This is a genomic window from Haemophilus haemolyticus, assembly GCF_001008205.1.
Lineage (GTDB): Bacteria > Pseudomonadota > Gammaproteobacteria > Enterobacterales > Pasteurellaceae > Haemophilus > Haemophilus haemolyticus_Q.
Genome location: NZ_LCTK01000037.1, coordinates 1 through 57,671, shown reverse-complemented (window position 1 = coordinate 57,671; position 57,671 = coordinate 1). Strand labels below are relative to the sequence as shown.

The window sequence follows — 57,671 nt, the reverse complement described above, 5'->3', positions numbered from 1 at the left end:
TTCCCCCTTTAAATTATTCTTGCGTTTCTTCCGGCGAACTTTCTGCTCTATCTGAAATCTCAAAAACTTGCCAAATTTCATCCGCACTTTTGGCGGAGCGTAATTGTTTTAACATATTTTTATCGGTAAGTTTTTCGATTAATGATGCCAAGATAGGGATGTATGTTTCGCACTGATTCTCCGGAATGAGTATAGCAAAAATTAAATCTACAGGTTTACCATCAAGCGAATCATAATTAATTGGGGTATCCAATTGCATAAACATGGCAATTGCTTTGTCACATACCTCAAGAGGCATTTTCGCCTTAGGCATTGCTATGCCATTGCCTAGCCCTGAGTTACCCAGCTTTTCTCGCTCAAAAAGGGATTCAAAGCACGCTTGTTCACCTTTATCACAGTGAAGTTTTTCTTCTACAAAATGTGCGATAGATTCAAATAATCGTTTTTTGCTAGAAAAACTAACGCCTTGACGAATATTCTCAGGGCTTAATAGTTCAGTTATTTTCATTTTTATAATTTGAATTGTTCGCCTAAATAAACTCGTTTAACGTGTTCATCGTTCATAACTTGTTCTGGTGTACCCGTTGCGATAATTTTACCTTCGCCAACAATATAAGCCCGTTCACATACATCAAGTGTTTCACGTACATTATGATCGGTAATCAAAACACCTAATCCTCGGTTACGTAAGTCGGTGATAATTTTCTTAATATCGCTCACAGAAATTGGATCTACACCAGCAAATGGCTCATCTAATAGAATAAACTTAGGATTTGCAGCTAATGCTCGTGCAATTTCCACTCGACGACGTTCACCGCCAGATAATGACTGACCTAAACTATCCCGAATATGGCCAATATTAAATTCCTCAATCAACTCATCAGCTTTTTCTCGACGTTGTTGAGAGGTTAAATCTTTGCGTATTTCTAATACAGCCATTAGATTTTCGTATACAGTCAAACGACGAAAAATAGAGGCTTCTTGTGGCAAATAACCGATTCCACGTTGCGCACGATTATGCATTGGGAGCAAACTAATGTCTTCTCCGTCAATAATAATTTTACCTTGATCTTGGCGAACTAATCCGACAACCATGTAGAAGGTTGTTGTTTTCCCAGCGCCGTTTGGTCCGAGCAAACCGACAATTTCATTAGAGTTTACAGTTAAACTTACATCCGAAACAACTTTACGGCTTTTATAGCTCTTAGCTAAATTTTCAGCAGTCAGAATTGACATAAATTACTTCCCTTTAGCTTGTTGTAATTGCGATGGAATAAGGACTGTTGTTACACGTGATTTTCCATTACCATTAGCTTTAAGTTGTTGTTTTTTCACATCGTAGGTAATTAGTTGTCCATTAATCTTACTATCAAGTTGCTTTAATTCAGCATTATCAGTTAATGTTAAAAATTCAGTACCAAGATCATAGTGAACTTTGTTTGCTTTTCCATCTACTGGCTTACCATTATCTAGCTTTTGATGAAATGTTACTGGAGTACCAAATGCTTCTACGGTTTCTTTTTTACCTGAATTTTCAGGTGGGCGTGTAATGACAACTTTATTTGCCTTGATTAAAATTGAACCCTGAGTAATTGAAACGTTATCAGTAAAAGTGACAACACTTTTTTCCATATCTAATGATTGATTATCGGAAACAATGTTAATTGGTTGATTCGTATCATCTTTCAACGCGAAAGCAGAGAAAGAGGTCATGATTAATGTGGCGAGTAAAATAATTTTATTGTTTGTTAATTTCATAATATGTTTTTACCTGTTCTTTTAATGTCGCAATTTGTTGGCGTAGATTGCCAACCATTTTTAAGCCAGTTGAGTTAAAATTTTGTCCGTTTATTTTCACCATTGTATCTGATGAAATATCTTGAGTTTTTAAGTTAACCTCTGCAACTTGTGTTTCAATTCGCTGTAAACGAGAAGTTGGTTCTAAACTTTCAGCAACGACATCACCCTCTAAATAAAGCATTTCATCTTTCGTCAATTTGGCTTTTTTTGCGCTAAGTTTCCAACTTTGTGATTCTAATAATTTTGCTGAATTATTTGATTTTTCAGCATTATTAGATGTAGAGACATCGAATAAGTACACCAAAGGCATTTCAAACTCAGTATGGCCATCAACTGTATAATGTTTCACTTTGTCTGCGGTCGAGAGATATTGTTTCTTACCTTCAGGAGAAAACACCGTAGTTTCCATTTTATTTCCAATATAATCTGGACTATCTGGTTTTTTTACTAAGTTTGACAAATCAGGTTTATCGCTATTTAAAGAATAAAACCATCCCAGTGAACCGAGAGCGATAAGACCCAAAATTACATTCCAACGAATATTCATATTTTTAAATTTGTTACTCGAAAAGTGCGGATAAAAATTTAATATTTTTTAATCTTCTAACATCAATGTTTTGAGCATTTGATAAATTTCTCGATAGGCTTTCGATGGTTTATTTTGCTCACGTTCTTTTTGTGCAGAACGAATAAGATTACGTAGTTGTTGACGATCTACATCAGGATAATCATTGAATAAATCGGTTAGGGCCTCATCACCTTTTTCTACTAATTCATCCCGCACTTTTTCGATTTTGTGCAGCATGGCCTGCTGTTGGTTATGTTTATTTTCGATTTTATCTAATGCTTCACGAATAGGCTCAACATCAATTCCTCGAAATAATTTGCCGATATACTGTAATTGACGGCGACGAGCTTCTTTTTGTAAACGCTGTGCAAGTTCAATGGCATCAAGTAAGGATTCATCAAGTGGGATTTTGGCAAGATTAGCTTTGGTTAAATTGACAATCTTTTCACCAAGTTGTTTTAAATCTTCAGCATCGCGTTTGATTTCGCTTTTACTTACCCAAATAATTTCTTCTTGGTCTTTATCTTCCCAATCGAAAGCTTCTTTTTTCTTACGTTTTGCCATAATTTCTCTCAACTAAAATTTGGCGCGTATTTTAGCACAAAGTTTCAAAATAATATAAAATGTGACAAATTTTTAACGGGAAAAAATAATGAAAATAGCCGAAAATCAAACCGCACTTTTGAAAGCTCAAGAACAAGAATTACGTCAAGCAGTTAGCTTTGCTGTTGAATTAGCAACAAAATCAGGCGCGACTGCAGAAGTCGCCGTCACTAAAGTGAGCGGATTGTCAGTATCCACACGCTTGCAAGAAATTGAAAATGTTGAATTTACTAATGATGGTGCATTGGGTATTTCCGTTTATATGGGACAACAAAAAGGCAATGCATCAACATCAGATTTAAGTGAAGGTGCAATTCGAAACGCAGTGGAAGCCGCACTTGCTATTGCAAAATACACTTCACCCGATGATTGCACAGGCCTTGCGGATAAGGATTTAATGGCTTTTGATGCGCCTGATTTAGCGCTTTATCATGCTGCTGATGTGGATGTTGATAAAGCAACAGAACTTGCACTTCAGGCTGAAAAGGCGGCTTTAGAAGCTGATGAACGCATTGTAAATAGTAATGGCGCAAGTTTTAATTCACATACAGGCGTGAAAGTGTATGGAAATAGTCATGGCATGTTGCAAAGTTATTTATCAAGCCGTTATTCCTTATCTTGTTCGGTTATTGGTGGCGTAGAAGATGCCTTAGAAAATGATTACGAATACACAATTTCCCGTGAATTTGACAAACTCCAATCGCCAATTTGGGTTGGCGAAAATTGTGCAAAGAAAGTCGTTTCTCGTTTAAATCCTCAAAAACTTAGTACACGAGAAGTGCCAGTTATTTTCTTAAATGATGTTGCAACTGGCCTTATTTCTCATTTTGCCGCAGCAATAAGTGGTGGCAGTTTATATAGAAAATCGAGTTTCTTGCTCGATCATTTGGGTAAACAGGTCTTACCTGATTGGTTCAATATCAGTGAGAGACCACATTTATTGCGCCGTTTGGCTTCAACGCCTTTTGATAGTGAAGGTGTTCGTACACAAGATCGTGAAATTGTCGAAGATGGAATATTACAAACTTATTTAGTGACAAGTTACAGTGGTAAAAAACTCGGTATGCCAAGCACTGGCCATGCTGGTGGAATTCACAACTGGCTTGTTAAGCCAAATTTAACTGGAGGATTGACCGCACTTTTACGTCAAATGGGAACAGGATTGTTAGTAACGGATGTCATGGGACAAGGTGTCAATATTGTTACAGGCGATTATTCGCGTGGCGCATCAGGTTTTTGGGTGGAAAATGGTGAAATTCAATATCCAGTCGCCGAAATTACTATTGCGGGACAATTGCAAGATATGTTGAAGAATATGGTTGCTGTAGCTGAAGATATAGAGCATCGTTCTAACATCCAAACTGGTTCTATTTTGTTAGATAAGATGAAAATTTCAGGAAATTAAAAAATATTTTTAAAATTGAGAATTATTCTTATTGACAATAACTAAATGTCTGTTACTATACGCACATCTGTTAAGCGATTGCAGGTTGCTCCAACAGGTAGAGTAGAAAGTAAATTCGTTAGGGTTCAAAAAGGCTGAAGGTTTAAACTTCAGCCTTTTTTTTGTAAAATAGCAAACGATTTTATCCCCTGTTATTTAATAAGGAAACACAATGAAAAAACACCACGTTGACATTTTAATTTCAGAGAACGATGTTCATGCTCGTATTGCTGAATTAGGTGCTCAAATTACAAAATTTTATCAAGAAAAACAGATCGATAGCCTTGTTGTTGTGGGGCTTTTACGTGGTTCCTTTATGTTTATGGCGGATATCGTTCGTCAGATAAATTTACCTGTGGAAATTGAATTTATGACAACTTCAAGTTATGGCACTGGCATGACCACTAATCACGACGTTCGTATTACCAAAGATTTGGACGGTGATATAAAAGGTAAACACGTTTTAATTGTGGAAGATATTATTGATACGGGCTATACCTTGGAAAAAGTGCGTGATATTTTGAATTTGCGTGAGCCTGCTAGCCTTGCAATTTGTACTTTACTTGATAAACCTTCTCGTCGGGAAGTGGAAGTGCCTGTTGAATGGATTGGTTTTGAAATTCCTGATGAATTTGTGGTTGGGTATGGTATCGATTACGCGCAACGCCATCGTAATTTAGGCTACATCGGTAAAGTTGTTTTAGAAGAATAATTTGATTTTATTGAAAAGTGCGGTTGAAATTTTAAATGAATTTTTAGCCGCACTTTTATAACTTAAATCGATGAATAATTTGATTTGCTGAACCTCGCCAAACTAAACTTGGATCTGCCTGTTCTTGAATAAATTTCCCATCAATTAACACATCAATATAAGGCAACATAGCACGTTGTTGTTTATCTAATTCATCTAGTTTATAACCCGTCCAAACCCAGATGTCTTTATCAGGGCATTCTCGTTTTACGCGTTGCACAAATGGCAATAATGTTTCTACGTTGCGCGGATGAAGTGGATCGCCACCTGAAAGCGTCAACCCTTGGCGTTTAATGCGTGTGTCTTTTAAATCATTGATGATTTGTTGTTCCATCTCTTCATCAAATAATACACCCGCTGAAAATGACCAACTTTTTTGGTTATAGCAACCTTTGCAAGCATGCGTACATCCACTGACGAAAAGTGTACATCTTGTACCTTCGCCATTGATCACATCGGTCGGGTAGTATTGGAGGTAGTTCATTTCATTAAAATCCTGAAAATGTGGCTTAAATTCTCGCCAAATTCACCGCACTTTTGAATTAGTCTTTGCAATACGGCGGTAATTTCTGCATAATAGCGCGCAATCGCATTGCGATATCAATGGAAACCTTCTCGGTCTCTCGCAACGGTGTCTGGTTTACTCGGTCAGGTCCGGAAGGAAGCAGCCAAAGTCGGAATTACTGTGTGCCGAGAAGAAGCTGGGAAGGTTTCCGCCCAACTTCCTTTCTTATACCCGCTCAATCAATCTTTTAAAGAACCCATTTTCTTTTGTGATTAAGCTATTGTAATCGCCTTCTTCGATTAATCTTCCGTTATCAATTACACAAATTTTATTGAATTGTTCAATTGAACTGAGACGGTGAGTGACCATAATTAGGGTTTTATTTTCGGCATGTTGTAGAATCAAACGTAAAATTTGACGTTCAGTTTCGCGATCTAAGCCTTCTGTTGGTTCATCCAATAATAAAATTGGCGCATTATTGAGTAAAATACGCGCTAAACCTAAACGGCGTTGTTCCCCACCGGAGAGTGGACGACCGCCATCACCAAGCCAAAGATTTAAACCTTTTCCTTCTTGCTCAAGTAATTTGCTTAAGCCAACTTGATGTAGCACTTCAATCATTTTCTCATCAGAAATTTCATCCGTACTTGCAAATTGTAAATTTTGACGAAGTGTATCGCTGAATACGTGAACACGTTGAGTTAAAAAACAAATTTTGCGGCGTAATGTCTCTTCTGAATATGCTGAAATGGGTTTTTCTGCTAATAAAAGTTCACCTTGATTCGCATCATAATTGCGCACTAAAAGTTGAAGGAGTGAAGATTTCCCACTTCCAGTTTTGCCTAAAATAGCAATTTTTTGGCGTTGTTCTAAATCTAATGTAAGATTTTTTAATACAAGCGTTTCTTGCCCTGGATAGGAAAAACTTAAATCCTTCGCAGAAATCAACCGCACTTTTGTTTCAAATTCCTCGTTGCCATTAAACTCAACAAGCGGTTTTTGCTCAATGATTTCGGTTACTCGATCTGCAGCAGCAATAACTTGACCTATATGCAAAAATGCTGCACCCAATGGCATGATGATCTCAAAGGCTGCAAGTGCAGCAAAAGTGAAAAGTGCAATATAAGCCGTGCGATATTCATCTGTGCCAAAATCGGCGTTACTTGCAAACCATAGCATTCCAGAAATTAATAAACCATTAAGAAAGAGAACAAGTGCGGTAGAAAATCCGCTTAATTTTGCTTCTTTGGCTTGATCTTCCTGCCATGTTTTTTCTGTAGCTGACATTTTCTCTTTTAATTTATCTTCCGCATTAAATAATAAAAGCTCGGCTTGTGCTTGGATAAATTCTAAAAACTGGGTTCGATAGGTCGCGCGTGCTTGGATTAAGCGTTCACCAAATTGCTGTCCTAGTCGATAGAAAACAGTTGGGATAATTATTAATAAAATTAACAAAAATAAGCCTAAACCAAGAGCGAGTGGAATATTGATAAAGCTAAGTCCAATCGTCATGGCAATGATTACAAATGCAGCAGTGAAAAATGGCGCAAGTAAACGTAAATAGAGACTATCAAGTGTATCCACATCGGACACTAAACGATTTAACAAATCGCTGTTGCGATAACGATTTAATACTGCTGGGCTTAAAGGAATGATTTTTTCAAATACTTGTACGCGTAATTTGGACAAAATACGGAATGTTGCATCATGCGTCACTATTTTTTCAAAATAGCGCATGACGGTTCGTCCGATAGCTAAACCTCGCACGCTGGCTGATGGGTAGAAAAAGTTAAATAGCGTGCCTAGTCCTGCAATGGCTGTAGCAGCTAAAAACCAGCCTGAAACGGTAAGCAAGCCCATGCTAGAGCCTAAGCCTAAAATCATCAGCACCAAGCCTAAAATAAGAGGAAATTTGGCGAATTTAAATAAACGTATAAACGGAAGTAATGTGCGCATTATTGGATATCCTGTTGTCGTTGAGCGAGTAGTTCAGCAAAGAAACCTTCATGTTGTAATTCGGCAAATTTACCTTGCTGTACTATTTCTCCTCGTTGCATCACAAAAATTTGATCACATTGTTTCAAATCTTCAATTCGGTGGGTAATCATCAGTGTAGTTTGATGCTGGCTTGCTTCATTCAATGCTTGTAAAACAAGATTTTCTGATTGCGCATCTAAGCTTGCGGTTGGCTCATCGAGCAGAAGCAAATCGCCTTTGCGTAACAGAGCACGAGCAATGGCAAGACGTTGCGCTTGACCCACAGAAACGCCTAATCCACCATCTTTTATTTCGTGATGAAGTCCAAGTTTATCGGTAAATTCTTTCGCTTGAGAACGCATTAATGCTTGATTAATTTCTTCATCGTTGGCTTGAATATCGCCAAGTAGTAAGTTTTCTTTAATTGTGCCTTGTAATAACAATGGATTTTGTCCTACCCAGGCAATATGTATGCGCCAGTCAGCTAGATTGCTTTCTCGAAGTTCTTGACCATTAATTTTGAGAGAGCCCTCATAAGGTAAAAAGCCCAAAATTACATTCATTAACGAGGTTTTCCCTGCGCCACTTTGTCCTACAAGTGCAACATTGTGATTTGCTGGGATTTGGAAATTTAACGGCTTGGTTAACGCTGAACCCTGTGTCGAAAGCACCACTAAATTTTCGGCAGAAATTTCAACCGCACTTTCTAAAGATATTGTTTTTTCATTTTGATGAACGGTTAAATAATCGGATTCTAAGAAATCAACAATGGCATCTGCTGCCCCAATACCCGCTGCTCGGTCGTGGTAATAAGCGCCAAGATCGCGTAAGGGTTGATAAAATTCAGGTGCAAGAATTAAACAAAAGAAACCTGTGAAAAGTGTAAGCGGTGCATTATAGGTGCCAAATTCAATTTGACCTAAGTAGCTAAAACCAAAATAGACCGCCATCAGTGCAATGGAAATAGAGGTAAAAAATTCCAATACAGCAGAAGAGAGAAAAGCGAGTTTTAGCACATCCATTGTGGTTTCACGGAAATCTTCAGTGGCATTTTCAATATGCGCTGTTTGTTCAGAAGTGCGGTTAAAAAGACGCAAGGTTTCTAAGCCGCGTAAGCGATCTAAAAATTGGGCACTGAGGCGAGAAAGGGTGTCCATATTTTTTTGGCTGTTGTCAGCCGCAGCAATACCGACAATGATCATAAACAGAGGAACAAGCGGTGCGGTAATCATTAAGATTAAGCCTGCAGCCCAGTTCAACGGAAATACAGCAATTAAAATAACGACTGGAACAATAGCGGAAAGGCTTTGTTGAGGCAGAAAACGGGCATAGAAATTATGTAAGTTTTCTACTTGTTCCAACATAATGCTTGCCCAACTTCCAGCTGGTTTTTGATTGATTGTCGCAGGGCCCACAAGATGTATTTTATCCAGAATTTTTTGACGAATATGATTGCGTAATAATTGTCCGCTTTGGAAACCAATTTTTTCTCGTGCCCATAAAATAATAGCACGCATCCCGAAGCCGATAATTAGCCCGAGAAAATAAGGAATAAGTTCATCACGAGGCACATTTTGCATAATCAGTTTATCAAGCAAAGTCGCAAGAAAATAAGTTTGCGCGACTAAAATGAGTGCAGAAAGCGTAGCTAGGACAATGTTTGCGCGCATTAATTTTTTGATAGGTTCCTGTTGTGCGCGAAGCCATTTTTGTAAATATTTTTGGCGAAGTTTGTTCATAGTTTTATCGTGATATAGAAAAAGTTCCCCTCTTTTAAAAAGAGGGGAATTAGTTAGAGAATTTATGCTTCTTGAGCATCTAAATAGCGTTCTGCATCCAATGCTGCCATACAACCTGTTCCGGCAGAGGTAATGGCTTGGCGATAATTGTGATCCATTACATCGCCAGCTGCGAACACGCCTTCCACAGAAGTGGCAGTTGCATTTCCTTCAAGACCAGATTTTACAACGATATAGCCATTATTCAATTCTAGTTGCCCTTGGAAAATTTCCGTATTTGGCGAGTGACCAATCGCTACGAATAAGCCATCTAATTTGAGTTCTTCTTTCTCCCCAGTTTTAGTGTTGGCTAAACGTAATCCGGTTACGCCCATGTTGTCACCCAACACTTCATCTAAAGTGCGGTCAGTATGCAGAACGATTTTTCCTTCTTCCACTTTTTTGTACAAACGGTCGATAAGGATTTTTTCCGCACGGAAGCTATCGCGACGGTGGATTAAATGCACTGTACTTGCGATATTGGCTAAGTAAAGCGCTTCTTCTACCGCAGTATTTCCACCACCAATCACACCAACTGGCTTATTACGATAAAAGAAACCATCACAGGTTGCACAAGCAGAAACGCCACGACCTTTGTAGTTTTCTTCTGAAGGTAAGCCAATATAGCGTGCAGAGGCGCCTGTTGCGATAATTAACGCATCACAAGTGAAATTTTGTACATCGCCAAAAAGTTTGAATGGGCGAGACGATAAATCTACGCGATTGATATGATCGAAGACGATTTCTGTTTCAAATTTTTCTGCATGTTGCAACATGCGTTGCATTAAACCTGAACCGGTAGTCATCTCAAAATCACCTGGCCAGTTTTCGATTTCATCTGTGGTGGTAAGTTGGCCACCTTGTTGCAAACCAGTCACTAATACAGGTTTTAAGTTTGCACGTGCCGCATAAATGGCTGCTGTATAACCAGCAGGGCCTGAGCCTAAAATTAAAAGTTTTGCGTGTTTGATATCTGACATAAAGAATCCTTGTTTTTCGTAAAAGGAGAATTAATTAAATTCAAGCTTATTCTAATGATTGCTATGCATGAAATTGTTCCATACAGCTTATCAATTATAAACCTTTCGATTAATAGAGCAGTGAATAAAGCAATCGGCGAAACTTATTTGTTAATGGATCAGCATTGCCCATTGCACTTAAAATGGATAAAAATTGTTGTTTCACTTCACCATTCTGTGCCCCTAAATCTGTTTTTAAAATACCGAAAAGTAGTGTCAGCGCTTCTTCATTTCGTCCAGCTTGATGAAGTTGTATAGCAAGTTTTATTGCAATTTCAGCTGTTGGGTTTTTAGCATAATCGGCTTGTAATTGCTGGATTTCAGGTGTATCGGCTGCTTGAATTTGTAGCTCAATTTGTGCCTGTAATCCGTGCCAACGGCTATCGCGATCTTGTAATGGAATTTGATTTAAAATTTCCTGTGCTGGCTCTGTTTTCTTCATTGCAATATAGGTTTCAGCGTAGAGTAGGGCAACATCACTATTTTTCTTATCGGAAAGCTCCCATGCGTCTTTCAACAATGGCAATGCAGCCTCATAGTTTTCTACTTGCAAGAAATCTAATGCTTGTTGGAATTTTAAATCTTCCTCTTTAGGTAAAATAATGCTTAATCGTTGGATTAACGACGCTTTATCAAGAGCACCTGGGAATGCATCTAATGCCTGTGCTTCTTTAAACAAATAGGTGGTTGGCAATGCTTGGATGCGGAATTGTGCGGCAATCATTTGCTCTTTTTCACAATTTACTTTCCCAAGAATAAATTGTCCTTGATATTGTTCTGCAACTTGCTCAAGTAGTGCCAAAAAATCCGCCGATTCTTTATGTGTTGGCGCGTAAAAATTGATGACAAGTGGTTTTTCTAAGGATTGTTGCAGTATTTCAGTAAGATTTTGTTCGTTGATGTCAACGATTAAAGGAAAATCAGCCATGTTTTATCCTTGTGAAAAAATAATGGCTGATTTTAGCAAAGTGCGGAAGATTTTAGAAACGTTTTACCATTTCTATTATTAAGCAAGTTTTTCTAGGATCAATTTTCCCATCATTTCAATATGTGCATGCTCTACATTAAGTGCGGGAATATATTGATAAGAGTGTCCGCCATTGTTTAGGAAATTTTCTCGATTTTCTTTGTCAATTTCTTCAATGGTTTCTAAACAATCTACGGAGAAACCTGGGCAAATAACGGCAATTTTTTGAATGTTCTGTGTTGCAGCTGATTCTAAAAATTTATCGGTGTAAGGCTGTAGCCATTCTTCACGCCCAAAGCGCGATTGAAACGTCATTCCCCATTGGTTTTCTGTTAAGCCCAGCTTATTAACAACTGCAATAGTCGTTTGTTTACAATGTTCACGATAATAATCGCCCATTTTTTCATAACGCAGAGGAATACCGTGATAAGAAAATAGTAAAAACTCATCGGGTTTTAACCGCACTTTTATGGAATCGGCTAAGGCGTTAATGTAATTTTCATCAACATGATAAGAATGGATGAAATCAAAAGGCACTAATCCTCGTTCTTCTTTAAGAGCATTAGAGAATGCATCAAATACTGCGCCCGTGGTTGAGCTAGAGTATTGTGGGTAAAGAGGCAAAACAATAATTCGCTCAACTTGATTTTTAAGCAAGTTTTTCACCGCACTTTGCATTGAGGGATTGCCGTACGTCATGGCAATTTCTACTTGAGTATCGATATTTTGCTTATCTAAATAGGCTTGTAATGCGTCTTTTTGTTGTTGTGAAATGGCAAGTAAAGGCGAGCCTTGTTCTGTCCAAATCGATTGATAATTTTTAGCGATACGTTTTGAACGCAATGGCAAAATAATGGCTTTTAGCAGTGGATACCATTTGCAACGCGGTAAATCTACCACGCGAGGATCCGTTAAAAATTGCCATAAATAACGGCTGATCGACTTCGGTGTCGGGCTATCTGGCGTGCCTAGATTGGCAAGTAATACGCCGATTTTTGCGGATTTTGTCATAAATTGATTACGGAAAGGGTTAATCTAGAAACACAACAAAGTTTATTCTCTTCTGTGCGGATGTCAATTTGCCAAACTTGGATATTTCTGCCCAAATTAATTGGTGTGGCTCTCGCGGTTACTTTACCTGAACGAACAGAGCGAAGATGATTGGCGTTAATATCCAATCCAACCGCAGCTTTGCCTTCTTCCAAACAAAGCGAACCCGCAAGGGAACCAATTGTTTCAGCTAAAGCAACCGAAATCCCGCCATGCAACACACCAAACGGCTGCATAGTACGATGATCCACTGGCATTGTCGCTTCAATCCAATCTTCGCCAAAAGCAGAGATTTCGATGCCAAGATGGCTAACTGCACTGTTGGAGCAAAGTTGATTTAAGTTTTCGAGCGTGAAGTTTTTTTGCCAAATCATGATGTTCCTTTCATTACGCTAAAATTTCTAATAATACCTGCACAGGGTGTTTTAGCACCACATGTTCATAACGTTTTACCTGACTACGACAAGAATAACCGGTTGCTAAACAAAAGTGCGGATCTTTTCCATGCAGTTTTTTATGCCACGATACATCGTAGATTTCTCGGCTCATTTTTTGATTTTGCACTTCATGTCCAAATACACCTGCCATACCGCAACATCCTACCTTTTCCACATTAAGTTGTTGTCCAAATTTTCCAAAAATTTCTTGCCATTCTTTTGGACTGTTAGGCATAAAGGTAGATTCCGTACAATGCGGGAATAAATACCAATCGGAAGTGCGGTCAGTTTTGGCGATGTTTTTCAGTTTATCTTGTAATGCCGTATTTTGTAATCTTTGTTTTAACCATTCGTGTGCGGTGAGAACGTGAAAATTGCCCCGTTTTTCTTGTAGTGCTTCTTTGTATTCGTCTCGATAAGACAGCACGATGGCTGGATCAACGCCTACAAGTGGAATGCCTAATTTTGCCATTCGATTTAAAAACTCGGCTTGATTTTGTGCTGTTTTGCTAAAGCGTTTTAAGAAACCTTTAATATGCATTGCTTTGCCGTTTGGTTTAAATGGCAACAGAATTGGTGTGAAGCCTAATTTATGCGTAAGCAGAACAAAATCGCGTACCACTTTTGCATCATAGTAAGAGGTATAAGGATCTTGCACAATAAATAAAATATCGTTTTTTTCTACCGCACTTAGGCCTTCCAATTCTTCCAAGGATTTGCCTTGATAATGAATTTCCACCAGCTGTTGTTGCAAATTGGGTTCAGAAAGCAAAGGCAAATCGGTCATGCCTAGCGTTCTTTCCACTAATGTTTTCGTGACTTTTAGCTTGGTAAAATAATTAAAGAATTTTGCTTGTTTTGCCATATAAGGCGCAGCGATTTCTAAATTTGCCACAATGTGATCTTTTGCGGGCCGTAAGTAGCGGCTGTGATAAAAATGAAAGAATTTCGCACGGAAACTTGGTACATCGATTTTAATCGGGCATTGGCTTGCACAGGCTTTACAAGCAAGGCAAGTATCCATTGCGGCTTTTACTTCGTGAGAAAAATCATAATCGCCTCGCCATTTTTGAACCGTATTGCTCAGTCTTTTCACAAGTGAGGCTAGTTTTATTTCTGTTTTACGGAAGTCTAATTGTTCGGGTGAAACATTTTCATTTGCCATCAATCTAAGCCATTCTCGAACCATGGCTGCGCGACCTTTAGGTGAAAATACGCGGTTTTTACTGACTTTCATCGATGGGCACATAATGCTGAGTTCATCAAAATTAAAACATAAACCGTTTCCATTGCAGTTCATTGCACCTTTAAATTCATCACGCATTTGGATAGGAATTTGGCGATCGTTATCAGCCCGCATCGGCGAAAGAATAGAATAAAGTTCATCTCTGGAATCTAAAGGTGTACAGATTTTGCCGGGATTTAAGCGATTGTTTGGATCGAATAAGGTTTTGATATAACGAAGTTCGTGCCAGAGTTCTGGCGTAAAGAATTTTTCGCCGTAATGGGATCGTACGCCTTTTCCATGTTCTCCCCAGAGTAATCCACCATATTTAATCGTAAGTTCTGCCACTTCATCTGAAATTTGTTTAAATAATTTCACTTGTTCTTTATCGCATAAATCAAGCGCTGGGCGGACGTGCAACACGCCTGCATCGACGTGACCAAACATGCCATATTGTAAATTGTGTTTGTCTAATAAAGCGCGAAATTCACTAATGTAATCCGCAAGATTTTCTGGGGGGACGCAAGTATCTTCTACAAAAGGAATTGGTTTGGCTGCACCTTTTGTATTACCAAGTAAGCCCACAGCTTTTTTGCGCATTGCATAAATACGTTCAATAGAATGTAAATCAGAACAAACTTGATAGCCAATAATGTGATCTTGGTTGTGTTCGATTTTTTCATCAAGTGAGCGACAAAGTGCGGTGACTTGGCGGTCTATTTTTTCTTTATTATTACCAGCAAATTCCACAATATTTAAGCCTAGGATTGGATCTTCTTCATTTTCTGTAAGAAGTTCATTCACCGAGTGCCAAATAATATCTTGTTTAGCGAGGTTTAAGACTTTGGAATCAACGGTTTCCACAGAAAGCGCATTGGCTTTCACCATAAACGGTGCATTGCGTAATGCCGCATCAAAAGAATGATATTTAATATTGATGAGTGTGCGATACTGAGGAATTTGTAGAAGATTGAGTTTAGCTTCACAAATAAATGCGAGAGAACCTTCAGAGCCAGTGAGAATTCTGGTGAGATTAAATTCACTTTCATCTTCATTGAATACATTTTTGAGATCGTATCCCGTTAAAAAACGGTTAAGTTGTGGCAAATCTTTAATGATTGCCCCTCTTTTTTCTTTGCAGTGTTGTGCGATTGTTTGATGGAGTCTTTTGCTACTATCACTTAATTCAAGCGCATCGATGTTTTCTAAAACATCAACAGAATTGACCGCACTTGTATCTAAAATTTCACCGTTCATTAATACTGCACGTAATGCCAAAACGTGATTAGAGGTTTTACCATATTGCAATGAACCTTGCCCAGAGGCATCCGTGTTAATCATTCCGCCTAACGTTGCTCGATTACTGGTGGATAACTCTGGGGCAAAGAACAACCCATGTGGTTTTAAAAATTGATTAAGTTGATCTTTTACGACACCTGCTTGTACTCGAACCCAACGTTCTTTTACATTGAGTTCTAAAATGGCAGTCATATGGCGAGAGAGATCCACTATTATATTGTTATTGATAGATTGTCCATTGGTCCCCGTACCACCACCGCGAGGCGTAAAGCTGATAGATTGATATTCAGGTAAATTTGCTAATTTTGTTATACGTACTATATCAGCAACAGTTTTAGGAAAAAGAATCGCTTGAGGAAGCTGTTGGTAAACGCTGTTATCCGTAGCAAGACTTAATCTATCTGTATAATTTGTAGCGATATCTCCTTCAAAATGTTGTTTTTTAAGCGATTGGAGATAGTTAAGGACATTTTGTTCAATTTGTGGAGTGCGATTTAGACTTGGCAACATAGCATTTAACTCATTTAAAGACATAAATAGCTGGGTGTTTTCGATAATATCTTAAGGTGCGAATAATGTCGAATTAGATTTTAAGTGTTTTTAAGAAGTGTTTTATGGAGTAAATTAGTTAAGAAAAGTGTATTTTTTGTATAAAAAACAAACAAAAAGTTCAAAAGAATTTGATCTTTTCAATTTTTATAGGATAATAAGCGGACTTTTGAACGTTCCTTTGGCGTAAACAAAGGAATTGAATTTGTCAAAAGGTAAAAAGTAGGGCAAATTCAAAACCCTAGTTAAGCGACTGTTTAGAATGTAACTTTAATTAAAAGTTCAGTATAAACAAGGACACTTTTTTATTACTATTCGATGACTAAATAGAGGACATCAAAATGAAAAAAACTGCAATCGCATTAGTAGTTGCTGGTTTAGCAGCAGCTTCAGTAGCTCAAGCAGCTCCACAAGAAAACACTTTCTATGCAGGTGTTAAAGCTGGTCAAGCATCTTTCCATGATGGCATTCGTTCTAATGCTCAAGATTCTGAAGTGGGTTATCATCGTAACTCTTTCACTTACGGTGTTTTTGGTGGTTACCAAATCTTAAACCGTGATAACCTTGGTTTAGCAGTTGAGTTAGGTTACGACGATTTCGGTCGTGCTAAAGCTCGTCAAGCTGGTAAAACTGTTGCTAAACACACTAACCACGGTACTCACTTAAGCTTAAAAGGTAGTTATGAAGTGTTAAATGGTTTAGATGTTTATGGTAAAGCAGGCGTTGCATTAGTTCGCTCTGACTATAAATTCTATGATGCTAATGGTGCTCGTGTTCGTGATTTAGGCCGTCACAGCTTACGTACCTCTGGTTTATTCGCAGTAGGTGCAGAATATGCTGTATTACCAGAATTAGCAGTTCGTTTAGAATACCAATGGTTAACTCGTGTAGGTAAATACCGTACTCAAGAAACTAACAACAGCTCTGTAGATTACAATCCATGGATTGGTTCTATCAACGCTGGTGTTTCTTACCGTTTCGGTCAAGGCGCAGCTCCAGTTGTAGCAGCACCTGAAGTTGTAAGCAAAACTTTCAACTTAAACTCTGATGTGACTTTCGCATTTGGTAAAGCAAACTTAAAACCACAAGCTCAAGCAGCTTTAGATGGTATTTACGGTGAAATCGCACAAATCAACAGTGCTAAAGTAGCTGTTGCTGGTTACACTGACCGTATCGGTTCTGACGCTGGTAACTTAAAACTTTCTCAACGTCGTGCTGACACTGTAGCTAACTACTTCGTAGCTAAAGGTGTTTCTGCAGATGCAATTTCTGCAACTGGTTATGGTAAAGCAAACCCAGTGACTGGCGCAACTTGTGACCAAGTTAAAGGTCGTAAAGCGCTTATCGCTTGTCTTGCTCCAGACCGTCGTGTAGAAATCGCAGTTAACGGTACTAAATAATTTTAGTATTCGTTTAACGAAAGATTAAATACAGCAAAAGGCTTAAACTTCGGTTTAGGCCTTTTGTTTTATATGAATCTAAAACCAAGCATTTCAATCAAGTTTTAACTTATGATAGAATGCGGTTCTCATTTATTTATAGGGAACATTATGGAAACCTTAGACAAAATCAAAAAGCAAATTAGTGAAAATCCAATTCTTATTTATATGAAAGGTTCACCAAAATTACCATCTTGTGGATTTTCTGCTCGTGCATCTGAAGCATTGATGAATTGTAAAGTACCTTTTGGTTATGTAGATATTTTGCAACATCCAGATATTCGTGCTGAATTACCAGCATATGCAAACTGGCCAACTTTTCCACAATTATGGGTGGAGGGAGAATTAATTGGTGGTTGTGATATCATTTTAGAGATGTATCAATCTGGTGAATTACAAACTTTATTAGCTGAAGTTGCAGCAAAACACGCTTAAGATATGAGAAAAATGAAACCCGCTTATAGCGGGTTTTTTTATACAAATAAATTTGTTTTTTATTGAATAAATAGTCTAGGCAAGCTTTAATACCTTAGAAAGTGCGGTAAAAAATCGATCATTTTCTTCAGGTAAACCAATACTTACGCGCAAATGATTCGGCATGCCATACCCAGCGATTGGGCGAACAATTACGCCTTCATGTAATAATGCATCATAAATTGGTGCGGCAGGTTGTTTGAAATCAATCGTTATAAAATTTCCTTTGGAAGGAATATATTCTAATTGATGATGTTGGCAGAATTCTTCATAACGTTTCATTTCTGATCGATTATTTTCAGCTACTTTTTCAACAAATTCATCATCATTCATTACGGCAACAGCAGCGGTTAACGCCAAAGAATTACAGTTAAATGGTTGTCGAACTCGATTTAATAAATCTGCGATTTCAGGATTAGATACAGCATAACCAATGCGTAAACCCGCCAAGCCATAGGCCTTAGAAAGAGAGCGTGAAATAATTAAATTTGAATATTTTTTTAATAAACTGAAAGAGTCTACTCGTTCTTCAGATTTGGTAAATTCAGTGTAGGCTTCATCTAATACCACGATTACATTTTTGGGAACTTCTGCTAAAAAATCTTCAATTTCTTGTGACGTTAAAAAATTACCCGTTGGATTATTGGGATTAGCAATGTAAATTAGCTTTGTTTTATCAGAAAGTGCGGTCAAAAATTCTTGTAAATCGTGCCCCCAATTTTTAGCTGGAATTTCTTTTGCAACTGCATTAATCGCTTTAGTTACTAAAGGATAAACAATAAAGGCATATTGTGAATAAATGATTTCATCGCCTTCGGTTGCAAAGGTGTGAGCAAAAAGTTCTAATAAATCATTTGAGCCATTTCCGAGCGTAATTTGATTTGGTTGAACGCCAAATTTTTTTGCGATAGTTTGTTTTAGTTCAAAGCCATTCGCATCTGGATAACGAGTCAGCTTATCTAATTGTTCGAAAATTGCTTTTTTTGCACTTTCTGGAAAACCAAATGGGTTTTCGTTTGAGGCCAGTTTAACGATATTGGAAATGCCAAGTTCTCGTTCTAATTCTTCAATGGGTTTGCCTGCTTGATAAGGTGATAAGGATTGTACGCCACGATTGGCAATATTTATGTACTGCATAGTGTTATTTGAAAATATTGATGTGGATTAGGATTAATTTTCAAGTAAATTTGGGCGTAGTAAATACGCCCATTGAAAATGTTCTTTAACTATTGAGGAAGATTTTCAGCTTCAAATTTTTTCATAAATGAAATGAGTGCCTCAACACCTTCCTGTGGCATAGCATTATAAATAGATGCTCGCATTCCACCTAAAACTTTGTGGCCTTTCAAGGCTTGTAAGCCCGCAGCAGTGGATTCTGCGACAAATTTTGCATCTAATTCAGCATTGCCAGTGATGAAAGTGACATTCATTGTTGAGCGGTTTTCTTTTGCTACCACATTGCGGTAAAGTTTGCTCGAATCAATATAATCATAAAGGGTTTGTGCTTTTAGCGTATTACGTTTTGCGATCACCTCTAAGCCACCCATTTCTTTAAGATGTTTAAATACGAGGGAACATAAATACCAAGCAAAAGTTGGTGGTGTATTGATCATTGAGTCTGCATCACGTTGAGTAGCATAATTCCAAATAGATGGGGTTTCTTTACGTGCATTACCGATTAAATCATCACGAATAATGACTAATGTAATGCCCGCAGGACCAAGATTTTTTTGCGCACCTGCATAAATTACACCAAATTTACTGATATCGATTTGGCGTGAAAGAATATTTGAAGACATATCAGCGACCAATACGGCATCGCCCACATTTGGTACATCAAAAATCTCTACACCACTGATAGTTTCATTCGGGCAATAATGAACGTAGTCATATTGATCAGCAATATGGCTAAAATCAAGATCGGTAATTTGAGTCTGTTCGCCATTTTCTACAATAGTGATTTCATCAATTTCTGCAAAATTTCTTGCTTCTTTTGCCGCTGTAGCTGACCAATGTCCACTATTTAAATAAAGGGCTTTGCCTTTTTTACCGATCAAGTTCATCGGAATCGCTGCAAATTGACCGCGAGCACCGCCTTGTAGGAAAAGTACGCGATAGTTATCAGGAATATTGTAAACCTCACGTAGATCTTTTTCTGCTTGTGCAATAAGCTCCATGAAATATTTACCGCGATGGCTTACTTCCATCACGGACACACCTTGATTGAGCCAGTTTGTCAGTTCACCTTGTGCTTTTTGTAGTACTTCTGGAAAAATCATCGCTGGTCCAGCGCTAAAATTAAAGACTTGTGACATTGTGTTTCCTTATTTTTGTAGATAGTTGAATCTGTTTTATCACTACAAAAGCAGAGAATCAAACGCTTTTTTGGTAAATAAAAAATTTTTTTGAGCTGACTCACAAAATTTACTTTCAGCTTTTGACGAATTACCAAAAAGAGGCTACATTACCGCCATCAATTTTCTTACTAAAAGAGAGTCATTATGGAAACTGTAAACAAGCAATCTTTCCAAGAGGTGTTGGAATACGTGCGTATGTATCGTTCGAAAAACAAAATTAAGCGCGATATGGAAGACAATAATCGTAAAATCCGTGATAATCAAAAACGCGTATTATTGTTAGATAACTTAAATCAATACATTCGTGATGATATGACTATCGAAGAGGTACGCGGAATTATTGAAAGTATGCGTGATGACTATGAAGGTCGTGTCGATGATTACACAATTCGCAATGCGGAGCTTTCTACGCAACGTCGAGAGATCAGTGCGAAAATGAAAAGTCAGAAAAAAGCACATGCGGAATTATTGAAAAATTCCGAAAAATAATTGTAATAAAATAGCCGGCTGAACCAGTCGGCTTATTTTTTATAAGCTATTCATTGCATTAATGATTTTAATTTCATCAAAATTGACAATATCTTCTTGGAATATTGTGCTTTCTTGAATTTTCCCCTCTTGTAATAATTTTTCTCGTTGTGTGCCTCTAAGTAATGGGGTGTCTGGTGTGTACCATTTTTCTCCTTGGCGGAAAATTAAATTACCAATGGAACAATCTGTCACTTTTCCATTTTTGATAATAATAATTTCATCACAAGTGCCTCGTTGAGCAAGCAATGTATTAATTAAACTGCGATCAGCATATTTCAAGCAATATTCGATATCGTCACAAATTACAGGTTGAAAAGTGCGGTAAATTTTTCGATGGTATTCAAAATATTGAATTTGTGTTGTTTTGGCATTGTAATCAATGCGGCAGCGAACTAATCGATTTTGTAAGGGCTCAGGCAGTTGAATGAGTGAAAAAAGATTAAAAATTTTCACCGCACTTTTGCCATAATATTCACGCAAACTACGTTCATACCGTGTTTGGTGTAAATCGATATTTTGAATTGTCCCGTTTTCAATACAAAGGGTTTCAAATAGAGAATACATTAATCAGCACCTTCAATCGGTAAATAGACTTTTTCTAACAATTCTTCATATTCATCTTGCACATTGCTATGAATGGTAATCCCGCCTCCACTATGAAAATAAAATTTTTCATCTACTTGGGAAATAAATCGAATGGCCACCGCACTTTGTAGTGTTTTACCATCAAATATGCCAAAAATTCCTGTGTAATAACCGCGTTTTTGTTTTTCTGCTTGTTGAATAATTTGTGTGGTTTTTTCTTTTGGCGCGCCACTAATTGAACCAGCAGGCAAGAGTTTCGATAAAATATCTCCAATTTGATTTTGCCAGTTTTCATTCAATTTTCCGCAAATTTCAGAACTGGTTTGGAGTATTTCACCTTTTTGTGTTTTGATGCGATCGATATAACGAAATTTTTTCACCTGAATGTTTTCTGCCACCATGGATAAATCATTACGCATTAAATCAACAATTGTGTAATGCTCGCGTTGTTCTTTTTCATTTGTGAGTAACTGATTTTCTGCATCGGGCAGAGAGGCATTAATTGTCCCTTTCATGGGATAAGTAAAAATGCTGTTGTCATGAATATTGACAAAACATTCTGGTGAGAAGCAAACAAATTGATCTTGTAACCACAATTTATAAGGTGCATTTGTTTGATGAAAAATTTGTTCAAGTGAAATATTTCCTGAAATTTCAGTCGGATAGGTGAGATTCAATAAATAAGAATTGCCTTTTTGCAATTCACTTTGAACAAGTTCAAAACCTTGTTGATAATGCGAGAAGGGTATTGGATGTTTGGTAAAATTAAGAGGGAGAGGTTGTGGAGAAATTGTGCAATTTCTTTTCCCTAAAATATCAAAATAAATGCCTTGTTGTGCAGAATTTTCGAGAGGACAAATCAATGGTTTTTCTTTTTCAAAATCAATGAGAAAGAAAAATGGCGTGCGTTGTTTGCCATAATGATTAGCCTGTTCAATAAAATGTTGCATTGTGCTTTGTGTCATTTTGCGTAAAATTGCTCGATTATAACGAATGCCGAGCGGTTATGAAATTACTCATCATTAATAATCACGATTCTTTTACTTTTAACTTGGTGGATTTAATTCGAAAATTAAATGTGCCTTATGATGTTTTAAACGTGGAAGATTTAAAGGAAAGTACAGCGGAAAAATATAGTCATATATTGATTTCGCCAGGGCCTGATGTACCACGAGTTTATCCACAACTTTTTTCTATGTTGGAAAAATATTATCAGCAAAAATCTATTTTAGGTGTGTGTTTAGGGCATCAAACCTTATGTGAATTTTTTGGTGGTACATTGTATAACTTACAGAAAGTCCGTCATGGCCAGAAACGAATTTTAAAAGTACGGTCAAATTCTCCATTATTTTTTAGCCTTCCAAGCGAATTTAATATCGGGCTATATCATTCTTGGGGCGTACAGAAAAAAGATTTTCCTAGTTGCCTAGAAATTACCGCACTTTGTGATGAAGGCGTGGTCATGGCTATGGAGCATAAATCTTTACCAATTTATGGTGTTCAGTTTCATCCAGAGTCTTATATGTCAGACTTCGGTGAGCAAATTTTGCGTAATTGGTTGACTATTCCTGCTGCGATTAATCAATAATAGCGCTTGCTTATTAAGCAAAAATACGTATTATAGACGTCTATACGTCAATACATCTAAATTTAAAAGAAAAAGAGAGAAAATATGTCTAGCTATTTATTTACATCCGAATCAGTCTCTGAAGGGCATCCAGATAAAATTGCTGATCAAATTTCTGATGCGGTACTTGATGAAATTCTAAAACAAGATCCAAAAGCACGAGTAGCTTGTGAGACCTACGTAAAAACCGGTATGGCATTGGTTGGTGGTGAAATTACCACATCAGCATGGGTCGATATTGAGAATTTAACGCGTAAAGTGATTTGTGATATTGGTTATGAACATTCTGAAATGGGTTTTGATGGCCATTCTTGTGCGGTGCTAAATGCGATTGGTAAACAATCTGCAGATATTAATCAAGGCGTTGATCGTGAAAATCCATTAGATCAAGGCGCAGGCGACCAAGGTATAATGTTTGGTTATGCTACAAATGAAACGGATGTATTAATGCCTGCAGCTATTACTTATGCACACCGTTTAATGGAAAAACAAGCTGAAGTGCGTAAAAGCGGTAAACTAGCATGGTTACGCCCAGATGCGAAAAGCCAAGTAACGTTAAAATATGAAGATAATAAAATTGTTGGTGTGGATGCGGTTGTGCTTTCTACTCAACATTCTGAAGAAGTTAGCCAAAAAGATTTACATGAAGGTGTGATGGAAGAAATTATCAAACCGGTATTACCAAGTGAATGGCTTTCTAAAGAAACAAAATTCTTTATTAACCCGACTGGCCGTTTTGTTATTGGTGGACCGATGGGGGATTGTGGTTTAACTGGTCGTAAAATTATCGTAGATACTTACGGTGGTGCCGCTCGTCACGGTGGTGGCGCATTCTCAGGAAAAGATCCATCTAAAGTTGACCGTTCCGCTGCTTATGCTGCACGCTATGTCGCAAAAAATATTGTTGCAGCAGGTCTTGCAGATCGTTGTGAAATTCAACTTTCTTATGCGATTGGTGTGGCTGATCCAACATCAATCATGGTTGAAACCTTTGGAACTGGAAAAGTTGCGAATGAATTATTAGTGTCATTAGTTCGTGAATTCTTTGATTTACGTCCTTATGGCTTAATTAAAATGTTAGATTTAATTCAACCAATCTATCGTGAAACAGCAGCTTATGGTCATTTCGGTCGTGAGCAATTCCCTTGGGAAAAAGTGGATCGTGCAGCAGAATTACGTGTTGCAGCAGGATTAAAATAATCTTATTTTTTAATTTAGTAAATTATATAAAAGCCGCTTATCTAGCGGTTTTTTCTTTTCAATCATGACATCAATAGAGCAAATTCCATTTCGTCATCTAAAAATGCAAGTGCAACGTAAATTGAATCAGTCTTTGCAGCTTGCAGAGGCTTATTTTAAGCGAAAATTTACAATGCCTGAGGTAAATTATGAGTTGCGTGGCATAAAGGCAGGCGTGGCTTACCTACAAAAAAATGAAATAAAATTTAACCGCACTTTGTTATTAGAAAACGCGGATGAATTTATTCGACAAGTCGTGCCGCATGAGGTTGCGCATTTGATTGTGTATCAAATGTTTGGTCGTGTAAAACCACATGGGCGGGAATGGCAGATTGTAATGAATGAAATTTTTAAGCTTCCCTCAGATACTTGCCATCAATTTGATACAAAAAATGTGCAAGGTAAAACCTTTGAATATCGATGTACGTGTCAAACTCATTTTCTAAGTATTCGTCGCCATAATAGAATAGTAAGAGAAAAGATTGAATATTTATGTAGAAAATGTAAAGGAAAATTAGTTTTTGTCGATGAAACAGAATGATTTTTGTGATATATTCTTCCAGTTATATTCAATAAATAAAGGAGTTATCCAATGAAAAAATCTTTATTAGCAGTTATTGTGGGTGCATTTGCCTTTGCTTCTGTTGCAAATGCGAATATCTATGCTGAAGGCGATATCGGTTTATCTCAAACTAAAGCAAACGGTAGTAATAACACTCGAATTGAACCTCGTGTAGCGGTTGGTTATAAATTAGGAAATACGCGTGTTGCGGGTGATTATACTCATCACGGAAAAGTTGATGGTGCGAAAATTCACGGTTTAGGTGCATCAGTATTATATGATTTTGATACAAATTCTAAAGTTGAACCTTATGTAGGGGCTCGTGTTGCAGCTAACCAATTCAAATATGATAATAGAGCTAACCAAGTATATAAAAGTTCTTCTGAAACTAAAATTGGCTATGGTGTTGTAGCGGGTGCTAAATATAAATTAGATGGTAACTGGTATGCAAATGGTGGTGTTGAGTATAACCGCCTAGGTAGTTTTGATAACACCAAAGTTAATAACTATGGTGCGAAAGTTGGTGTAGGTTACGGATTCTAATTTTTACAATACGTAAAATTCTTTTTATTAAACACTTTAATTTAACGGTGATTGTCTAAGGCGATCACCGTTATTTATTTTAGGGCGGAGTAGAAAATAGTTGACTAAAAGTTCAGTTAAAATTCTCGGAAATCTTATTTTTAAATAGCTTTTTGAGAAAACTATCACATTAAAATATAAAAAATCCCAACCTAGGTTGGGATTTAAAAATGACTAAAGATTTTACCGCACTTTACGCTTTGCTTACTTCAAAACGTTCAAATGCTAATACTTTTTTCTCTAATTTACGTAGCAATAAAGTTGCAATGCCCGTAATAATTAAATATATCGCGCCTGCGATGCCGTAAATTGTCAGTGCATCATATTCGGTACCATAAAGTTGGCGTGCGTAACCCATAATATCCATAATCGTAATCGTGGAAGCTAATGCCGTGCCTTTAAATACCAAAATAATTTCGTTACTGTAAGAAGGCAACGCACGTTTTAAGGCATAAGGAATTAAAATTTTTAAAGTTTGTATGCGGTTTAATCCTAATGCGGCACAACTTTCCCATTGTCCTTTTGGAATAGCTTTCACTGCACCATGAAATAATTGTGTAGAGTAGGCCGCACTGTTTAGTGCTAAAGCTAATGCGGCACAGAACCAGGCATTGGATAAGACATACCATAATGGGCTGTCAATAATCCATTGGAATTGGCCAGGCCCCGCATAAATTAAAAAGAACTGTACTAATAGTGGCGTGCCTGTGAATAAAGTAAGGTATAAATTGACCGCACTTTTTATCCATTTATTTTCCATTGAAAGTAAAAAAGTGAGAAATAATGCCAAACAGAAGGCAATCAGCAACGATACGACTGTAAGCAACAAACTCGTTGGAATCCCTTGTGCGATTACGCTTAAATATTCTTGAAACATTATTTCACGCCCCTTTCAAAACGAGTAAAACGTAGCTCTAATTTTCGAATACCAACTTGGCTAATTAATGTCACTGCCAAATAAATTAATGCAGCAATACCGTACCAAGTGAAGGGTTGATGTGTATTGGTATTAATCAGATCCGCTTGGCGCATCAAATCGTCCACGCCAATTAATGAAACCAATGCTGTATCTTTTAGTAATACAAGCCATTGATTGCTTAAACCTGGTAAGGCATGACGCCATACTTGTGGCATGACAATATGAATAAACGTATAGCTTTTACTTAAGCCTAACGCCGCACCTGATTCCCATTGACCTTTCGGGATAGCTTGAATTGCGCCGCGTAATGTTTGTGAAGCATAAGCTGCAAAAATGAGAGAAAGCGCAAACACACCACAGCCAAATGCCCCAAATTCAATGTATTCTCCTGTTAGCATTTCTACTAATTCAGTAGAACCAAAATACACGAGTAATACAACGAGAATTTCAGGTAAGCCACGCAATAAGGCAATAAGTACTGCGGTTGGTTTACCAACAAAACGATTTGCTTCAAGTACGGCAAAAATTAGGCTTAAAAATAACCCTAGGATTAATGAACAGACCGCAAGCCCTAAAGTCATTAGGGCTGCGGTAAGCATTAAAGAAAGAAAATCATAACTCATAGATTATTTTGTCATCCATTTATCATAGATTTTTTGGTATTCACCATTTGCTTTAATTGCAGCTAAACCTTTGTTTAATTGCTCAGCTAATTCTTTATTTGATTTATGCATCGCAATGCCTAAACCATTACCAAAATATTTTTTATTTGCTACTTTTTCGCCAACAAATTGCATTTCTGGTTCTTTGCTAATCATATCTGCAAGTACTGCAGTATCACCAAAAATCATATCAATTCTACCGCTCTTTAAGTCTAAAATTGCGCTTTGTAAGCTTGCATAAGCCTTAGTTGTATATTGTTTAGTTTCAGCTACTGTGTATTGTTGGAATGTGGTTCCATTTTGAACACCAACATTTTTTGCACTTTCTAACGTTGCTTTTCCTTTAAGGGTTACATAGCTTGCAGTGCTATCGTAATATGCATCAGAGAATAAAACCTGTTTTACTCTCGCATCGGTAATATCAATAGCGGAAATGGATGCATCAAAGCGTTTTGCTTTTAAATTTGGAATTAGTGCATCAAAAGCTTCGCCTTTGAATTTGCAAGTTGCTTGGATTTCTTTACAAATTGCATTCGCAACATCGACATCAAAACCAATAATCTCGCCTTTTTCATTTGTGGTTTCAAATGGTGGATAGCTAGGTTCCATTGCAAAAGTAAGCTCTTGTGCGCTTGCTGCTACGGATGCGCCTAATAAAATTGCAGTTAATAATGTTTTTTTCATAATAAAATCCTTATTCTCTAGTGAGAAAGATATTGTTTAAATTGTTCGGTTTTCGGGTTTTCAAAACAATCTGCCGAGCCTATTTCGACAATTTTTCCCTGTTCCATATATACCACTTTAGTTGCGACTTTTTGTGCAACATTGACTTCGTGGGTCACAATCACCTGAGTAATGCCGGTTTCTTGTAATTCTTTAATAATATCTACAACTTGTGCTGTAATTTCAGGATCCAATGCAGCCGTTGGTTCATCAAATAGAAGAACTTGTGGCTTCATCATCAGTGCGCGAGCTATTGCAACACGTTGTTGCTGACCGCCTGATAAATGTAATGGAAAGCGATCGGCAAGTTGTTCTAAACGTAAACGTTTTAATAATTCCATCGCATCTGCTTTGGCTTCATTTTCGCTTACGCCACGCACTTTCATTGGCGCTTCAATTAAGTTTTCAATAACAGTTAAGTGCGGCCAAAGGTGATATTGTTGAAATACCATTCCTACATCTTGGCGTAATTGTCGGATTGCTTTGGGATTTGCCATTGCATTGGATAAATTAAAATCATTGTTTGCAATGCTTAATTCGCCAGATTTTGGTACTTCTAATAAATTTAATGTGCGAATCAATGTGCTTTTACCTGCGCCACTTGGGCCAAGCAATACAACGGTATCACCCTCATTAGCTTCAAGATTAATATCAAATAATGCTTGAGATGAACCGTAAAAGAAATTTAGATTTTTAACACGAATAGTCATTTCAATTTTCTCGTCTTCTAAGGTGAAAAAATATTACATTTTTATGCATAATTATGCAAGTGGCATAAATAAAAAATCCCAAAAAAATTTGGGATTTTAGAAATTCGACTGAAATCAACCGCACTTTAGGCTTCTTTAGCCATTTCAAACTCAATTAACATCATTAAAATATGAATGACTTTGATATGGATTTCTTGAATACGATCTGCATAACGGAAATGTGGCACACGAATTTCAACATCCGCTAATCCAGCCATTTTCCCACCATCTTTGCCTGTCATTGCAATGACTTTCATGCCTTTTGCTTTTGCGGCTTCAATGGCATTTAAAATATTTTTTGAATTACCAGAGGTAGATAAACCGAATAACACGTCACCTTTTTGACCTACCGCTTCAACATAGCGTGAAAAGACATATTCATAGCCAAAGTCATTACTTACACAGCTTAAATGACTTACATCTGAAATCGCAATAGCGGGGTAGCCAGGACGATTTTCACGATAACGACCCGTTAATTCTTCTGCAAAATGCATCGCATCACAGTGCGAACCGCCATTACCACAAGAAAGCACTTTGCCTCCTTGTTTGAAGCTATTGGAAATTAATAATGCTGCTTCTTGAATTAATTTAATGTTATTTTTGTCAGAAATAAATTTGTTTAACACATCTTGTGCTTCCACAAGTTCTGCTTTTATTTGCTCTAAATACATTGATTGCTCCTTGTTGGGAATAAAATCGCGATGGCATTGTATAGCAGATAAACATTCTTCGCTAGCCTAAATAAAAATTCATCTTTTTCTGATGAAGTGATGATTTTTTGCGATTTAGATCGTAATAGTGAATTCGCGTGCTTTGGGATTATTCCGGATAAACGTATTCTGAGAAAAATGATCAGCACTTAAATTTACAAAAACATCATGAAATTCTACCGCACTTTGTTACTTTTCTTTGTGAGTTCTTTCGCTTTGGCTAACCAAGATTTAATGCTTCTTCATACCTATGATAATCAACCAATAGAAGGTTGGGTCATGTCAGAAAAGTTGGATGGTGTACGCGGTTATTGGGATGGAAAGCAATTATTAACCCGACAAGGGCAACGTTTATCTCCGCCCGCCTATTTCATTAAGGATTTTCCGCCTTTTGCGATTGACGGTGAATTATTTAGTGAGCGGAATCATTTTGAGGAAATTTCATCCATCACAAAATTTTTTAAAGGCGATGGTTGGGAAAAACTGAAATTGTATGTTTTTGATGTGCCTGATGCAGAGGGCAATTTATTTGATCGTTTAGCTAAATTGAAAGCGTATTTACTTGAACATCCAACAACTTATATTGAAATTATTGAACAAATTCCAGTGAGAGATAAAGCTCATTTATATAAGTTTCTTAATCAAACCGAATCTTTGAAGGGGGAAGGCGTCGTAGTACGAGATCCTCATGCACCTTATGAACGAAAACGTAGCCATCGGATTTTAAAATTAAAAACGACTCAAGATGAAGAATGTACGGTCATTGCACACCATAAAGGCAAAGGACAATTTGAAAATGTGATGGGCGCTTTAACCTGTAAAAATCATCGGGGAGAATTTAAAATCGGTTCGGGTTTTAATTTAAGCGAACGAGAAAATCCCCCTCCGATAGGATCTGTGATTACTTATAAATATCGAGGTATCACGAGTCGTGGAAAACCTCGATTTGCAACCTATTGGCGAGAGAAAAAATGAGCCTATTTATAAATCTGACAAAATGAATTTAATCAATATGGAAACAAGCGATTAATTTTCCATCAGTTTGTTGCTCTAAGTGCGGTTGATTTTCACGACATTTTTCTGTCGCTTTCCAACAACGAGGATTAAATGCACAGCCTTTTGGCGGATTAATCGGGCTTGGCAATTCACCCATTAACTTTATACGTTCACGACGCAAGTTTGGTGACAAACGTGGTGTTGCTGAAAGTAACGCTTTGGTATAAGGATGTTGAGGATTAGAGAAGATTTGCTCTGTTGTTCCTTTTTCGACACAACGACCTAGATACATTACCATCACTTCATCGGCGATATGTTCTACAACAGAAAGATCGTGCGAAATGAACACGTAAGACAAGCCTAGTTCATCTTGTAAATCCATCATTAAATTCAGTACTTGTGCACGCACGGAAACATCTAATGCAGAAACAGGTTCATCGGCAACAACAACATCAGGCTCTAACATTAAACCACGTGCAATGGCGATACGCTGGCGTTGTCCGCCTGAAAACATATGGGGATAACGATCATAAAATTCAGCGCGCAACCCCACTTTTTCCATCATTGATAAAACTTTTTCTCGACGTTCTTTGGCGGAAAGTTTTGTGTTGATGATTAATGGTTCTTCCAAAATTGAACCAATCTTTTTACGTGGATTTAATGACGCATAAGGATTTTGGAAAACTATTTGAATTTTTTTACGACGTAGCGCTTTTGTTTCAGGATTATTTTCTAAAAAATTATGCCCTTTGTAATACAGTTCGCCTTCGGTGGGTTGTTCAATCATTGTTAATAAACGACCTAGCGTTGATTTTCCACAACCTGATTCTCCCACGACAGCTAACGTTTTACCCCGTTCAAGCTGAAAAGAGACACCATCTAACGCTTTTACTTGCTGTGGTTTTGCGAACAAGCCTTTTTTTACAGGGTAATATTTTTTTAAGTCAATCGCATTTAATAATGGCGTATTTTCTTTTACTTCATTCGTCATTATTAAGCTCCTTGATATTCAACGGGATTGCCTTGCTCGTTCAGCGGAGTATGGCATTTTACTTTACGTGAACCGATATGATGCAATTGAGGTTCGACTTGGCGACAATATTCGGTTGCATAAGGACAGCGAGGATTTAATAAGCACCCTGTTGGACGATCGTATTTTCCAGGTACCACACCTTGTAATGACTCTAAGCGAGATTTTCCTTCTGCAAATTCAGGCAATGAACGTAACAAGGCCTGCGTGTAAGGATGTTTTGGCTCTCGGAAAATATCTGTTGCAGTGCCTTCTTCAACGATTTGTCCCGCATACATCACGATAATTCGATCTGCAGCTTCAGCAACAAGCGCAAGATCATGGGTAATCAAAATCAGCGACATGCATTCTTTTTTCTGCAATTCGAGTAAGAGTTCCATAATTTGTGCTTGAATAGTGACATCTAACGCAGTTGTTGGCTCATCGGCAATCAATAATTTAGGTCTGCAAGCAATTGCCATGGCAATCATCACACGTTGACTCATTCCGCCAGAAAGCTGATGAGGATAAACATCAATTCGAGATTCAGGATCTGGAATACCGACCAATCTTAAAAGCTCTAAAGTGCGGTCTTTTCTTGCCTTTTTTGTACCGCCTTCATGAGTTTTTAACGCCTCCATAATTTGGAAACCTACAGTATAAGCTGGATTCAAGCTTGTCATCGGATCTTGGAAAATCATTGCGACATCAGCGCCAATAAGCTGACGTTTAGCTTTACTCTCTAAAGTGAGTAAATCAGTGTTTTCAAATTGCAAGGATTCTGCCGATACACGTCCTGGATGATCAATTAGCCCCATAATTGCGAGAGAACTCACAGATTTACCTGAGCCCGATTCTCCCACAATGCCAAGCACTTCGCCTTGTGCAACTTGATAGCTGATGCGATCCACGGCTTTAAATGGCGTTTTTTTATCGCCAAAGTGAACAGAAAGTTCTTTTACGTCTAATAATGCCATTCTGTTTTCCTATTGTTTGAGTTTTGGATCAAGTGCATCACGCAAGCCATCACCCATTAAGTTAAAGGCGAGCACTAAAGATAAAATCACTAAGCCAGGAATTGTAACCAACCAGTTTGCCGCTTGCATAAAACCACGAGCTTCTGAAAGCATTGTACCAAGTTCAGGTGTTGGTGGCTTTGCACCAATGCCTAAGAAACCAAGTGTCGCAAGCTCTAAGATTGCATTGGAAATTCCCATCGTCATTTGCACAATCAAGGGCGCTAAACAGTTTGGTAAAATCACAATAAACATGAGGCGAAGAACACCTGCGCCAGCGACTTTAGAGGAGGTGACATAATCACGATTTTTTTCATTCATTACCGCAGCTCGAGTTAAACGCACATAGCTAGGAATTGATACAACGGAGATCGCTAAAGTGGCATTGGCGAGTGATGGCTCTAAAATAGAGACGACTACAATCGTCAAGAGTAAGTTTGGAATCGCGAGCATAATATCAATTAGGCGAATAATAATTGTATCTAGCACGCCGCCATAATAACCAGAAATCAAGCCAAGACTGGTACCAAAGGCACAGGATAGCAATACGATGACAAATCCCGCAAAGACGGAAATTCGAGTTCCGTAAATGATGCGAGAAAGGATATCTCGCCCAATATCATCGGTTCCGAGTAGATAGGCAGGATTGCCGCCTTCATACCAAGCGGGAGGCAGTAAAAGTGCGGTACGATTTTGTTCTGTTGGATCAAAAGGCGCAATATAAGGCGCGAAAATGCTGATTAAGACAACAATCACAATAAAGGTTAAACCGATTAGTGCGCCTCGGTTTTGTTTGAAGTAAAACCAAAATTCTTGTAAGGGCGTTTTCGGCGCGAAAGTTAAAGGCGTGTCAGACATAATTTCTCCTACAATTAATGACGGATACGCGGATTGACCACGCCGTAAAGTAAATCGACGGTTAAATTCACCACAATAATAATCGTCGCAATAATCAGTACAGAACCTTGTAATACTGGATAATCACGCGCTTGAATGGCATCAATAATCCATTTCCCTATTCCCGGCCATGAGAAAATGGTTTCTGTCAGTACGGCACCAGAAAGCAATTGACCAACGATTAATCCAACCACAGTGACAACAGGAATTAACGCATTACGCAATGCATGCACAATAACGATTCGAGTATAACTTAGGCCTTTTGCTTTTGCCGTGCGAATGTAATCTTCACCTAACACTTCCAACATCGCAGATCGTGTCATACGCGTAATAATAGCGAGAGGAACTGTGCCTAGGACGATTGCAGGAAGAATTAAGGATTTAACCGCATTTTCGAAGGCGCCAGGCATACCAGAAAGCCAGCTGTCAATGAGCATAAATCCTGTTGGTGTATCGATCCAAAACTCATTATCTAAACGTCCACCTTGCGGTAAACCGAGTTGTGGTGAAACGTATAAAATTAAAATCAATCCCCACCAGAAAATTGGCATAGAATAACCAGTGAGCGATGCAGCTGTAACTGTGTGAGAAATCCAACTATCTTTTTTTACTGCTGCAATCGTCCCTAAAATCACTCCGCCTAATAACGACCAAAATAACGCAAAAAATGCTAATTCAGCTGTGGCAGGGAAAAGTGTAAAGAATTCGGTAAGAACAGGTTGTTGAGTGCGGAATGATGCACCAAAATCACCTTGTAGCACTTTAGCAATATAATGAAAATATTGTTCATGCAAAGGAAGATCTAATCCTAATTGATGCATCATTTGTTGATGTATTTCAGGTGTTAAGCCACGTTCACCCATCATTATTTCAACTGGATCGCCAGGAATAAAATGCACAAGGGCAAAAGTGATAAAAGTAATGGCAATAAAAGTTGGAATTACCATTAAGATACGTTTGAAGAAAAATTTAAACATTCAATCACTCAAATACAAAAAAGTGCAGTTAAAATTCACCGCACTTTTCAAAGAAATTAATCGGTAGAAGTAAAACTCTCTTGGATTCTACCGCACTTTTTCCAGTTTTGCCAAATGTGCAATGAGCCATTTAATGCCTTGCGCTTGGAAGGCAATTTGTAGGCGAGTATTGTTATCTGATCCTTCGACATTAATGACGGTGCCAAAACCGAATTTTTCATGTTTGACTTTTTGACCCATTTTCCATTCATTTTCGACCGCACAGGTATTCGACAATGAACCGACTTTTGCTAGATTCATCGCGCGCGTGACAGTTCCTCGTAAACGAATTTCTTGGATACATTCTCTCGGTAATTCGGCTATAAAACGTGATGGTAAATGGCGTTCTTCTTTGGCATATAATCGACGGCTTTCCGCATAAGAGATGGTCAGTTTTTTCTTCGCGCGAGTAATACCGACGTAAGCTAAACGACGTTCTTCTTCTAAACGCCCAGGTTCTTCAAAAGAACGGTAACTTGGGAATAAACCTTCTTCTACGCCAACCATAAATACACGAGGAAATTCTAGGCCTTTAGCGGAGTGTAATGTCATCATTTCTACACAAGATTGATGTGGAGAAGCTTGTTCTTCACCCGCTTCTAAAGAGGCGTGAGTTAAAAAGGCGGTGAGTTCCGTCATATCTTCTGCATCATCAGGTTTGATGAATTCACGGGTCGCGGTAACTAATTCTTCCAAGTTTTCAATACGCACTTCGCCTTTTTCACCTTTTTCTTGTTTATACATTTCATATAAACCCGAATGTTTAATCACAAAATCAGTTTGTGCGAAAAGCGGCATTTCTGCGGTATCAAGTTGTAGTGAATTAATTAATTCCTGGAAACGCAATAATGCTGTTGAGGCTCGTCCAGCCAACATATTTTCTTGTGTCGCGACTTGTACTGCTTGCCACAAGGTAATTTGGCGTTCGCGTGTTAAGTTACGCAATATATCTAAAGTGCGGTCGCCAATGCCACGGGTTGGCGTATTAATTACACGCTCAAAAGCCGCATCATCTTGACGATTATTAATCAAACGAAGATAGGCTAACGCATCTTTAATTTCTTGGCGTTCGAAGAAACGCATACCGCCATAAATACGATATGGAATTTGACAACGAATTAAGGCTTCTTCAATAACCCGTGATTGGCTATTACTACGATAAAGTACAGCGCAATCATCAAGTTTTCCGCCATGTTCTACCCAATCCTGAATTTGTGAAGCGACAAATTTTGCTTCGTCTAATTCATTAAACGCAGCATAGATGCCCACGGGATCGCCTTTTTCACCCTCTGTCCATAAATTTTTACCAAGACGATCACTATTGTTTGCAATTAATTCATTTGCGCTGTTTAGGATATTGGCGGTAGAACGATAGTTTTGTTCAAGGCGAATTGTTTCGGCTTTAAAATCTTTCAAGAATTTTTGAATATTTTCGATTTGTGCGCCACGCCAACCATAAATAGATTGATCGTCATCGCCCACGATCATGACTTTGCCTGTTTCTCCCGCGAGAATTTTGATCCATTTATATTGAATTTTATTGGTATCTTGAAACTCATCCACCAAAATATGCTGAAAACGTTGTTGATAACGTTGCAAAATTAATGGTTTTTTCTCAAATAATTCATAGGCCCGAATTAATAATTCTGCAAAATCGACCAATCCTGCGCGATCGCAGGTGTCTTGATAGATCTTATAAATTTTAATCCATTCACGCTCTTGACGATCATTAAAATCTTCAATGTCATTTGGTCGCAAGCCTTCATCTTTTTTGTTATTGATGTACCAACAAGCCTGTTTAGGCGGAAAAGCTTTTTCATCAAAATTATGTAATTTTAATAACCGTTTAATTAAACGAAGTTGATCTTCTGAATCCAAAATTTGGAAATCTTGTGGCAATCCCACATCTAAATGATGAGCTCGCAATAAACGATGGGCAATGCTGTGGAAGGTGCCAATCCACATACCAAATAATTGATGTTGTGCGTGTTTGGCAAGGGTAGATTGAATACGATGACGCATTTCTGCTGCTGCTTTATTAGTAAATGTCACCGCCATAATGCTGCCTTCAGAAATATTTTCTACCGCAATTAACCAAGCGATACGGTGCGTCAATACACGCGTTTTGCCAGAGCCTGCACCCGCTAGCACTAAGTGATTACCAAGAGGGGCTGCTACGGCTTCGCGTTGTTTATCGTTAAGTCCGTCAAGTAATTCAGAAATATCCATGATGAAATTTTTATCTGTTCAAATTTACAGGAATTATAAGTCTAATTTTTTTATATCACAATCAAGAAAATCATAAACTTATCCGACTTTACAAAAATAGTATTACAACTTATATTGATTCGAGGTTAGTCGGGGTGCGGACATCGCTGAGAAAATACCCGTGAACCTGAAACAGTTAGCACTGGCGTAGGAAACTAATCTCTCCTCCTTAAAGGGCTGACTTACTTTTTTCTGTATTCATATAAGTAAGGATGCATCATGACACTCTCTTTTTCTTTAAAAAATTCTTTTAAATTGACCGCACTTTCCAGTGTGCTTGGTTGCGGTTTATTAGGATTAAGTTTATCAACCCCTGCTCAAGCAGAAGGCAAATTAGTGCTGTATTGCAGCGTCCAAAACACGACTTGTGAAAAAGTCGCTCATGCTTTTAGCAAAAAATATAATGTGGACACTCAGTTTGTGCGTAATAGCACTGGGACTGTATTAGGCAAAATCAAAGCCGAAAAAGAAAATCCACAAGCAGATGTGTGGTATGGCGGTACATTGGAACCGCACTTTCAGGCTCGAGATGCTGGTTTGTTAGAAACTTATCGTTCTCCTCTGCAAAAAGAAATTATGCCTCAATTCAAAAAGCTCACTGAACAACGCGGCGATACTACGTCGATTATTTATCTTATGGAGCTTGGCATTGGGATGAATGAAAAACTGCTGGCTGAAAAAAATATTGCAAAACCTCAGTGTTATGCTGATTTATTAAAACCAGAATTTAAAGGGTTAATTCAATATCCAGATCCTCGAGTATCGGGCACTGGCTACACCATTCTTACAACTTTAATTGAAATTATGGGCGAAGATAAAGCCTTTGCTTATTTGAAAGAACTTGACAAAAACATTGCTCAATACACGAAAACTGGATTAGCAACGGCTAATATTTCTACTGGTGCAGCCGCAGTTGATATTGGTTTTATGCATACTTATGTGCGTGAAAAGGATAAAGGCGCACCGGTTATTGGGGCTTTACCTTGCGAAGGCACAGGTTATACGTTAGGGGCGGTCAGTATCATTAAAAATGGACGCAATTTAGATAATGCTAAACGCTTTGTCGATTTTGTTCTTTCTGCTGAAGCTCAAGAAATTCCTTGGCGTGAGGCGGATTCTTACCAACTGCCAACAAATATTCATGCCAAAGCGCATCCACATCTTTCAGAGCCAGCAAAACTTAAATTACTTGATATTGATTTCATCAAGTTTGGTTCGGATCAAGAAGCGAAGCGATTAATAGAACGCTGGGTTGAAAATGTGAAGGAAAGAAAAGAGTAATTGATACTAGCCTGATAAAAGTGCGGTGAAAATTCACCGCACTTTTCTTTTCCCCTTGAAATCTTTCTTTTTATTCTTATATCTGTGACGTTCAATTTTTATCTTTATGAAGGAAAAAATTATGTCACAAAATCAAGAAACTCGCGGCTTCCAATCTGAAGTCAAACAACTCCTCCAATTAATGATTCATTCTTTGTATTCCAACAAAGAGATATTTTTACGTGAATTAATTTCTAATGCCTCTGATGCAGCAGATAAATTACGCTTTAAAGCGCTTTCCAACCCAGCTTTATATGAAGGCGATGGCGACTTGCGTGTGCGTGTTAGCTTTGATGTGGATAAAGGAATAATCACAATTAGTGATAACGGTATTGGTATGACTCGTGAGCAAGTCATCGATCATTTGGGTACGATTGCAAAATCAGGAACAAAAGAATTTTTAACCGCACTTGGCCAAGATCAAGCAAAAAACAGCCAGCTTATTGGGCAGTTTGGTGTGGGTTTTTATTCAGCTTTTATTGTGGCAGATAAAGTGACTGTAAAAACCAGAGCAGCTGGCGAAGAGGCGGATAAAGCGGTGCTTTGGGAATCTGAGGGTGAAGGTGAATATTCTGTGGCGGATATTGAGAAAAAATCCCGTGGCACAGATGTGATTTTGCACTTACGCGAAGATGAAAAAGAATTTTTAAATGAATGGCGTTTACGTGAAATTATTGGTAAATATTCTGACCATATTGGCTTGCCAGTGGAAATGCTAACGAAAGAATACGATGATGAAGGTAAAGAGTGCGGTGAAAAATGGGAGAAAATTAATAAATCCGATGCACTTTGGACGCGTTCTAAAAATGATGTTTCCGATGAGGAATACAAAGAGTTTTACAAACACTTAAGCCACGATTTTGCTGATCCTGTGACTTGGGCGCATAACAAAGTTGAAGGAAATCAAGCATATACTAGTTTGCTTTATGTGCCAGCTAAAGCACCTTGGGATTTATTTAATCGCGAACATAAACACGGCTTAAAACTTTATGTTCAACGCGTATTTATTATGGATGATGCTGAGCAATTTATGCCGAATTATCTCCGTTTTATGCGTGGTTTAATCGATAGCAATGACTTGCCATTAAATGTGTCTCGTGAAATTTTACAGGATAATAAAATTACTGCTGCATTACGCAAAGCATTAACTAAGCGTTCATTACAAATGCTAGAAAAATTAGCAAAAGATGATGCAGAAAAATATCTTCAATTCTGGAAAGAGTTTGGTTTAGTCTTGAAAGAAGGCCCTGCAGAAGATTTTGCTAACAAAGAAACCGTCGCTAAGTTATTGCGTTTTGCTTCAACACATCATGATAGCAGCGAGCAAACCGTCTCTTTAGAAGATTACATCTCGCGTATGAAAGAGGGGCAAAAAGCTATCTATTACATTACAGCGGATAGTTATGTTGCAGCGAAAAATAGCCCGCACTTGGAATTATTCAATAAAAAAGGCATTGAGGTTTTATTGCTTTCCGATCGCATTGATGAATGGATGTTAAGCTATTTAACTGAATTCGATGGTAAACCATTACAAAGTATCACGAAAGCAGATTTGGATTTAGGCGATTTAGCAGATCAAGAATCTGAAACACAAAAACAACAAGATGAAGCCTTTGGTAGTTTTATTGAGCGTGTGAAAAACTTGCTTGGCGAACGGGTGAAAACGGTACGTTTAACTCACAATTTAACGGATACACCAGCGGTGGTTTCTACGGATAATGATCAAATGACGACGCAAATGGCGAAATTGTTTGCCGCTGCAGGGCAACCAGTACCAGAAGTAAAATACACCTTTGAACTGAATCCAGAACACCACTTAGTGAAAAAAGTAGCTGATATTGCAGATGAAACTGAATTTGCTGATTGGGTAGAATTGTTGCTCGAACAAGCTATGTTAGCAGAGCGTGGATCTTTGGAAAATCCATCTGTATTTATTAAACGTATCAATAAGTTGTTAAGTTAATTCATTTGAGATGAAGTAGTATAAGGGTTAAAATCCTCAGTCTGATTAGATTGAGGATTTTTTGTTTTTAGGTGAAACATGATTACAGTTTACGGCATTAAAAATTGCGATACAGTAAAAAAAGCGTTGAAATGGCTAGCAGATCACAATATTGAACACAAACTTCACGACTACCGTATTGATGGTTTAGATTCGAATTTTTTAGTCCAAGCGGAAGCTCAATTTGGCTGGGATGTGTTGGTGAATAAACGCAGTACAACTTGGCGTAATTTGGATGAACAAGTTAAAAATTCCCTTGATAAAACGACCGCACTTTCCGTGTTGGCGGAAAATCCAACCTTAATTAAACGCCCAATTATTTTACAAGATGGAAAGGCATTAATTGGATTTAATGAAAAGGAATATCAGGCTGCTTTTGCTTAAAGTGCGGTTATTTTTTAGGAGTTTTTATGAGAGAAAAAGTGGTTTCGTTGGCGCGAGATTTAATTCGTCGCCCGTCTATTAGCCCTAATGACGAAGGCTGTCAGCAAATTATCGCCGAACGTTTAGAAAAGTTAGGTTTTCAAATTGAATGGATGCCTTTTAATGATACGCTGAATTTGTGGGCAAAGCACGGAGCGGGTGAGCCTGTGATTGCTTTTGCCGGGCATACGGATGTTGTGCCTACTGGTGATGAAAATCAATGGTCGTATTCTCCGTTTTCTGCTGAGATTATTGATGGCATGCTTTATGGTCGTGGTGCGGCGGATATGAAAGGATCCCTTGCAGCAATGATTGTGGCGGCAGAAGAATATGTAAAATCAAATCCTAATCATAAAGGCACAATTGCATTATTGATTACGTCTGATGAAGAGGCTGCTGCAAAAGATGGTACTGTACGCGTGGTTGAGACTTTAATGGCGCGTGGTGAAAAAATTACTTATTGTATGGTTGGCGAGCCATCGAGTGCTAAAAACTTAGGCGATGTTGTCAAAAATGGTCGCCGCGGTTCAATTACAGGAAATCTTTATATTCAGGGGATTCAAGGGCATGTGGCATATCCGCATTTAGCCGAAAACCCAATCCATAAAGCAGCCCCATTTTTGCAAGAATTAACAACTTACCAATGGGATGAAGGCAATGAGTTTTTCCCTCCCACAAGCCTACAAATTGCTAATATTCATGCGGGTACAGGAAGTAATAATGTGATTCCAGGCGAGTTATATATTCAGTTCAATTTGCGTTATTGCACAGAAGTAACGGATGAAATCATCAAGCAAAAAGTGGCTGAAATGCTAGAAAAACACAATTTGAAATATTGTATTGAATGGAATTTATCAGGTAAACCGTTTTTAACAAAACCAGGTAAATTATTAGATTCGATAACCTCCTCTATTGAGGAAATCACAGGCATAACGCCAAAGGCTGAAACAGGTGGTGGCACGTCAGATGGTCGTTTTATTGCATTGATGGGCGCTGAAGTAGTGGAATTTGGTCCGCTTAACGCAACAATTCATAAAGTAAATGAATGTGTCAGTGTTGAAGATCTTGGAAAGTGCGGTGAAATTTATCACAAAATGTTAGTGAATTTATTGGATAGCTAAAATGAAATTAACGCCAGAAATGCTTACAGGAAAGTCCCGTGAGCATTTAGTCAATTTACCCACAACTCATTCATCCAATCATTTTTTGCAAACACAAGCGGTGAGCGCATTTCAAGGGTTGCAACAAAGTGCGGCAAAAAATGGCTTTAATTTACAGCCAGCGAGTAGTTTTCGTGATTTTGAAAGGCAACAGCTTATTTGGAACAGCAAATTTAAGGGCGAGCGAAAAGTCCATGATGACGTAGGCAAAGCATTAGATTTGAGCCAATTAGATGACTGGCAAAAATGTCAGGCGATTTTACGTTGGTCTGCATTGCCAGGGGCTAGCCGTCATCATTGGGGAACGGAAGTGGATATTTTCGATCCCGATCTTTTGCCACAAGGTCAATCTTTACAACTGGAGCCTTGGGAATATGAAAAAGGCGGCTATTTCTTTGAATTGAGTGAATTTCTTACCGAAAATTTACCGCACTTTGATTTTGCTTTGCCTTTTATGAATATGCAGTCCAATAAGAAAGTGGGGCGGGAGCCTTGGCATATCAGTTATTTGCCGTTAGCTGAATTGGCAAGCCAGCAATTTTCTACAGACATTTTGCAACAGGCATGGAAAGGGGAAAATATTTTAGGGGCAGACTGTTTAATATCAAATCTTGAACAAATTTTTTCTGAATATATTGTTTAAAAATAAAGCCTTATTGTGAAGATAAGGCTTTATTCTTAGGCGTAAAAAAGCCCTTTTCCATGCAAATAAATTGCTAGCTCATCGCCAATAGATAAATCGGGGGAAATGATGTTCTCAATCCATATTGCGTAGCCATTAATTTCAATTTGAATAGTGGTAATTTTCCCTTTAAATTCGATTTGTTTTACTTGCCCTTTGAAAAGTGCGGTTGGATTTTCCGATGTTTTAAATAGGCTAAATTGTTCTGGGCGAAGTAAAATCTTACCTTGTTTCAGCGAGATTGATTTGTTTTTTACAGGAATATTACCTAATTGGCATTGAACAGTGTTTTCATCAATCAGATTCGCCGATAGCACGATGTTGTCACCAATAAAACTTGCGGTTTCAATATGATTAGGCGACCAATAAAGTGTACGAGGCGTGTCGATTTGTAAAATTTTTCCTTGTTGGATAACAGCGATTTTATCCGCATAACGTAATGCTTCATCACGATCATGGGTGACGAAAATCGCTGATGCACCACTTTGACGTAGTGCTTTCAGCATATCATGACGAATTTGTTGGCGAAGGTGTTCATCTAAGGCACTAAAAGGTTCGTCTAATAAAATCAGTTCTGGATTTGGCGCTAGCGCTCGCGCAAGAGCCACTCGTTGTTGTTGTCCGCCTGACAGTTGGTGAGGAAAACGTTCTGCCAGTTCACTAATTCCAGTGAGTTGCATTGCCTGCTCAATTCGAATTTTTTCTGTATCCGTTTTCCCTTTGCCATTCCCTAACCCGTAAGCAATGTTGCGATAGACATTTAAGTGAGGGAAAAGCACGCCTTCTTGTACCACATAACCTAAATGGCGCTGTTGTGTTGGTACATTTGTATTCTCGCCAAAAATTAACCGCTCTTTTAGCCAAATTTCACCCGTATTGGGTTGTTCAAATCCTGCAATCGCTCGCAATAACGTTGTTTTTCCACAACCAGAAGCGCCAAGCAAAAAGAGGATTTCACCTCGTTGCAAGGTAAAGGAAATATTGTGTAGAACTTGTTGTTCATTAAAAAATTTATTGAGATTTTTAACGGATAATAACGGATTATTTATCATTTTATTTAAATGCACATTTTTTCAATAAAAACACAGGAATCCCTGAAAAGAGAACGAGCATTAAGGCATAAGGCGTTGCCGCAGCGTATTGCGCATCACTGGTATATTCCCAAACGGCAATCGAAAGGGTTTTGATGTCGTTTGGCGTGAGCAAAAGCGTTGCAGTAAGCTCTTTCATTAAATTCAAAAATACTAGAGAGAATGCCGCCGCAATGCCTGGTAGCATTGCGGGTAATGTTAAAGTTCGGAAAATATAGAATGGGCTTCGTCCTAGGCTTTGTCCGACTTTCTCAATATTATCAGAAAGTTGCTCAAGTGAGGCTCTAAGTGTGGTTTGTGCCATTGGTAAATAGAGCATAAAGTAAGCCACGATAATAACTAAAAAGGTTTGATATAAGCTGTTAGCATAGTTGATCGTAAAGTAAATCAGCGATAATGCGATAACTAAGCCGGGTACGGCGTGTAATAGGTAAGGTAACCGATCAATCCAAACGGTTAATTTGCTACGATAGCGTACGGCTGCCCAAACCAATGGCAACGCACAAATTACGGTGAGCAATGCGCCTAAGCCTGAAATAATAAATGAATTGCTGAATGCTGATAAAAATTCTGAAAAATCACCCGCACTTTCGAGTGAAGTTCCCACAATAAGCCAGTAAATTAACATAATCACAGGCACGCCAATGCTTAAGATGAATATGCTAGAGAAAAATCCGAAGGTTAAACATTGTTTGCCAAAAGAAAGTGTTTTTACTGGATAAGGACGAGTAACGCCTTTGCCACTGTTGTAAAGCGTTTGTTTACCACGGAAGAATGTTTCTCCCAGCACAATAATGCTACAAATTGCCATTAATACAGCGGAAAGTAGTGCTGCTGTGCTGTTATTAAAAGACATTTCATATTCTTGGAAAATAGCTGTGGTGAATGTTTGGTAATTTAAAATTGAAACTGCACCGAAATCCACGAGCATATGTAATGCTATTAGCAATAAACTATTACCGATTGCTGGTTTTAATTGCGGGAAAATAGCGTGCCAAAAGGTGTAAGTTTGGCTTTTTCCTAATGAAAGGCTTACTTCTTCAAGGGAGCAGTCAAGTCGTTTAAGTGTAGCAGAAATAGGCAAGTAAGCGAGTGGGAAAGAACTTAATGTCATGATGCCAATTGTTCCCCAAAAGCCTTCTACTCGAAAGGTTAGGCTGATCCAAGTAAAACAACTCACAAAGGCTGGAATACAAAGTGGCAAACTCATCGCCACTTCAAAAAATGATTTACCGAAAAAACGATAGCGTTCAAGTAAAAATGCACAAAGCGTACCGAGAAAAATGGAACCAATGGTTACGCAGACCATTAGAAGCATTGTGTTGCTCAGTAATTCCCCCATTCTCGGGCGAATAAGAAGCTCAAGGCTACGATCTAATCCGACTTCAATCGCACGGAAAAGAATATACAGAAATGGTAATAAGAGCGGTAAACCAATAAGTAAAATAATGATGGTGAGCCAAAGTGGGGGAGTTCGGGTCAAAAGATAGTCCTTTATATGTTACAACTGTATTTTCACTTTTGGTGAAAATACAGTTGCGACGTTAGCGGGCTTATTTTAAACCAGCTTCTTCAATTAACTTATTTGCTTGTTCTTTATCTTTAGCTGTAGTTGCTGACACTACCGGCGCTTGCAATTTAGCATAAGGTTCCATATTGAATGGCGAAGTCACATCTGTACGTAATGGATATTCTGCACGTACAGCAACTAAGGCTTCTTGACCTTTTTTGCTTGCTAAGAAGTCTACGAATTTTTTCGCTTCTTCTTTATTTTTAGATGATTTTAAGATTGCAGCACCTGAGTAAGTGACTAACGCACCAGGGTCTTTATGACGAATAAAGTACAAACGAGTTTTTAAGTTTTCTGTGCCTTTTTCTTTTGCTAAAGCATACCAGTAGTAGTTATTAATTAAAGCAGCAGGCACTTCGCCATTTTCAACAGCTTGTAATGCAACACTGTTTTTCGCGTAAAGTTTACCATTTTCTTTTAAGCCTTTTAACCAATTAAGCGCAACTTTCTCGCCTTTTAGTTTAACAATCGCTACAACTTGTTCTAAGAATGCACCAGAGGTTGGTACATAACCGATTTTATCTTTCCATTTTGGTGTCGCGTAATCAAGCACTGATTTTTCCATATCTTTTTCAGATAATTTAGTGTGATCATAAACCACAACACGAGAACGACCACTTAATGCGATCCAATCTTTTTTAGGCGCAACCGGTACACCTTGGTGAGAGGTTTGTTTGATAGTATTGGCTGAAAGTGGTTCTAATAAACCCGCTTCAGAAAGTGAGGCAAATGGAGATGTTTGTTCTGAATAGAATACATCAGCTGGACTTTTATCGCCTTCTTCTTTAAGTTGACCAGCTAACTGTTCGCTTTTAGCGCTATTTAAAGTAACTTTGATGCCAGTTTCTTGCGTAAATGCATCAGCTACGGCTTTTGCAGCTTCTTTATGTTGGCCGTTGTAAACGGTAATGTCGGCAAAGCTACTTCCTGAGAATGTAAGTGCGGCAGCGAGTGTCGCAATTTTGAAAGATTTGAATGTCATTGAAAACTCCTTGTTTTATGAGAATGAATGTTTTAATTAAGCCTGAATGACCCTTATTCTATTTCCAAATTCATTCAAATGCAAATAATTCTCAATTTTTATTTATGGCAAAATAAAAGGAGAGTGATTAGCTCTCCTTCAATATATTGATTGCTTTGAATTTTGCTTATAGCGTGGTTGGCTGAATGTAATCTAAGTTCGTCGTAAGGGTTATATTCGGTCATAATATATCCAACTTGTCATATAATTAAGAATGCATATTATGGAAAGGATATCGGGGGGAAACAAAGCGATGATTATTTCCCATGAAGTGGTAATTACGCTAGAATAACTGCAATTTTCACCAGCTTAGTATACTCATGCTTTCATTTACTCTTGAACCTCAAGATAACGCCCGTTTGCAATCTTTATGCGGTGCATTTGATGATCATCTAAAACTTATTGAAAAAGAATTTAACCTTGTCATTGCTCGTCATAATTTCACTTTTAATATTGATACTGTGGAAGAGGATATAAAACCTTATCATGCAAAATTGATAAAAAGTGCGGTGAAATTAATTCAAGATTTATATGTTGAAACTGCGCCCGTAAAAGGTAAAGTGAAAGAGTTAGATTTGGAAGATGTGCATATGGCTTTACAAGAAAGCCGAATGTTATCTCAAGCTGAACCGAACCGTGCTGAAAATAATGTTTTTAGTACAACGATTAAAACTAAACGAGGTGTGATTAAACCTCGAGGCGAAAATCAAGTTCAATATTTGCATAATATTTTAACTCACGATATTAGTTTTGGTATTGGCCCAGCAGGAACGGGGAAAACATTCTTAGCTGTTGCTGCTGCAGTTGAAGCCTTAGAACGTCAAGAAATTCGTCGTGTCTTACTGACGAGACCTGCGGTGGAAGCTGGCGAAAAGCTAGGTTTTTTACCAGGGGATTTAGGTCAGAAAATCGAACCTTATTTACGCCCGCTTTATGATGCTTTGTTTGAAATGTTAGGTTTTGAGCGTGTGCAAAAATTAATGGAACGTAATGTTATTGAAATTGCGCCTTTGGCTTATATGCGTGGGCGTACACTTAATGATAGTTTTATTATTTTAGATGAAAGCCAAAATACGACAGTTGAGCAAATGAAAATGTTTTTAACCCGTATTGGTTTTAATTCTAAAGCTGTGATTACGGGCGATATTACGCAAATTGACTTACCTCGTAGCACAAAATCTGGTTTACGCCATGCTATTGAAGTGTTGGAAAAAGTACCAGAATTAAGTTTTAACTATTTTGATAGCAAAGATATTGTGCGTCATCCGGTGGTGGCTAAAGTCGTGCAAGCATACGAAGAATGGGAAGTGCAAGATGAAATTCGTCGCAAAGAATTAGCGGAGCTTCGTAAAGCCGAACGTGAAAAAGAGCGGTCAGAAATTGAAAAGAATTTAGGAGAGTAAAATGGGAAGTATATTCGTTGATCTGCAAATTGCCACAGAAAATATAGAGGGTTTGCCAACAGAAGAACAGATTGTGCAGTGGGCAACAGCTGCTGTTCAACCAGAAGGGGATGAAGTTGAAATGACGGTTCGTATTGTGGATGAATCCGAAAGCCATGACTTAAATTTAACTTATCGTGGCAAGGATCGCCCGACTAACGTACTTTCATTTCCATTTGAATGCCCCGATGAGGTGGAGTTGCCATTGTTAGGGGATCTCGTTATTTGCCATCAAGTCGTGGAGCGAGAAGCTGCAGAACAAGAGAAACCATTAATGGCGCATTGGGCGCATATGGTCGTGCATGGTTGCTTACATTTACTCGGTTACGATCATATTGAAGACGATGAAGCTGAAGAAATGGAAAGTTTAGAAACCCAAATTATGCAAGGATTAGGTTTTGATGATCCTTATCTAGCAGAGAAATAATTTTATTCGGAGTAATGATGTATAAAGCGGTATTTAGTGATTTTGATGGCACGTTATTAACCTCTCAACATACTATTTCCCCTCGAACTGTTGCAGCAATTAAGCGTTTAACGGTGAATGGTATTCCTTTTGTGCCAATTTCGGCGCGTTCTCCTTTGGGGATTTTGCCTTATTGGAAACAGCTTGAAACGAATAATGTGCTTGTTGCATTTAGTGGTGCGCTTATTTTGAATCAACATCTTGAACCAATTTATAGCGTACAAATTGAACCAAAAGATATTTTAGACATTAATACCGTTTTGTCGGATCACCCTTTGCTTGGTGTAAATTATTATACAAATAATGATTGCCATGCTCGCGACGTAGAAAATAAATGGGTGATTTATGAACGCAGCGTCACCAAAATTGAGATTCACCCTTTTGATGAAGTGGCGACACGTTCGCCACATAAAATTCAAATTATTGGGGAAGCACAAGAAATCATTGAGATTGAAATTATTTTAAAGGAAAAATTTCCACATCTGAGTATTTGTCGTTCCCATGCTAACTTTTTAGAGGTGATGCACAAGAGTGCAACCAAAGGAAATGCGGTGCGTTTTTTAGAAGATTATTTTGGTGTACAAACCAATGAGGTGATTGCGTTTGGCGATAATTTTAATGATTTGGATATGCTAGAACATGCGGGACTTGGGGTCGCAATGGGAAATGCACCTGATGAAATTAAACAAGCTGCAAATGTAGTCACCGCGACCAATAATGAAGATGGGCTTGCATTGATTTTAGAAGAAAAATTTCCTGAATAATTAGAAAAGAAAGGCTCTCAATTGAGAGCCTTTTAGTTATGCTTCTTTTGAATTATACATATCTTCAATTTGCTTACGATAACGTTCTAAAATAACTTTTCTACGTAATTTTAATGTTGGTGTAATTTCACCCAATTTAATGCTAAATGCTTGAGAAAGTAGTGTGAATTTTTTTACTTGCTCGAAATGAGCCAATTCTTTTTGCACCGCATTAATACGTTGCTCAAACATTTTTAGAATTTCAGAATTTTTTAATAATTCTAAACGGTCATGATATTTAATATTGATCTGTTTAGCGTATTCTTCCAAACTATCAAAGCAAGGTACAATAAGTGCAGATACATATTTTTTTGCATCGGCGATAATCGCAATTTGTTCGATAAATTTATCTTTACCAATTTTGCTTTCGATATATTGTGGCGCGATATATTTGCCGTTTGAGGTTTTCATTAATTCTTTAATGCGATCGGTAATAAATAAATTACCTTTTTCGTCAAATTCTCCCGCATCGCCAGTTTTTAAGAAACCATCTTCTGTGAAGGCTTGAGCCGTTTCTTCTGGCTTCTTGTAATAGCCTTTCATCACCATTCCGCCACGCACGAGGATTTCATTGTTTTCCCCAATTTTCACTTCCGCTTTTGGCATCAGTGTGCCGATTGAATTTGGGTTAAATTGGCAATCATGCCAGCAAGAAACGGTCGCAGTTGTTTCTGTCATGCCATAGCCTAATTTTATGTTGATACCAATAGCATGGAAAAATAGCCCAATAGCAGGTTCTAATTTAGCTCCTCCGCAAGGCATCATTTTTATACGACCACCCAATAATTGGCGAAGTTTTGAGAGCACTAATTTATCCGCTAAAGCAAATTGTTTTTTCAATAAGAATGGAATAGTTTTGTTATTCGCACGTAAATCAAAATGTTTTTGTCCTACGGAAATTGCCCAATGGAACATAATTTGGCGAAGTTTTGGTGCTTTTTGAACTTTATCCAATACGGCGGCATAAATTTTTTCGTAAAAACGTGGGACGGCACACATTAAAGTTGGGCGAATTTCTGTTAAAGCTGACCGCACTTGGTTGGTGTCTTCTAAATAGCAAAGTATTGCACCTCTATGAAGAATATAAGCCGCCCATGCCCGTTCAAAAATATGAGAGAACGGTAAGAAAGAAAGTGAAATATCCTGATCTGTCACATTAAGTGAAAGATCATGAGCTTCTAATTGGTGAGCGAGATTAGCGTAATCTAACATGACACCTTTAGGTTCTCCCGTTGTGCCTGATGTATAAATAATCGTAAATAAATCCGATAATTGTTTTTGGTTTAAGCGTTGGGTTAGTTCATCTTGTTGGGCGTTTGAACCTGTTTCAATAAAACTTTCCCAAGTGCAAGAAAGAGGATCTTGTTGTAATTGAATGGTGGATTTCATTGCCACGATTTTTTGTAATTGTGGACAATGATGAACAATTTCCAATGCTTGATCGTATTGCTCTTGATCGCCGACAAATAGAATTTTTACATCGGCGTGATTTAGGATAAATTCTGCTTGCTGGGCTGTATTGGTTGCGTAAATAGGTACTGTGATTGCTCGAATTTGTAAGGTCGCAATGTCAGCGATTGTCCAACGTTCCATATTATGGGCAAAAATGGCGATTTTATCTTGTACGTCAATATTGTGAGCAAGCAATGCTCGAGAAAGTTGATTGAGTTGCTCTTGAAAGTTTTTCCAAGAGATATCTCTCCACAAGCTGTGTTCTTTATAGCGAAGTGCGGTCATATTTGCACGAGTTTTGGCTTGTTGTTGAATACGATGGACAAAATGGAGATCGAGATTCATATTAACCCTATTTTTTATTTCATTGAGCGAACGGTTGTGCGCTAATATAATCTTAAATAGGAATGAAAGCCAGAAGAATATTGATTGTTTTAAATCATTCTTAGTGATCCTTTGTTCATTTTTAGATCGTAAACTAAATTCTAGATAATAAAAAACCGCTCCGAAGAGCGGTTAATTTTTTCAAAGTTTTAATTAGCCTTTGTAGTTGTAAATGTGAGCTACTAAGTCTAATACTTTGTTTGAGTAACCAGTTTCGTTATCGTACCAAGATACTAATTTAACGAAAGAATCAGTTAATGCGATACCAGCATCTGCATCAAATACAGAAGTTAAAGTACAGCCGTTGAAGTCAGTAGAAACAACCGCATCTTCAGTGTAACCTAATACGCCTTTTAATTCGCCATTGAAAGTTTTACCTTCAGCTGCGTCTTTGATTGCTTGTTTGATTGCATCGTAAGAAGCTGGTTTTTCAAGGTTAACAGTTAAGTCAACAACAGATACGTTTGGAGTTGGAACACGGAAAGCCATACCAGTTAATTTACCGTTTAATGCAGGTAATACTTTACCTACTGCTTTCGCTGCACCTGTTGAAGATGGAATGATGTTTTGTGATGCACCGCGGCCGCCGCGCCAGTCTTTAGCTGATGGGCCATCCACAGTTTTTTGAGTTGCAGTCGTTGCGTGAACAGTGGTCATTAAACCATCTTTGATACCGAAAGTTTCATGAACAACACGTGCTAAAGGAGCTAAACAGTTTGTTGTACAAGATGCGTTAGAAACGATATCTTGACCTGCGTATGCGTTGAAGTTTACACCACGAACGAACATAGGGGTTGCATCTTTAGATGGACCAGTTAATACAACTTTTTTCGCGCCTGCAGTGATGTGTTTACGAGCAGTTTCATCAGTTAAGAATAAACCTGTCGCTTCAACAGCGATATCAACACCGATTGCACCCCAGTTTAAGTTTGCTGGATCACGTTCTGCAGTTACACGGATAGTTTTACCATTAACCACTAAGTTACCATCTTTCACTTCAACAGTACCGTCGAAACGACCGTGAGTTGAATCATATTTCAACATATAAGCCATGTATTCAACGTCGATTAAGTCGTTAATACCTACAACTTCGATGTCATCACGGTGTTGTGCCGCACGGAATACGATACGGCCGATACGACCAAAACCATTGATACCAATTTTAATTGCCATAAGATTTTCACCTTTTATTTAAGTTAAACAAATCTGTTTGCTTTGAGTAATACTGCTCACTCAGTAAGACAGCACACAGAGTATAGCACGAGCATTTTTATAAAACTATAAACCCTACCACTTTTTTGTGATCTATATCAAATCATCATTAGAATGAAAAAGTACCGTAAAAAATCACCGCACTTTTGATGATTTTTTATAGAGAAATCTGCATAATAGACTGAAATTGTTAGAAAAGGTTAAATGATCTATGTCCCAAGGTAATCTTTATATTTTATCTGCACCAAGTGGTGCAGGAAAATCTTCATTAATTTCAGCGTTATTGGCATTAGATAGCTCAACTCAAAAAATGGTGTCTGTATCACATACGACACGTGCCCCACGTCCAGGTGAAGTTGAAGGTGTACACTATTATTTTGTATCAAAAGAAGAGTTTGAATCACTCATTGAGCAAGATTTATTTCTAGAATATGCCAAAGTTTTTGGTGGCAATTATTATGGAACCTCTTTACCTGCGATTGAAGAAAATTTAGCAAAAGGCATTGATGTATTTTTAGATATTGATTGGCAGGGCGCCCAACAAATCCGTAAAAAAGTGCCTTCAGTAAAAAGCATTTTTATTTTACCGCCTTCATTGCCTGAATTAGAGCGTCGTTTAATTGGTCGTGGGCAAGATAGTGAAGAGGTTATCGCTGAACGAATGTCAAAAGCGATAAGTGAAATTTCGCATTATGACGAATATGATTATGTCATTGTGAATGATGATTTTGAGAAAGCATTAAAAGATTTGCAAAGTATTTTGCAATCGGAACGCTTAACTAAAGATTATCAACAAAAACAAAATGCAATGTTAATTCAACAGCTACTAGCAAAATAGGGCGAAATTGAGTATTATAGCGCCCTTTCAATAGAGTAATTTTTGACAAATCGGAGTAAATTATGGCTCGTGTTACAGTGCAAGATGCGGTAGAAAAAATTGGTAACCGTTTTGATTTAATTTTAACGGCTGCTCGTCGTGCAAGACAATTACAACTTAATCAAAGTGCACCGTTAGTGCCAGAAGATAATGACAAACCAACAGTAATCGCATTGCGTGAAATCGAAAAAGGTTTGATTAATCAAGATATTATGGATGCACAAGAATTCCAAGAAATGGCGAAAGTGCAAGAAACGGAAGAAGCAGCTATTGCATTAATTACAGAATAATCTTTTAAAAGTGCGGTAAAAAATCACGATATTTTAACCGCACTTTCTCTTTCAACGATAAGTAGGTCTCCTTTGGAACTGTTTGCGGATTTAGATCGAATTATTCAAGGGTATTTGCCCGCAGATAAAATTGAACTCATCAAGCGTGCGTTTGTGATTGCAAGAGATGCGCACGAAGGACAATTTCGCTCCAGCGGCGAACCTTACATTACCCATCCTGTGGCGGTAGCCTCCATTATTGCTCAACTTCACTTAGATCACGAAGCGGTAATGGCTGCGCTATTGCACGATGTTATTGAAGATACACCTTATACGGAAGAACAACTGAAAGAAGAGTTCGGTGCCAGTGTGGCTGAAATCGTGGACGGTGTATCAAAACTCGATAAGTTGAAATTTCGTACTCGCCAAGAAGCACAAGTCGAGAATTTTCGCAAAATGATTTTGGCGATGACGCGTGATATTCGTGTTGTGTTAATCAAGCTTGCTGACCGCACGCATAATATGCGCACGCTTGGTTCGTTACGACCAGATAAACGCCGCCGTATTGCGAAAGAAACGCTTGAAATTTATTGTCCGCTTGCTCATCGTTTAGGTATTGAGCATATCAAAAATGAATTAGAAGACTTATCTTTTCAAGCAATGCATCCACATCGTTATGAGGTGTTGAAAAAACTCATTGATGTGGCGCGGAGTAATCGACAAGATTTAATCGAACGTATTTCACAAGAGATTAAAGTGCGGTTAGAAAACGCAGGAATTTTTGCCCGAGTGTGGGGGCGTGAAAAACACCTTTACAAGATCTATCAAAAAATGCGCATAAAGGATCAAGAATTCCACTCTATTATGGATATTTATGCGTTCCGTGTGATTGTGAAAAATGTTGATGATTGTTATCGCGTTTTGGGACAAATGCATAATCTTTATAAGCCACGCCCTGGCCGAGTAAAGGATTATATCGCGGTACCTAAAGCAAATGGCTATCAATCTTTGCAAACTTCAATGATTGGGCCGAAAGGTGTTCCCGTAGAAGTTCATATCCATACAGAGGATATGGAACAAGTCGCCGAAATGGGCATTACTGCTCATTGGGTTTATAAAGAAAATGGTAAAAACGACAGTACAACCGCACAAATTCGCGCGCAACGTTGGCTGCAAAGTTTGGTCGAAATTCAACAAAGTGTAGGTAATTCGTTTGAGTTTATTGAGAATGTAAAATCAGAATTTTTTCCTAAAGAGATTTATGTTTTTACGCCAAAAGGTCGAATTGTTGAATTGCCAATGGGCGCAACGGCCGTGGATTTCGCTTATGCTGTGCATTCAGATGTGGGGAATACTTGTGTTGGCGTGAGTGTTGAGCATAAACCTTATCCGCTTTCACAAGCCCTTGAGTCTGGTCAAACGGTCAATATCATCACCGATCCAAATGCCCATCCTGAAGCCGCATGGTTAAATTTCGTGGTAACTGCTCGTGCGAAAACACGGATTCGCCATTATCTCAAACAGCGTTGTGAAGAGGATGCAGTGAAATTAGGTGAAGTTGAGCTTAATGCAGCATTACAGCCTCATAATTTAGGTGATTTTTCTATTCAACAAATTAGAACTGTATTAGATGCTTTATCGCTTTCTTCTTTAGATGAATTATTACGAGAAATTGGTTTAGGCAATCAATCTGCCTTCATCATTGCGCATCAATTTGTGGGCGTGCCGTTAGAATCTGCTAATACTCAGAATTTTGAATTTGAATCAAAAATACTCACTATTGCACCAATGCAAGTGGGTAAAACACAATTTGCTCAATGTTGCCATCCAATCCCAGGTGATCCCATTGTGGGATGTTGTACACAAGAAAACACCGTTGTAGTGCATCATCAACATTGTGCAAGTTTGAAAAATGCTGGTCGCCAATCGTTGGCTAAATGGGATAATGTTCAAAGTGCGGTGAATTTTGAGGCTGAATTACAAATAGAAATATTGAATGAGCAGAATGCCTTGCTTAGTTTAATGACCGCAATTTCTGCGAGCGAAAGCAGTCTTCAAAATATTTGGACGGAAGAATTAGAGAACAATTTATTGCTTGTGATTTTGCAGGTTTGTGTAAAAGATATCAAACACCTTGCCAATATTGTTCATCGTATTAAAGGCATCACTGGCGTCGTTAATGTCAAACGCAATATTAATGAGCTATGAGCCTTGAACTTCTCGATGCCGTACCTTTGACCAGCCTCTCTGGTGTTGGTGCGGCCATTTCTAATAAACTGGCTAAAATCGGCATTCATAACCTGCAAGATTTACTCTTTCATTTACCTATTCGCTATGAAGATCGGACGCGAATTACGCCAATCGCTAATCTCCGCCCCGAACAATATTTTACCATTGAAGGAATTGTACAAACTTGTGAGGTCGCTTTTGGCCGTCGCCCGATTCTGTCTGTGAGTTTGTCAGATGGTACATCGAAAATTATGTTACGTTTTTTCAATTTTAATGCGGGAATGCGTAATAGTTTTCAAGCAGGTGTGCGAGTAAAGGCCTTTGGAGAGGTAAAACGTGGGCGTCACATGCCAGAAATTCATCATCCAGAATATCAAATTGTGCGAGATAATGCGCGTATTGTATTGGAAGAAACGCTAACGCCGATTTATTCAACGACGGAAGGGCTCAAACAAAATTCATTACGAAAATTAACGGATCAGGCTTTGGCATTGCTCGACAAAGTTCAGATTGCAGAAATTTTGCCTAATGAATTTAATCCACATCAATATAGCTTAAAAGAGGCATTGAGATTATTGCATCGTCCATCGCCAGATATTTCATTAGAAATGTTAGAGCAAGGTAAGCATCCTGCGCAACAGCGATTAATCTTTGAAGAGCTGTTGGCACATAATTTAGCTATGCAAAAAGTGCGGTTAGGAACGCAGCAATTTTCTGCCTTACCGCTACATTATCAAACAGATTTGAAACAGCGATTTTTAGCCACCTTGCCATTTCAACCCACTAATGCGCAAAAGCGAGTAGTGTCGGATATAGAACAAGATCTTATCAAAGATTATCCGATGATGCGCTTAGTGCAAGGGGATGTGGGCTCGGGAAAAACATTGGTTGCCGCACTGGCTGCTTTAAATGCAATTGATAATGGCAAACAAGTCGCCTTAATGGCACCAACAGAAATTCTTGCAGAACAGCACGCAAATAATTTTCGGCGTTGGTTTGAGCCTTTAGGTATTGAAGTTGGTTGGTTAGCCGGTAAAGTAAAAGGAAAATCAAGACAAGCAGAGCTTGAAAAAATTAAAACTGGAGCAGTGCAAATGGTGGTGGGGACGCACGCTTTATTCCAAGAAGAAGTGGAGTTTTCCGACTTAGCATTAGTGATTATTGATGAACAACACCGTTTTGGGGTGCATCAACGATTAATGTTGCGAGAGAAGGGCGAAAAAGCAGGATTTTATCCCCATCAGTTAATTATGACGGCCACTCCGATACCAAGAACGTTGGCAATGACCGTCTATGCCGATTTGGATACATCAATTATTGATGAATTGCCTCCAGGACGTACGCCGATAACAACCGTAGTGGTTTCTGAAGAACGTCGGGCTGAAATTGTGATACGTGTAAAAAACGCTTGTGTTAATGAAAAACGCCAAGCTTATTGGGTGTGTACGTTAATTGATGAATCAGAGGTTTTAGAAGCTCAAGCTGCTGAAGCGATTTGGGAAGATTTAACGAAAGCATTACCTATGTTAAATATTGGGTTAGTGCACGGGCGGATGAAACCACAAGAAAAACAAGATGTCATGATGTGTTTTAAAAATGCAGAATTGGATTTATTGGTGGCAACGACAGTGATCGAAGTAGGTGTTGATGTTCCGAATGCTAGCTTGATGATTATCGAAAATGCAGAGCGTTTAGGTTTATCGCAACTTCATCAGTTACGAGGGCGTGTCGGTCGAGGCAGCACGGCTTCTTTTTGTGTACTAATGTATAAACCTCCGCTCGGTAAAGTTTCGCAAAAACGTTTACAAGTGCTACGAGATAGCCAAGATGGATTTGTTATTTCTGAAAAAGATTTAGAAATTCGCGGGCCTGGTGAAGTACTTGGAACTAAACAAACGGGCATTGCTGAATTGCGAATAGCAAATTTAATGCGAGATAGAAAAATGATACCAACGGTGCAATTTTATGCGAAATCGCTTATCCAAAAATACCCGGATCTAGCAGAAAGTCTGATTCGTCGTTGGTTAAATAATAAAGAGATTTACTCGAACGCTTAAAAGTGCGGTCAATTTTCAAAGAGTTTTAAATGGATAAAAAAGAAAAACGCCCAACTGTTCTCTTTTTTGATTCTGGAGTGGGTGGGTTTAGCGTATATCGTGAAGCTAAAAAATTATTACCCAATTGGCATTATCTCTATTGTTTTGATAATGCCTATTTCCCTTATTCAGAACGCAAAGAAGAAAGTATTATTCACCGCACTTTAGCGGTTTGCCAACTTATTAATCAACGTTATCCATTAGATGCAATCGTGATAGCTTGCAATACAGCGAGTACAGTTGTGCTTCCTCCTTTGCGAGCTGCTTTTGATATTCCTATCATTGGGACTGTACCCGCTATTAAACCTGCATCAGAAATGACAAAGACAAAACATATTGGTTTATTAGCTACAAAGGGTACGGTAAAACGTCATTATGTAGATGATTTAATTGATAAATTTGCGCAAGATTGTGTTGTTGAGAGATTGGGAACCACAAAATTAGTAGAAATTGCGGAGCAAAAAATTCGTGGTCATTCCGTTGATCTAATTAGTTTAAAAGATGAGTTATCTCCGTGGGCAGATATGGCAGATTTAGATACATTAGTTTTAGGTTGTACTCATTTTCCACTCATCAAAGATGAAATTCAGTTGTGCTTGCCACAAATTAAATATTTTATGGAGCCTGGCGCGGCGATCGCTAAGCGGATAAAATATTTATTAGATGGTAAATGTGTACGAGATCAAGGTGAAAAACATAATCAAATGTTTTGTACAGAGCATTTTCCAGAAGAATCTCAATTTAAAAAAGCTTTACATCTATGGGGATTTGAATCTTTAGATGTAATAAAAACAGACTAAAATTGATGTTAAATAGCCCTTTTTGTATTAACTTTATTC

General features: G+C 38.1%; 55 protein-coding genes, 1 other RNA gene and 1 riboswitch. Of the genes, 24 read left to right on the top strand and 32 right to left on the bottom strand.

What is annotated here, in order from left to right:
- Positions 1-13: 13 nt before the first annotated feature.
- From ptsN to yjgA, 5 genes are read right to left on the bottom strand one after another with little or no spacing between them, the layout of a single operon-like run.
- Positions 14-508, bottom strand: a complete 495-nt coding sequence (gene ptsN / locus AAX18_RS08250; RefSeq protein ID WP_046953537.1) for a PTS IIA-like nitrogen regulatory protein PtsN — start codon at positions 506-508, stop codon at positions 14-16.
- Positions 509-510: 2 nt separating this feature from the next.
- Positions 511-1,236 carry an LPS export ABC transporter ATP-binding protein gene (gene lptB, locus AAX18_RS08245; protein WP_005627189.1) on the bottom strand — a complete coding sequence of 242 codons (726 nt, stop codon included), beginning with the start codon at positions 1,234-1,236 and terminating at the stop codon, positions 511-513.
- 3 nt (positions 1,237-1,239) lie between these two features.
- Positions 1,240-1,758, bottom strand: a complete 519-nt coding sequence (lptA, locus tag AAX18_RS08240; protein WP_046953536.1) for a lipopolysaccharide transport periplasmic protein LptA — start codon at positions 1,756-1,758, stop codon at positions 1,240-1,242.
- Positions 1,739-2,347, bottom strand: coding sequence for an LPS export ABC transporter periplasmic protein LptC (gene lptC, locus AAX18_RS08235; protein ID WP_046953535.1), 609 nt, complete (start codon positions 2,345-2,347; stop codon positions 1,739-1,741). The genes lptA and lptC overlap by 20 nt, the downstream gene beginning before the upstream one ends.
- A 48-nt stretch (positions 2,348-2,395) precedes the next feature.
- Positions 2,396-2,932: a ribosome biogenesis factor YjgA gene (yjgA, locus tag AAX18_RS08230; protein ID WP_046953534.1), complete on the bottom strand. Its 537-nt coding sequence runs from the start codon at positions 2,930-2,932 to the stop codon at positions 2,396-2,398.
- Between the two features lie 88 nt (positions 2,933-3,020).
- Here yjgA and pmbA point away from each other — a divergent pair, with 88 nt between their 5' ends.
- Positions 3,021-4,376 carry a metalloprotease PmbA gene (gene pmbA, locus AAX18_RS08225; protein WP_046953533.1) on the top strand — a complete coding sequence of 452 codons (1,356 nt, stop codon included), beginning with the start codon at positions 3,021-3,023 and terminating at the stop codon, positions 4,374-4,376.
- Between the two features lie 211 nt (positions 4,377-4,587).
- Positions 4,588-5,127, top strand: a complete 540-nt coding sequence (gene hpt, locus AAX18_RS08220) for a hypoxanthine phosphoribosyltransferase (RefSeq protein WP_046953532.1) — start codon at positions 4,588-4,590, stop codon at positions 5,125-5,127.
- A gap of 55 nt (positions 5,128-5,182) precedes the next feature.
- On the opposite strand, the gene nrdG is transcribed toward hpt, so the two are convergent.
- Complete coding sequence (nrdG, locus tag AAX18_RS08215) at positions 5,183-5,650, bottom strand: anaerobic ribonucleoside-triphosphate reductase-activating protein (protein WP_046953531.1); 468 nt, start codon at positions 5,648-5,650, stop codon at positions 5,183-5,185.
- A 128-nt stretch (positions 5,651-5,778) separates the two neighbouring features.
- On the opposite strand from nrdG, the gene ffs reads away from it, so the two are divergent.
- An RNA gene (gene ffs / locus AAX18_RS08800) (signal recognition particle sRNA small type) lies at positions 5,779-5,877 on the top strand.
- A 19-nt stretch (positions 5,878-5,896) separates the two neighbouring features.
- Here the strand turns inward: ffs and cydC are convergent.
- The 7 genes from cydC to ydiJ all read right to left on the bottom strand — a co-directional run bounded on the left by cydC (position 5,897) and on the right by ydiJ (position 15,933).
- Positions 5,897-7,627, bottom strand: a complete 1,731-nt coding sequence (gene cydC / locus AAX18_RS08210) for a heme ABC transporter ATP-binding protein/permease CydC (protein ID WP_046953530.1) — start codon at positions 7,625-7,627, stop codon at positions 5,897-5,899.
- On the bottom strand, positions 7,627-9,387 hold the full coding sequence (gene cydD / locus AAX18_RS08205) for a heme ABC transporter permease/ATP-binding protein CydD (protein ID WP_046953529.1): 1,761 nt from the start codon (positions 9,385-9,387) through the stop codon (positions 7,627-7,629). The genes cydC and cydD overlap by 1 nt, the downstream gene beginning before the upstream one ends.
- 62 nt (positions 9,388-9,449) lie before the next feature.
- Positions 9,450-10,406 carry a thioredoxin-disulfide reductase gene (gene trxB / locus AAX18_RS08200; protein WP_005646388.1) on the bottom strand — a complete coding sequence of 319 codons (957 nt, stop codon included), beginning with the start codon at positions 10,404-10,406 and terminating at the stop codon, positions 9,450-9,452.
- 109 nt (positions 10,407-10,515) lie between these two features.
- Entirely contained in the window at positions 10,516-11,373 is an 858-nt protein-coding gene (locus AAX18_RS08195) for a co-chaperone YbbN (protein WP_046953528.1), read from the bottom strand.
- 78 nt (positions 11,374-11,451) lie between these two features.
- Positions 11,452-12,423 (bottom strand): ferrochelatase, encoded by a 972-nt coding sequence (gene hemH, locus AAX18_RS08190; RefSeq protein ID WP_046953527.1) that lies wholly within the window; start codon positions 12,421-12,423, stop codon positions 11,452-11,454.
- A complete protein-coding gene (locus tag AAX18_RS08185; protein ID WP_046953526.1) occupies positions 12,420-12,836 on the bottom strand; it encodes a hotdog fold thioesterase in 417 nt (138 codons plus the stop codon). The genes hemH and AAX18_RS08185 overlap by 4 nt, the downstream gene beginning before the upstream one ends.
- A 13-nt stretch (positions 12,837-12,849) precedes the next feature.
- Positions 12,850-15,933, bottom strand: a complete 3,084-nt coding sequence (gene ydiJ, locus AAX18_RS08180) for a D-2-hydroxyglutarate dehydrogenase YdiJ (protein WP_046953540.1) — start codon at positions 15,931-15,933, stop codon at positions 12,850-12,852.
- A gap of 380 nt (positions 15,934-16,313) precedes the next feature.
- Here ydiJ and ompA point away from each other — a divergent pair, with 380 nt between their 5' ends.
- Positions 16,314-17,372 (top strand): porin OmpA, encoded by a 1,059-nt coding sequence (gene ompA, locus AAX18_RS08175; protein ID WP_046953525.1) that lies wholly within the window; start codon positions 16,314-16,316, stop codon positions 17,370-17,372.
- Positions 17,373-17,522: 150 nt separating this feature from the next.
- The gene (gene grxD, locus AAX18_RS08170; RefSeq protein ID WP_005627223.1) at positions 17,523-17,846 is read left to right on the top strand and encodes a Grx4 family monothiol glutaredoxin; all 324 of its coding nucleotides are present in this window, start codon (positions 17,523-17,525) and stop codon (positions 17,844-17,846) included.
- A 75-nt stretch (positions 17,847-17,921) separates the two neighbouring features.
- Here the strand turns inward: grxD and hisC are convergent, their stop codons facing one another.
- Both hisC and serC read right to left on the bottom strand, forming a co-directional pair.
- A complete protein-coding gene (hisC, locus tag AAX18_RS08165) occupies positions 17,922-19,022 on the bottom strand; it encodes a histidinol-phosphate transaminase (protein WP_046953524.1) in 1,101 nt (366 codons plus the stop codon).
- A gap of 89 nt (positions 19,023-19,111) precedes the next feature.
- Entirely contained in the window at positions 19,112-20,200 is a 1,089-nt protein-coding gene (gene serC / locus AAX18_RS08160) for a 3-phosphoserine/phosphohydroxythreonine transaminase (RefSeq protein ID WP_046953523.1), read from the bottom strand.
- Between the two features lie 186 nt (positions 20,201-20,386).
- On the opposite strand from serC, the gene AAX18_RS08155 reads away from it, so the two are divergent.
- Positions 20,387-20,731 carry a DUF496 family protein gene (locus tag AAX18_RS08155; RefSeq protein WP_005630430.1) on the top strand — a complete coding sequence of 115 codons (345 nt, stop codon included), beginning with the start codon at positions 20,387-20,389 and terminating at the stop codon, positions 20,729-20,731.
- A 39-nt stretch (positions 20,732-20,770) separates the two neighbouring features.
- On the opposite strand, the gene AAX18_RS08150 is transcribed toward AAX18_RS08155, so the two are convergent.
- Together AAX18_RS08150 and AAX18_RS08145 are read right to left on the bottom strand one after the other, a co-directional pair.
- The gene (locus AAX18_RS08150) at positions 20,771-21,337 is read right to left on the bottom strand and encodes an aminotransferase class IV family protein (RefSeq protein WP_046953522.1); all 567 of its coding nucleotides are present in this window, start codon (positions 21,335-21,337) and stop codon (positions 20,771-20,773) included.
- On the bottom strand, positions 21,337-22,323 hold the full coding sequence (locus AAX18_RS08145) for an aminodeoxychorismate synthase component I (RefSeq protein ID WP_046953521.1): 987 nt from the start codon (positions 22,321-22,323) through the stop codon (positions 21,337-21,339). Before AAX18_RS08145 ends, AAX18_RS08150 begins: the two co-directional genes overlap by 1 nt.
- A gap of 41 nt (positions 22,324-22,364) precedes the next feature.
- Between AAX18_RS08145 and AAX18_RS08140 the strand changes: the two genes are divergently transcribed.
- From AAX18_RS08140 to AAX18_RS08125, 4 genes are all read left to right on the top strand, one after another.
- Positions 22,365-22,946 (top strand): anthranilate synthase component II, encoded by a 582-nt coding sequence (locus AAX18_RS08140; RefSeq protein ID WP_032825562.1) that lies wholly within the window; start codon positions 22,365-22,367, stop codon positions 22,944-22,946.
- Between the two features lie 84 nt (positions 22,947-23,030).
- A complete protein-coding gene (gene metK, locus AAX18_RS08135) occupies positions 23,031-24,185 on the top strand; it encodes a methionine adenosyltransferase (RefSeq protein WP_005627231.1) in 1,155 nt (384 codons plus the stop codon).
- Between the two features lie 64 nt (positions 24,186-24,249).
- The gene (locus AAX18_RS08130) at positions 24,250-24,765 is read left to right on the top strand and encodes a SprT family zinc-dependent metalloprotease (RefSeq protein WP_046953520.1); all 516 of its coding nucleotides are present in this window, start codon (positions 24,250-24,252) and stop codon (positions 24,763-24,765) included.
- Positions 24,766-24,816: 51 nt separating this feature from the next.
- On the top strand, positions 24,817-25,329 hold the full coding sequence (locus AAX18_RS08125; RefSeq protein ID WP_005634965.1) for an opacity family porin: 513 nt from the start codon (positions 24,817-24,819) through the stop codon (positions 25,327-25,329).
- Positions 25,330-25,561: 232 nt separating this feature from the next.
- Here AAX18_RS08125 and artM read toward each other — a convergent pair whose 3' ends face one another.
- The 5 genes from artM to lpcA all read right to left on the bottom strand — a co-directional run bounded on the left by artM (position 25,562) and on the right by lpcA (position 29,092).
- Positions 25,562-26,245 carry an arginine ABC transporter permease ArtM gene (artM, locus tag AAX18_RS08120; RefSeq protein ID WP_046953519.1) on the bottom strand — a complete coding sequence of 228 codons (684 nt, stop codon included), beginning with the start codon at positions 26,243-26,245 and terminating at the stop codon, positions 25,562-25,564.
- A complete protein-coding gene (gene artQ / locus AAX18_RS08115) occupies positions 26,245-26,910 on the bottom strand; it encodes an arginine ABC transporter permease ArtQ (protein ID WP_005625740.1) in 666 nt (221 codons plus the stop codon). Before artQ ends, artM begins: the two co-directional genes overlap by 1 nt.
- A gap of 3 nt (positions 26,911-26,913) precedes the next feature.
- The gene (locus tag AAX18_RS08110; protein ID WP_046953518.1) at positions 26,914-27,633 is read right to left on the bottom strand and encodes a lysine/arginine/ornithine ABC transporter substrate-binding protein; all 720 of its coding nucleotides are present in this window, start codon (positions 27,631-27,633) and stop codon (positions 26,914-26,916) included.
- A gap of 17 nt (positions 27,634-27,650) precedes the next feature.
- Complete coding sequence (gene artP, locus AAX18_RS08105; protein ID WP_005625747.1) at positions 27,651-28,382, bottom strand: arginine ABC transporter ATP-binding protein ArtP; 732 nt, start codon at positions 28,380-28,382, stop codon at positions 27,651-27,653.
- 125 nt (positions 28,383-28,507) lie between these two features.
- The gene (gene lpcA / locus AAX18_RS08100) at positions 28,508-29,092 is read right to left on the bottom strand and encodes a D-sedoheptulose 7-phosphate isomerase (RefSeq protein ID WP_005625749.1); all 585 of its coding nucleotides are present in this window, start codon (positions 29,090-29,092) and stop codon (positions 28,508-28,510) included.
- 207 nt (positions 29,093-29,299) lie between these two features.
- On the opposite strand from lpcA, the gene AAX18_RS08095 reads away from it, so the two are divergent.
- Positions 29,300-30,106: a DNA ligase gene (locus AAX18_RS08095; protein WP_046953517.1), complete on the top strand. Its 807-nt coding sequence runs from the start codon at positions 29,300-29,302 to the stop codon at positions 30,104-30,106.
- Positions 30,107-30,134: 28 nt separating this feature from the next.
- Here AAX18_RS08095 and AAX18_RS08090 read toward each other — a convergent pair whose 3' ends face one another.
- The 5 genes from AAX18_RS08090 to uvrD form a co-directional block, all read right to left on the bottom strand.
- Positions 30,135-31,118 carry a peptide ABC transporter ATP-binding protein gene (locus AAX18_RS08090; RefSeq protein WP_005625753.1) on the bottom strand — a complete coding sequence of 328 codons (984 nt, stop codon included), beginning with the start codon at positions 31,116-31,118 and terminating at the stop codon, positions 30,135-30,137.
- A gap of 2 nt (positions 31,119-31,120) precedes the next feature.
- Positions 31,121-32,113 carry a dipeptide ABC transporter ATP-binding protein gene (dppD, locus tag AAX18_RS08085; protein WP_005625754.1) on the bottom strand — a complete coding sequence of 331 codons (993 nt, stop codon included), beginning with the start codon at positions 32,111-32,113 and terminating at the stop codon, positions 31,121-31,123.
- A gap of 9 nt (positions 32,114-32,122) precedes the next feature.
- On the bottom strand, positions 32,123-33,010 hold the full coding sequence (locus AAX18_RS08080) for an ABC transporter permease subunit (protein WP_005625755.1): 888 nt from the start codon (positions 33,008-33,010) through the stop codon (positions 32,123-32,125).
- Between the two features lie 14 nt (positions 33,011-33,024).
- The gene (locus AAX18_RS08075) at positions 33,025-34,026 is read right to left on the bottom strand and encodes an ABC transporter permease subunit (protein WP_005625756.1); all 1,002 of its coding nucleotides are present in this window, start codon (positions 34,024-34,026) and stop codon (positions 33,025-33,027) included.
- A gap of 87 nt (positions 34,027-34,113) precedes the next feature.
- Positions 34,114-36,294, bottom strand: a complete 2,181-nt coding sequence (gene uvrD / locus AAX18_RS08070) for a DNA helicase II (protein WP_005625757.1) — start codon at positions 36,292-36,294, stop codon at positions 34,114-34,116.
- A 120-nt stretch (positions 36,295-36,414) separates the two neighbouring features.
- Positions 36,415-36,504: riboswitch (TPP riboswitch) on the top strand.
- Positions 36,505-36,552: 48 nt separating this feature from the next.
- Here uvrD and AAX18_RS08065 point away from each other — a divergent pair.
- From AAX18_RS08065 to AAX18_RS08045, 5 genes are all read left to right on the top strand, one after another.
- Positions 36,553-37,614: an ABC transporter substrate-binding protein gene (locus AAX18_RS08065; RefSeq protein WP_005634953.1), complete on the top strand. Its 1,062-nt coding sequence runs from the start codon at positions 36,553-36,555 to the stop codon at positions 37,612-37,614.
- 121 nt (positions 37,615-37,735) lie between these two features.
- Positions 37,736-39,616, top strand: a complete 1,881-nt coding sequence (htpG, locus tag AAX18_RS08060; protein WP_046953516.1) for a molecular chaperone HtpG — start codon at positions 37,736-37,738, stop codon at positions 39,614-39,616.
- Between the two features lie 78 nt (positions 39,617-39,694).
- Positions 39,695-40,039 carry an ArsC family reductase gene (locus AAX18_RS08055; RefSeq protein WP_046953515.1) on the top strand — a complete coding sequence of 115 codons (345 nt, stop codon included), beginning with the start codon at positions 39,695-39,697 and terminating at the stop codon, positions 40,037-40,039.
- 26 nt (positions 40,040-40,065) lie between these two features.
- Positions 40,066-41,199, top strand: coding sequence for a succinyl-diaminopimelate desuccinylase (dapE, locus tag AAX18_RS08050; RefSeq protein ID WP_046953514.1), 1,134 nt, complete (start codon positions 40,066-40,068; stop codon positions 41,197-41,199).
- A 1-nt stretch (position 41,200) separates the two neighbouring features.
- A complete protein-coding gene (locus AAX18_RS08045; RefSeq protein WP_046953513.1) occupies positions 41,201-41,881 on the top strand; it encodes a M15 family metallopeptidase in 681 nt (226 codons plus the stop codon).
- Positions 41,882-41,916: 35 nt separating this feature from the next.
- On the opposite strand, the gene fbpC is transcribed toward AAX18_RS08045, so the two are convergent.
- The 3 genes from fbpC to AAX18_RS08030 all read right to left on the bottom strand — a co-directional run bounded on the left by fbpC (position 41,917) and on the right by AAX18_RS08030 (position 45,563).
- Positions 41,917-42,972: a Fe(3+) ABC transporter ATP-binding protein FbpC gene (gene fbpC / locus AAX18_RS08040; RefSeq protein WP_080948144.1), complete on the bottom strand. Its 1,056-nt coding sequence runs from the start codon at positions 42,970-42,972 to the stop codon at positions 41,917-41,919.
- A gap of 1 nt (position 42,973) precedes the next feature.
- Complete coding sequence (locus AAX18_RS08035; protein ID WP_005625768.1) at positions 42,974-44,494, bottom strand: ABC transporter permease; 1,521 nt, start codon at positions 44,492-44,494, stop codon at positions 42,974-42,976.
- A gap of 70 nt (positions 44,495-44,564) precedes the next feature.
- Entirely contained in the window at positions 44,565-45,563 is a 999-nt protein-coding gene (locus AAX18_RS08030) for an iron ABC transporter substrate-binding protein (protein ID WP_005625770.1), read from the bottom strand.
- A gap of 359 nt (positions 45,564-45,922) precedes the next feature.
- Between AAX18_RS08030 and AAX18_RS08025 the strand changes: the two genes are divergently transcribed.
- The 3 genes from AAX18_RS08025 to AAX18_RS08015 are packed head-to-tail and all read left to right on the top strand — an operon-like array spanning position 45,923 to position 48,274.
- Complete coding sequence (locus tag AAX18_RS08025) at positions 45,923-47,005, top strand: PhoH family protein (protein WP_005625772.1); 1,083 nt, start codon at positions 45,923-45,925, stop codon at positions 47,003-47,005.
- Position 47,006: 1 nt separating this feature from the next.
- On the top strand, positions 47,007-47,471 hold the full coding sequence (gene ybeY / locus AAX18_RS08020) for an rRNA maturation RNase YbeY (protein WP_046953512.1): 465 nt from the start codon (positions 47,007-47,009) through the stop codon (positions 47,469-47,471).
- A gap of 17 nt (positions 47,472-47,488) precedes the next feature.
- Complete coding sequence (locus AAX18_RS08015) at positions 47,489-48,274, top strand: Cof-type HAD-IIB family hydrolase (RefSeq protein ID WP_046953511.1); 786 nt, start codon at positions 47,489-47,491, stop codon at positions 48,272-48,274.
- 36 nt (positions 48,275-48,310) lie between these two features.
- On the opposite strand, the gene AAX18_RS08010 is transcribed toward AAX18_RS08015, so the two are convergent.
- Both AAX18_RS08010 and gap read right to left on the bottom strand, forming a co-directional pair.
- Complete coding sequence (locus AAX18_RS08010) at positions 48,311-50,110, bottom strand: AMP-dependent synthetase/ligase (RefSeq protein WP_046953510.1); 1,800 nt, start codon at positions 50,108-50,110, stop codon at positions 48,311-48,313.
- Positions 50,111-50,302: 192 nt separating this feature from the next.
- On the bottom strand, positions 50,303-51,322 hold the full coding sequence (gene gap, locus AAX18_RS08005; protein WP_005634934.1) for a type I glyceraldehyde-3-phosphate dehydrogenase: 1,020 nt from the start codon (positions 51,320-51,322) through the stop codon (positions 50,303-50,305).
- Between the two features lie 250 nt (positions 51,323-51,572).
- Here gap and gmk point away from each other — a divergent pair, with 250 nt between their 5' ends.
- The 5 genes from gmk to murI all read left to right on the top strand — a co-directional run bounded on the left by gmk (position 51,573) and on the right by murI (position 57,632).
- Positions 51,573-52,199 carry a guanylate kinase gene (gmk, locus tag AAX18_RS08000; RefSeq protein ID WP_046953509.1) on the top strand — a complete coding sequence of 209 codons (627 nt, stop codon included), beginning with the start codon at positions 51,573-51,575 and terminating at the stop codon, positions 52,197-52,199.
- 62 nt (positions 52,200-52,261) lie between these two features.
- Positions 52,262-52,528, top strand: coding sequence for a DNA-directed RNA polymerase subunit omega (gene rpoZ, locus AAX18_RS07995; RefSeq protein ID WP_046953508.1), 267 nt, complete (start codon positions 52,262-52,264; stop codon positions 52,526-52,528).
- Positions 52,529-52,600: 72 nt separating this feature from the next.
- Positions 52,601-54,715, top strand: coding sequence for a bifunctional GTP diphosphokinase/guanosine-3',5'-bis pyrophosphate 3'-pyrophosphohydrolase (gene spoT, locus AAX18_RS07990; RefSeq protein WP_046953507.1), 2,115 nt, complete (start codon positions 52,601-52,603; stop codon positions 54,713-54,715).
- Positions 54,712-56,793, top strand: coding sequence for an ATP-dependent DNA helicase RecG (recG, locus tag AAX18_RS07985; protein WP_046953506.1), 2,082 nt, complete (start codon positions 54,712-54,714; stop codon positions 56,791-56,793). Before spoT ends, recG begins: the two co-directional genes overlap by 4 nt.
- A 29-nt stretch (positions 56,794-56,822) precedes the next feature.
- The gene (gene murI, locus AAX18_RS07980; protein WP_046953505.1) at positions 56,823-57,632 is read left to right on the top strand and encodes a glutamate racemase; all 810 of its coding nucleotides are present in this window, start codon (positions 56,823-56,825) and stop codon (positions 57,630-57,632) included.
- Positions 57,633-57,671: the final 39 nt, after the last annotated feature.

What these genes read in the sequence shown, in the direction of transcription:
- ybeY (WP_046953512.1), top strand. Translation starts at nt 47,007, where the DNA reads ATGGGAAGTATATTCGTTGATCTGCAAATTGCCACAGAAAATATAGAG.
- pmbA (WP_046953533.1), top strand. Translation starts at nt 3,021, where the DNA reads ATGAAAATAGCCGAAAATCAAACCGCACTTTTGAAAGCTCAAGAACAA.
- ptsN (WP_046953537.1), bottom strand. Translation starts at nt 508, where the DNA reads ATGAAAATAACTGAACTATTAAGCCCTGAGAATATTCGTCAAGGCGTT.
- AAX18_RS08010 (WP_046953510.1), bottom strand. Translation starts at nt 50,110, where the DNA reads ATGAATCTCGATCTCCATTTTGTCCATCGTATTCAACAACAAGCCAAA.
- gap (WP_005634934.1), bottom strand. Translation starts at nt 51,322, where the DNA reads ATGGCAATTAAAATTGGTATCAATGGTTTTGGTCGTATCGGCCGTATC.
- artQ (WP_005625740.1), bottom strand. Translation starts at nt 26,910, where the DNA reads ATGAGTTATGATTTTCTTTCTTTAATGCTTACCGCAGCCCTAATGACT.
- AAX18_RS08130 (WP_046953520.1), top strand. Translation starts at nt 24,250, where the DNA reads ATGACATCAATAGAGCAAATTCCATTTCGTCATCTAAAAATGCAAGTG.
- ydiJ (WP_046953540.1), bottom strand. Translation starts at nt 15,933, where the DNA reads ATGTTGCCAAGTCTAAATCGCACTCCACAAATTGAACAAAATGTCCTT.
- hpt (WP_046953532.1), top strand. Translation starts at nt 4,588, where the DNA reads ATGAAAAAACACCACGTTGACATTTTAATTTCAGAGAACGATGTTCAT.
- grxD (WP_005627223.1), top strand. Translation starts at nt 17,523, where the DNA reads ATGGAAACCTTAGACAAAATCAAAAAGCAAATTAGTGAAAATCCAATT.
- AAX18_RS08125 (WP_005634965.1), top strand. Translation starts at nt 24,817, where the DNA reads ATGAAAAAATCTTTATTAGCAGTTATTGTGGGTGCATTTGCCTTTGCT.
- artP (WP_005625747.1), bottom strand. Translation starts at nt 28,382, where the DNA reads ATGACTATTCGTGTTAAAAATCTAAATTTCTTTTACGGTTCATCTCAA.
- lptC (WP_046953535.1), bottom strand. Translation starts at nt 2,347, where the DNA reads ATGAATATTCGTTGGAATGTAATTTTGGGTCTTATCGCTCTCGGTTCA.
- AAX18_RS08025 (WP_005625772.1), top strand. Translation starts at nt 45,923, where the DNA reads ATGCTTTCATTTACTCTTGAACCTCAAGATAACGCCCGTTTGCAATCT.
- dppD (WP_005625754.1), bottom strand. Translation starts at nt 32,113, where the DNA reads ATGGCATTATTAGACGTAAAAGAACTTTCTGTTCACTTTGGCGATAAA.
- AAX18_RS08145 (WP_046953521.1), bottom strand. Translation starts at nt 22,323, where the DNA reads ATGACACAAAGCACAATGCAACATTTTATTGAACAGGCTAATCATTAT.
- lptA (WP_046953536.1), bottom strand. Translation starts at nt 1,758, where the DNA reads ATGAAATTAACAAACAATAAAATTATTTTACTCGCCACATTAATCATG.
- cydC (WP_046953530.1), bottom strand. Translation starts at nt 7,627, where the DNA reads ATGCGCACATTACTTCCGTTTATACGTTTATTTAAATTCGCCAAATTT.
- lptB (WP_005627189.1), bottom strand. Translation starts at nt 1,236, where the DNA reads ATGTCAATTCTGACTGCTGAAAATTTAGCTAAGAGCTATAAAAGCCGT.
- recG (WP_046953506.1), top strand. Translation starts at nt 54,712, where the DNA reads ATGAGCCTTGAACTTCTCGATGCCGTACCTTTGACCAGCCTCTCTGGT.
- AAX18_RS08185 (WP_046953526.1), bottom strand. Translation starts at nt 12,836, where the DNA reads ATGATTTGGCAAAAAAACTTCACGCTCGAAAACTTAAATCAACTTTGC.
- AAX18_RS08140 (WP_032825562.1), top strand. Translation starts at nt 22,365, where the DNA reads ATGAAATTACTCATCATTAATAATCACGATTCTTTTACTTTTAACTTG.
- AAX18_RS08195 (WP_046953528.1), bottom strand. Translation starts at nt 11,373, where the DNA reads ATGGCTGATTTTCCTTTAATCGTTGACATCAACGAACAAAATCTTACT.
- uvrD (WP_005625757.1), bottom strand. Translation starts at nt 36,294, where the DNA reads ATGGATATTTCTGAATTACTTGACGGACTTAACGATAAACAACGCGAA.
- metK (WP_005627231.1), top strand. Translation starts at nt 23,031, where the DNA reads ATGTCTAGCTATTTATTTACATCCGAATCAGTCTCTGAAGGGCATCCA.
- htpG (WP_046953516.1), top strand. Translation starts at nt 37,736, where the DNA reads ATGTCACAAAATCAAGAAACTCGCGGCTTCCAATCTGAAGTCAAACAA.
- serC (WP_046953523.1), bottom strand. Translation starts at nt 20,200, where the DNA reads ATGTCACAAGTCTTTAATTTTAGCGCTGGACCAGCGATGATTTTTCCA.
- AAX18_RS08055 (WP_046953515.1), top strand. Translation starts at nt 39,695, where the DNA reads ATGATTACAGTTTACGGCATTAAAAATTGCGATACAGTAAAAAAAGCG.
- fbpC (WP_080948144.1), bottom strand. Translation starts at nt 42,972, where the DNA reads ATGATAAATAATCCGTTATTATCCGTTAAAAATCTCAATAAATTTTTT.
- gmk (WP_046953509.1), top strand. Translation starts at nt 51,573, where the DNA reads ATGTCCCAAGGTAATCTTTATATTTTATCTGCACCAAGTGGTGCAGGA.
- hemH (WP_046953527.1), bottom strand. Translation starts at nt 12,423, where the DNA reads ATGACAAAATCCGCAAAAATCGGCGTATTACTTGCCAATCTAGGCACG.
- AAX18_RS08110 (WP_046953518.1), bottom strand. Translation starts at nt 27,633, where the DNA reads ATGAAAAAAACATTATTAACTGCAATTTTATTAGGCGCATCCGTAGCA.
- AAX18_RS08015 (WP_046953511.1), top strand. Translation starts at nt 47,489, where the DNA reads ATGTATAAAGCGGTATTTAGTGATTTTGATGGCACGTTATTAACCTCT.
- AAX18_RS08090 (WP_005625753.1), bottom strand. Translation starts at nt 31,118, where the DNA reads ATGACGAATGAAGTAAAAGAAAATACGCCATTATTAAATGCGATTGAC.
- artM (WP_046953519.1), bottom strand. Translation starts at nt 26,245, where the DNA reads ATGTTTCAAGAATATTTAAGCGTAATCGCACAAGGGATTCCAACGAGT.
- cydD (WP_046953529.1), bottom strand. Translation starts at nt 9,387, where the DNA reads ATGAACAAACTTCGCCAAAAATATTTACAAAAATGGCTTCGCGCACAA.
- AAX18_RS08080 (WP_005625755.1), bottom strand. Translation starts at nt 33,010, where the DNA reads ATGTCTGACACGCCTTTAACTTTCGCGCCGAAAACGCCCTTACAAGAA.
- AAX18_RS08155 (WP_005630430.1), top strand. Translation starts at nt 20,387, where the DNA reads ATGGAAACTGTAAACAAGCAATCTTTCCAAGAGGTGTTGGAATACGTG.
- nrdG (WP_046953531.1), bottom strand. Translation starts at nt 5,650, where the DNA reads ATGAACTACCTCCAATACTACCCGACCGATGTGATCAATGGCGAAGGT.
- ompA (WP_046953525.1), top strand. Translation starts at nt 16,314, where the DNA reads ATGAAAAAAACTGCAATCGCATTAGTAGTTGCTGGTTTAGCAGCAGCT.
- trxB (WP_005646388.1), bottom strand. Translation starts at nt 10,406, where the DNA reads ATGTCAGATATCAAACACGCAAAACTTTTAATTTTAGGCTCAGGCCCT.
- hisC (WP_046953524.1), bottom strand. Translation starts at nt 19,022, where the DNA reads ATGCAGTACATAAATATTGCCAATCGTGGCGTACAATCCTTATCACCT.
- AAX18_RS08045 (WP_046953513.1), top strand. Translation starts at nt 41,201, where the DNA reads ATGAAATTAACGCCAGAAATGCTTACAGGAAAGTCCCGTGAGCATTTA.
- lpcA (WP_005625749.1), bottom strand. Translation starts at nt 29,092, where the DNA reads ATGTATTTAGAGCAAATAAAAGCAGAACTTGTGGAAGCACAAGATGTG.
- AAX18_RS08065 (WP_005634953.1), top strand. Translation starts at nt 36,553, where the DNA reads ATGACACTCTCTTTTTCTTTAAAAAATTCTTTTAAATTGACCGCACTT.
- AAX18_RS08150 (WP_046953522.1), bottom strand. Translation starts at nt 21,337, where the DNA reads ATGTATTCTCTATTTGAAACCCTTTGTATTGAAAACGGGACAATTCAA.
- murI (WP_046953505.1), top strand. Translation starts at nt 56,823, where the DNA reads ATGGATAAAAAAGAAAAACGCCCAACTGTTCTCTTTTTTGATTCTGGA.
- rpoZ (WP_046953508.1), top strand. Translation starts at nt 52,262, where the DNA reads ATGGCTCGTGTTACAGTGCAAGATGCGGTAGAAAAAATTGGTAACCGT.
- AAX18_RS08095 (WP_046953517.1), top strand. Translation starts at nt 29,300, where the DNA reads ATGAAATTCTACCGCACTTTGTTACTTTTCTTTGTGAGTTCTTTCGCT.
- AAX18_RS08030 (WP_005625770.1), bottom strand. Translation starts at nt 45,563, where the DNA reads ATGACATTCAAATCTTTCAAAATTGCGACACTCGCTGCCGCACTTACA.
- AAX18_RS08075 (WP_005625756.1), bottom strand. Translation starts at nt 34,026, where the DNA reads ATGTTTAAATTTTTCTTCAAACGTATCTTAATGGTAATTCCAACTTTT.
- dapE (WP_046953514.1), top strand. Translation starts at nt 40,066, where the DNA reads ATGAGAGAAAAAGTGGTTTCGTTGGCGCGAGATTTAATTCGTCGCCCG.
- yjgA (WP_046953534.1), bottom strand. Translation starts at nt 2,932, where the DNA reads ATGGCAAAACGTAAGAAAAAAGAAGCTTTCGATTGGGAAGATAAAGAC.